This is a genomic window from Sphingobium sp. DC-2, assembly GCF_000722555.1.
Classification (GTDB): domain Bacteria; phylum Pseudomonadota; class Alphaproteobacteria; order Sphingomonadales; family Sphingomonadaceae; genus Sphingobium; species Sphingobium quisquiliarum.
Map to the genome: position 1 here is coordinate 111,952 of NZ_JNAC01000122.1, position 45,043 is coordinate 156,994.

At 64.5% G+C, this 45,043-nt stretch carries 49 protein-coding genes (1 of these 49 cut by a window edge); 30 read left to right on the plus strand and 19 right to left on the minus strand.

Annotated elements, in window-relative coordinates; all coding sequences use genetic code 11:
- Positions 1 to 441 (minus strand): IS5 family transposase gene (locus ET21_RS27320; RefSeq protein ID WP_202807154.1). Its coding sequence is split into 2 segments (ribosomal slippage): positions 1 to 93 and positions 93 to 441, totalling 783 coding nucleotides; it reaches 341 nt to the left of the window's first position; the frame shifts between segments, so codons are not numbered across the junction.
- 75 nt (positions 442 to 516) lie between these two features.
- Entirely contained in the window at positions 517 to 960 is a 444-nt protein-coding gene (locus ET21_RS27905) for a hypothetical protein (protein ID WP_156029325.1), read from the minus strand.
- A gap of 146 nt (positions 961 to 1,106) precedes the next feature.
- Between ET21_RS27905 and ET21_RS0121635 the strand changes: the two genes are divergently transcribed.
- The 11 genes from ET21_RS0121635 (at position 1,107) to ET21_RS0121685 (ending at position 10,694) form a co-directional block, all read left to right on the plus strand.
- Positions 1,107 to 1,628, plus strand: a complete 522-nt coding sequence (locus tag ET21_RS0121635; protein WP_237751635.1) for a hypothetical protein — start codon at positions 1,107 to 1,109, stop codon at positions 1,626 to 1,628.
- A 353-nt stretch (positions 1,629 to 1,981) separates the two neighbouring features.
- A complete protein-coding gene (locus tag ET21_RS0121640; protein WP_018251262.1) occupies positions 1,982 to 3,664 on the plus strand; it encodes a Mu transposase C-terminal domain-containing protein in 1,683 nt (560 codons plus the stop codon).
- The gene (locus ET21_RS0121645) at positions 3,661 to 4,590 is read left to right on the plus strand and encodes a TniB family NTP-binding protein (RefSeq protein ID WP_018251263.1); all 930 of its coding nucleotides are present in this window, start codon (positions 3,661 to 3,663) and stop codon (positions 4,588 to 4,590) included. The genes ET21_RS0121640 and ET21_RS0121645 overlap by 4 nt, the downstream gene beginning before the upstream one ends.
- Positions 4,591 to 4,593: 3 nt before the next feature.
- Entirely contained in the window at positions 4,594 to 5,802 is a 1,209-nt protein-coding gene (locus tag ET21_RS0121650) for a TniQ family protein (protein WP_026189143.1), read from the plus strand.
- Between the two features lie 105 nt (positions 5,803 to 5,907).
- On the plus strand, positions 5,908 to 6,177 hold the full coding sequence (locus ET21_RS0121655) for an HU family DNA-binding protein (protein ID WP_018251265.1): 270 nt from the start codon (positions 5,908 to 5,910) through the stop codon (positions 6,175 to 6,177).
- A gap of 48 nt (positions 6,178 to 6,225) precedes the next feature.
- Entirely contained in the window at positions 6,226 to 7,047 is an 822-nt protein-coding gene (locus ET21_RS0121660) for a serine protease (RefSeq protein ID WP_018251266.1), read from the plus strand.
- The gene (locus ET21_RS0121665) at positions 7,038 to 7,277 is read left to right on the plus strand and encodes a hypothetical protein (protein ID WP_018251267.1); all 240 of its coding nucleotides are present in this window, start codon (positions 7,038 to 7,040) and stop codon (positions 7,275 to 7,277) included. The genes ET21_RS0121660 and ET21_RS0121665 overlap by 10 nt, the downstream gene beginning before the upstream one ends.
- A gap of 1 nt (position 7,278) precedes the next feature.
- The gene (locus tag ET21_RS0121670) at positions 7,279 to 7,914 is read left to right on the plus strand and encodes a hypothetical protein (protein WP_018251268.1); all 636 of its coding nucleotides are present in this window, start codon (positions 7,279 to 7,281) and stop codon (positions 7,912 to 7,914) included.
- Positions 7,915 to 8,338: 424 nt separating this feature from the next.
- A complete protein-coding gene (locus ET21_RS0121675; protein ID WP_018251269.1) occupies positions 8,339 to 8,818 on the plus strand; it encodes a ferritin-like domain-containing protein in 480 nt (159 codons plus the stop codon).
- Positions 8,819 to 8,883: 65 nt separating this feature from the next.
- Positions 8,884 to 9,873 carry an aldo/keto reductase gene (locus ET21_RS0121680; RefSeq protein ID WP_260449704.1) on the plus strand — a complete coding sequence of 330 codons (990 nt, stop codon included), beginning with the start codon at positions 8,884 to 8,886 and terminating at the stop codon, positions 9,871 to 9,873.
- Positions 9,870 to 10,694, plus strand: coding sequence for an SDR family NAD(P)-dependent oxidoreductase (locus ET21_RS0121685; protein WP_018251271.1), 825 nt, complete (start codon positions 9,870 to 9,872; stop codon positions 10,692 to 10,694). Before ET21_RS0121680 ends, ET21_RS0121685 begins: the two co-directional genes overlap by 4 nt.
- Positions 10,695 to 10,841: 147 nt before the next feature.
- Here the strand turns inward: ET21_RS0121685 and ET21_RS26170 are convergent, their stop codons facing one another.
- The 4 genes from ET21_RS26170 to ET21_RS0121705 form a co-directional block, all read right to left on the minus strand.
- Positions 10,842 to 11,519, minus strand: a complete 678-nt coding sequence (locus ET21_RS26170) for a sigma-70 family RNA polymerase sigma factor (protein WP_237751636.1) — start codon at positions 11,517 to 11,519, stop codon at positions 10,842 to 10,844.
- Positions 11,520 to 11,681: 162 nt separating this feature from the next.
- Entirely contained in the window at positions 11,682 to 13,280 is a 1,599-nt protein-coding gene (locus ET21_RS0121695) for an AarF/ABC1/UbiB kinase family protein (RefSeq protein ID WP_018251273.1), read from the minus strand.
- Complete coding sequence (locus tag ET21_RS0121700; RefSeq protein WP_018251274.1) at positions 13,280 to 13,918, minus strand: TetR/AcrR family transcriptional regulator; 639 nt, start codon at positions 13,916 to 13,918, stop codon at positions 13,280 to 13,282. Before ET21_RS0121700 ends, ET21_RS0121695 begins: the two co-directional genes overlap by 1 nt.
- A gap of 162 nt (positions 13,919 to 14,080) precedes the next feature.
- Positions 14,081 to 15,025 (minus strand): MlaD family protein, encoded by a 945-nt coding sequence (locus ET21_RS0121705; protein ID WP_030541331.1) that lies wholly within the window; start codon positions 15,023 to 15,025, stop codon positions 14,081 to 14,083.
- Positions 15,026 to 15,115: 90 nt separating this feature from the next.
- Here ET21_RS0121705 and ET21_RS0121710 point away from each other — a divergent pair, with 90 nt between their 5' ends.
- The 6 genes from ET21_RS0121710 (at position 15,116) to ET21_RS0121735 (ending at position 20,687) form a co-directional block, all read left to right on the plus strand.
- Complete coding sequence (locus tag ET21_RS0121710; RefSeq protein WP_018251276.1) at positions 15,116 to 15,529, plus strand: PaaI family thioesterase; 414 nt, start codon at positions 15,116 to 15,118, stop codon at positions 15,527 to 15,529.
- Positions 15,526 to 15,930 carry a PaaI family thioesterase gene (locus ET21_RS26775; protein WP_018251277.1) on the plus strand — a complete coding sequence of 135 codons (405 nt, stop codon included), beginning with the start codon at positions 15,526 to 15,528 and terminating at the stop codon, positions 15,928 to 15,930. The genes ET21_RS0121710 and ET21_RS26775 overlap by 4 nt, the downstream gene beginning before the upstream one ends.
- A gap of 33 nt (positions 15,931 to 15,963) precedes the next feature.
- The gene (locus ET21_RS0121720; RefSeq protein WP_018251278.1) at positions 15,964 to 17,202 is read left to right on the plus strand and encodes an HlyD family secretion protein; all 1,239 of its coding nucleotides are present in this window, start codon (positions 15,964 to 15,966) and stop codon (positions 17,200 to 17,202) included.
- Entirely contained in the window at positions 17,202 to 18,728 is a 1,527-nt protein-coding gene (locus ET21_RS0121725) for a DHA2 family efflux MFS transporter permease subunit (protein WP_018251279.1), read from the plus strand. The genes ET21_RS0121720 and ET21_RS0121725 overlap by 1 nt, the downstream gene beginning before the upstream one ends.
- Entirely contained in the window at positions 18,728 to 20,155 is a 1,428-nt protein-coding gene (locus ET21_RS0121730) for an efflux transporter outer membrane subunit (protein WP_030541334.1), read from the plus strand. Before ET21_RS0121725 ends, ET21_RS0121730 begins: the two co-directional genes overlap by 1 nt.
- A 100-nt stretch (positions 20,156 to 20,255) precedes the next feature.
- On the plus strand, positions 20,256 to 20,687 hold the full coding sequence (locus tag ET21_RS0121735; RefSeq protein WP_018251281.1) for a MarR family winged helix-turn-helix transcriptional regulator: 432 nt from the start codon (positions 20,256 to 20,258) through the stop codon (positions 20,685 to 20,687).
- Between the two features lie 65 nt (positions 20,688 to 20,752).
- Here ET21_RS0121735 and ET21_RS0121740 read toward each other — a convergent pair whose 3' ends face one another.
- Entirely contained in the window at positions 20,753 to 21,322 is a 570-nt protein-coding gene (locus ET21_RS0121740; RefSeq protein ID WP_018251282.1) for a DUF4142 domain-containing protein, read from the minus strand.
- Positions 21,323 to 21,688: 366 nt separating this feature from the next.
- Between ET21_RS0121740 and ET21_RS0121745 the strand changes: the two genes are divergently transcribed.
- A complete protein-coding gene (locus ET21_RS0121745) occupies positions 21,689 to 23,038 on the plus strand; it encodes a DUF4403 family protein (protein WP_231376783.1) in 1,350 nt (449 codons plus the stop codon).
- 107 nt (positions 23,039 to 23,145) lie between these two features.
- Here the strand turns inward: ET21_RS0121745 and ET21_RS0121750 are convergent, their stop codons facing one another.
- Entirely contained in the window at positions 23,146 to 23,802 is a 657-nt protein-coding gene (locus ET21_RS0121750) for a recombinase family protein (RefSeq protein ID WP_018251285.1), read from the minus strand.
- A 234-nt stretch (positions 23,803 to 24,036) separates the two neighbouring features.
- Here ET21_RS0121750 and ET21_RS0121755 point away from each other — a divergent pair, with 234 nt between their 5' ends.
- The 8 genes from ET21_RS0121755 to ET21_RS0121795 all read left to right on the plus strand — a co-directional run bounded on the left by ET21_RS0121755 (position 24,037) and on the right by ET21_RS0121795 (position 33,179).
- Positions 24,037 to 24,285, plus strand: a complete 249-nt coding sequence (locus tag ET21_RS0121755) for an AbrB/MazE/SpoVT family DNA-binding domain-containing protein (RefSeq protein ID WP_018251286.1) — start codon at positions 24,037 to 24,039, stop codon at positions 24,283 to 24,285.
- A complete protein-coding gene (locus ET21_RS0121760) occupies positions 24,278 to 24,670 on the plus strand; it encodes a type II toxin-antitoxin system VapC family toxin (RefSeq protein ID WP_018251287.1) in 393 nt (130 codons plus the stop codon). The genes ET21_RS0121755 and ET21_RS0121760 overlap by 8 nt, the downstream gene beginning before the upstream one ends.
- 240 nt (positions 24,671 to 24,910) lie before the next feature.
- Positions 24,911 to 25,693 carry a DUF5131 family protein gene (locus ET21_RS0121765; protein WP_026189148.1) on the plus strand — a complete coding sequence of 261 codons (783 nt, stop codon included), beginning with the start codon at positions 24,911 to 24,913 and terminating at the stop codon, positions 25,691 to 25,693.
- Positions 25,694 to 25,717: 24 nt separating this feature from the next.
- Positions 25,718 to 26,968: a three-Cys-motif partner protein TcmP gene (locus tag ET21_RS0121770; RefSeq protein WP_030541336.1), complete on the plus strand. Its 1,251-nt coding sequence runs from the start codon at positions 25,718 to 25,720 to the stop codon at positions 26,966 to 26,968.
- A gap of 134 nt (positions 26,969 to 27,102) precedes the next feature.
- Positions 27,103 to 28,149: a site-specific integrase gene (locus tag ET21_RS0121775; protein WP_030541337.1), complete on the plus strand. Its 1,047-nt coding sequence runs from the start codon at positions 27,103 to 27,105 to the stop codon at positions 28,147 to 28,149.
- Positions 28,150 to 28,367: 218 nt separating this feature from the next.
- Positions 28,368 to 29,480, plus strand: a complete 1,113-nt coding sequence (locus ET21_RS0121785; RefSeq protein ID WP_030541338.1) for a mannose-1-phosphate guanylyltransferase/mannose-6-phosphate isomerase — start codon at positions 28,368 to 28,370, stop codon at positions 29,478 to 29,480.
- 55 nt (positions 29,481 to 29,535) lie between these two features.
- Positions 29,536 to 31,845 (plus strand): glycosyltransferase family 4 protein, encoded by a 2,310-nt coding sequence (locus tag ET21_RS0121790; protein ID WP_037471645.1) that lies wholly within the window; start codon positions 29,536 to 29,538, stop codon positions 31,843 to 31,845.
- A 134-nt stretch (positions 31,846 to 31,979) separates the two neighbouring features.
- Positions 31,980 to 33,179, plus strand: a complete 1,200-nt coding sequence (locus ET21_RS0121795; protein ID WP_237751637.1) for a glycoside hydrolase family 130 protein — start codon at positions 31,980 to 31,982, stop codon at positions 33,177 to 33,179.
- A 57-nt stretch (positions 33,180 to 33,236) separates the two neighbouring features.
- On the opposite strand, the gene ET21_RS0121800 is transcribed toward ET21_RS0121795, so the two are convergent.
- The 9 genes from ET21_RS0121800 to ET21_RS0121835 all read right to left on the minus strand — a co-directional run bounded on the left by ET21_RS0121800 (position 33,237) and on the right by ET21_RS0121835 (position 40,453).
- A complete protein-coding gene (locus ET21_RS0121800; protein ID WP_030541341.1) occupies positions 33,237 to 33,476 on the minus strand; it encodes a hypothetical protein in 240 nt (79 codons plus the stop codon).
- Positions 33,477 to 33,546: 70 nt separating this feature from the next.
- Complete coding sequence (locus tag ET21_RS27910; protein WP_156029326.1) at positions 33,547 to 34,173, minus strand: hypothetical protein; 627 nt, start codon at positions 34,171 to 34,173, stop codon at positions 33,547 to 33,549.
- Positions 34,174 to 34,190: 17 nt separating this feature from the next.
- The gene (locus ET21_RS0121805) at positions 34,191 to 34,730 is read right to left on the minus strand and encodes a nucleotide exchange factor GrpE (protein WP_030541342.1); all 540 of its coding nucleotides are present in this window, start codon (positions 34,728 to 34,730) and stop codon (positions 34,191 to 34,193) included.
- A gap of 75 nt (positions 34,731 to 34,805) precedes the next feature.
- Positions 34,806 to 36,716 (minus strand): molecular chaperone DnaK, encoded by a 1,911-nt coding sequence (dnaK, locus tag ET21_RS0121810; RefSeq protein ID WP_272945237.1) that lies wholly within the window; start codon positions 36,714 to 36,716, stop codon positions 34,806 to 34,808.
- Positions 36,717 to 36,771: 55 nt separating this feature from the next.
- On the minus strand, positions 36,772 to 37,719 hold the full coding sequence (locus tag ET21_RS0121815; RefSeq protein WP_030541344.1) for a DnaJ C-terminal domain-containing protein: 948 nt from the start codon (positions 37,717 to 37,719) through the stop codon (positions 36,772 to 36,774).
- Between the two features lie 149 nt (positions 37,720 to 37,868).
- Positions 37,869 to 38,615, minus strand: a complete 747-nt coding sequence (locus ET21_RS0121820) for an HAD-IIB family hydrolase (RefSeq protein ID WP_030541345.1) — start codon at positions 38,613 to 38,615, stop codon at positions 37,869 to 37,871.
- A gap of 46 nt (positions 38,616 to 38,661) precedes the next feature.
- The gene (locus ET21_RS0121825; protein ID WP_030541346.1) at positions 38,662 to 38,997 is read right to left on the minus strand and encodes a hypothetical protein; all 336 of its coding nucleotides are present in this window, start codon (positions 38,995 to 38,997) and stop codon (positions 38,662 to 38,664) included.
- 17 nt (positions 38,998 to 39,014) lie between these two features.
- Positions 39,015 to 39,827, minus strand: coding sequence for a universal stress protein (locus ET21_RS0121830; RefSeq protein WP_030541347.1), 813 nt, complete (start codon positions 39,825 to 39,827; stop codon positions 39,015 to 39,017).
- A gap of 152 nt (positions 39,828 to 39,979) precedes the next feature.
- The gene (locus ET21_RS0121835; protein WP_030541348.1) at positions 39,980 to 40,453 is read right to left on the minus strand and encodes a Dps family protein; all 474 of its coding nucleotides are present in this window, start codon (positions 40,451 to 40,453) and stop codon (positions 39,980 to 39,982) included.
- Positions 40,454 to 40,756: 303 nt separating this feature from the next.
- Here ET21_RS0121835 and ET21_RS0121840 point away from each other — a divergent pair, with 303 nt between their 5' ends.
- On the plus strand, positions 40,757 to 41,419 hold the full coding sequence (locus tag ET21_RS0121840; protein WP_030541349.1) for a BON domain-containing protein: 663 nt from the start codon (positions 40,757 to 40,759) through the stop codon (positions 41,417 to 41,419).
- A 116-nt stretch (positions 41,420 to 41,535) separates the two neighbouring features.
- Here the strand turns inward: ET21_RS0121840 and ET21_RS0121845 are convergent, their stop codons facing one another.
- On the minus strand, positions 41,536 to 42,006 hold the full coding sequence (locus ET21_RS0121845) for a hypothetical protein (RefSeq protein ID WP_237751638.1): 471 nt from the start codon (positions 42,004 to 42,006) through the stop codon (positions 41,536 to 41,538).
- A gap of 258 nt (positions 42,007 to 42,264) precedes the next feature.
- Between ET21_RS0121845 and ET21_RS0121850 the strand changes: the two genes are divergently transcribed.
- Both ET21_RS0121850 and ET21_RS0121855 read left to right on the plus strand, forming a co-directional pair.
- The gene (locus tag ET21_RS0121850) at positions 42,265 to 43,011 is read left to right on the plus strand and encodes a redoxin domain-containing protein (RefSeq protein WP_030541351.1); all 747 of its coding nucleotides are present in this window, start codon (positions 42,265 to 42,267) and stop codon (positions 43,009 to 43,011) included.
- Positions 43,011 to 43,292 carry a glutaredoxin family protein gene (locus ET21_RS0121855; protein ID WP_030541352.1) on the plus strand — a complete coding sequence of 94 codons (282 nt, stop codon included), beginning with the start codon at positions 43,011 to 43,013 and terminating at the stop codon, positions 43,290 to 43,292. Before ET21_RS0121850 ends, ET21_RS0121855 begins: the two co-directional genes overlap by 1 nt.
- A gap of 280 nt (positions 43,293 to 43,572) precedes the next feature.
- Here ET21_RS0121855 and ET21_RS0121860 read toward each other — a convergent pair whose 3' ends face one another.
- Positions 43,573 to 44,223 carry a hypothetical protein gene (locus ET21_RS0121860; RefSeq protein WP_237751639.1) on the minus strand — a complete coding sequence of 217 codons (651 nt, stop codon included), beginning with the start codon at positions 44,221 to 44,223 and terminating at the stop codon, positions 43,573 to 43,575.
- Positions 44,224 to 44,492: 269 nt separating this feature from the next.
- Between ET21_RS0121860 and ET21_RS0121865 the strand changes: the two genes are divergently transcribed.
- Complete coding sequence (locus tag ET21_RS0121865) at positions 44,493 to 44,969, plus strand: Hsp20 family protein (protein ID WP_030541354.1); 477 nt, start codon at positions 44,493 to 44,495, stop codon at positions 44,967 to 44,969.
- Positions 44,970 to 45,043: the final 74 nt, after the last annotated feature.

The following is a 45,043-nucleotide window of genomic DNA, read 5'->3' on the forward strand; positions in this document are numbered from 1 at the left end:
CGCCGGTCAAGTGGAAGGCGAGCGGTCGTCCAAGGGCATCGGCCAGGCAGTGAAGCTTACTGGTGAACCCGCCCCGCGAGCGGCCAAGAGCGCATCGATGAGCCCCCCTTTTCCGCCCGCTGCCGAGACGTGGGCGCGGACGGTGGTGCTGTCGATGCTGTAGTGGCCAGTGTCCGCCATGATCTCGGCCAAGGTCACCGCCACCATCTCCCAAACCCCGGCCTCGCTCCACCGGCGGAACCGGCGATAGACGGTGTTCCAGCTCCCATATCTAGGCGGCACGTCGCGCCACGGCGCACCGCACCGAAGCCGCCAGAGTATGCCGTTAATGATCGAGCGGTTCTGTTCGGGAGGTCTGCCCCGACCCCGCTTCTTGGGCTCGATCGGCAGCAGATCCTTCAGGATGCGCCATTCCGCCTCGGTTAGATCGCCTCGGCTCAAGCCTGCCTCCAAAAAGCAGCCTTGAATCAACCAGCGCGCACCTCGTCAACTTTCCTCGGCTTACCCACCGGTTAATCAGCCGGGATGATGCCCGTAATGACGGATGCCGTCGTTACGAAGATCATCGAGAGTATGTTCGCTGTTCGGCCGGATGTAGGGCTCGGCCGGCGCAAGCTCAGCTGAGCAGCGGGTCAATGCCGATCCATCCTCCGGCACCAAGACGTTGTAGCTGCCAGCTTTGTTCTTACGGAGGAACCATGTTCCTTCGTGCGACACACGATAGGTATGTTGAACTGTCAGAACGCTGACCATTTTACTGGAAAGCGCACCATCAACGACACGCTTAACTCGCAAATCGACGAACCAAGGCCACGACATGATGAGGCAATCGCTGCCGCAGTCCCCTATCTCACTCGGTATCTGATCGACAGGGCGAGCCTGAACCTTCGCGTCAAAGCATGCCTGCTCAGCCGAAGCGGCAGAAGATGCGACAAGGCCGAACACCACGGCGGCGATCAAGGGTGCGTTCCGGATCACGAGTCCAAGCTACACTCGCCGGTGCTGACCGTCACCAATTTGTCCACGCCGCCTAGGAGCATCTAACGGCGTGCGGATGGATGTCTAGCTTGGCTATACCTTGCTACTAGCGAATTGGGAGCTGACAGGTGGTGCGCGTTTCATTCTTCCGGATGTTGATGCCAGGAATCATGATTCCGCTCGTGCTCGGCGTTCCTGGCGCGCGGGCGCAGAATGCAGAACCCGAGCAGCCGCGGGTCGCTGAGGCCTTTGACCGGGCGGGCAAGATTGTCGTGCAGCCCGCGCGTGATGTGGGCGCCGCGAAGACCGAGATTCCACCCCTGCTGCTTAAGGCGGCAGAGGATCCGTACAGCGTGGAAGGGCTGGCGAATTGCAGCCAGCTTACGGCGGCTATCAAGCAGTTAAACGGCGTCTTAGGATCCGACTTCACCACCGCGCGACAACGGCGAGAGAATAGGGCCGAGAAGATCGCGGAGGCTGGTGGCCGGTCGGTGGTTAATGCATTGATCCCCTTCCGTGGCGTCGTTCGCGAGATAACGGGCGCCGCTTCGGCGCAGCGGCGCCTGAATGCCGCAATCGACGCTGGATACGCGAGGCGCGGCTTCCTCAGGGGACTCCATTATGCCCGCCGCTGTCGTGCCGACTTTTAGAACAGGGCTGTTTACGCGGGCGGCCATTTGCCTGAAAGCCGTCGTAGTCGAAAGCGTTGGACCGGCGATGCTGGGACCCCGATTCGACGGGGTACGCGGCTGATCATCAAGAACCGATCGGCGCCTCAGCGGTTGTGCAGCCGCAACCGCACCACCTTGAAGTCTGTCCGATAATCTTTCTTATCGGACAGACTTGAGCTTGCCGGGCAGGGGTGGCAAATGTCGCAGTTCCTGAATGGGTGGACTGCGGCCTTGATTGCCGCTTCGCCTGGGCATTCTGCTCCCGAAACGCTGGACTCATGCCCTGAAAAGATAGACTCTGTCCGCAGTCCAAGCGGCAGGGTTGTGAACCGATGCGCGAGGCGGGAACGGACGATGCGAGTGACGCAGCCTGGAGCGAGGCCCATCGCCGTGAACTCGTGATCCGGCCTCTTGCCGCCAAGGTCACGATCAATGCCCAGACCGCAGCGAACGCTGCAGCCAACTTGGGTCTCGGACGCTCCCGCCTGTTTGAACTGATCCGGGCGTACCGCGCTTCACCGGAGCTCGCCTCGCTTCTCCCGGGCAAGCGCGGTCGGGTACGGGGCGAGCGCCGGTTGCTGAGCGAACAGGAAGACCTGATCGGCCGAGCGCTTCGCGAGGTTTATCTCACCGCGGAGAAGCCGAGCGTAGCCAGCTTGCGACGTTGGCTGCGTCACGAGTGCCTGAAGGCCGGCGTCCCAATCCCGAGCGTCAAGGCGCTGCGCGCTCGCATCGCGGCGCTCCCGCCGAAGGACATCATCGCCGCGCGCGAGGGCGCCAAGGTGGCGGCCGACCGGTTTCGGCCGGTGCGCGGCCGCCTTGAGGCAGGCTACGCACTCGAACTCGTGCAGTCCGACCACACGCTCGTCGACGTAATCGCAGTCGACGACGTGTATCGTCGGCCGATCGGCCGGCCGTGGATCACGCTCATGATCGACATTGCGAGCAGGACGGTGCCGGGCTTCTACCTCACGATGCTGCACCCGTCGGCGGTGTCGGTCGGGATGGCCATGCGCCACGCCGTGCTGCCGAAGGACCCCTGGCTCGCCGAACGCGGCATGTCTGCGCCCTGGGGCAATCAGGGCTTGATGGACCGTCTTCACCTCGACAATGCGCGGGAGCATCATTCGAAGGCATTGAAGCGCGGCTGCCGTGCCTACTCGATCGCGCTCGAGTACCGGCCTCGCAAGCGTCCCCATTATGGTGCGCACATCGAGCGGCTGATCGGGACGATGATGGGCGCCGTCCACCTGCTGCCCGGCACCACTTTTTCCAACGTCGCCGAGCGCGGCGACTACCAGGCCGAAGGCAAGGCGTGCATGACGCTGGCGGAGATCGAGGCCTGGCTCGCGGCGGAGATCATCGGGCCGTACCACGCCGATATTCACCGCGGGCTCGGCATCCCGCCTGCGACAGCTTGGGACGAAGCGGTCGAGCGACGGACGGAACTCATGCGGCTGCCCGCTGATCCGGCCACGTTCCTGTTCGACTTTCTGCCCTGCGAGGTGCGAGCGGTCACGCGCGAAGGGATCGAGCTGTTCAACACCCACTACTGGGATGATGCCCTGTCCTGTCATTATACTCGACTCGGCGGCAAGCTGCCCGTCCGGTGGGACCCGCGCGACCTGTCGCGGATCTGGCTCGAGCTGCCGGATGGTGATCATCTTGAGGTGCCGTACCGCGACCTTCGCCGGCCAGCGATCACCCGATGGGAGCAGCTGGAGGCGCAGCGTACCCTGCGCGAGCGGGGTCGCGGGGCCGTCAACGAGCAGCTCATCTTTGATGCCGTTGAGACGCAGCGCTTCATCGTCGCCGAGGCTGCCCGCAAGACCAAGGCGGCCCGGCTGGCCATGCAGCGCACCGCGACGGCGCTCGCGGACGCTCAACGCGTCCGCGCGGCCAAGCACTCTGATCTGCCCAAGCGTGCCGAGCCGGCGCCTGTGTCTGGCCAACTACCGCCACCCGCGCCTTCAGCGGGCGACCTCCCGTTCCTGGTCGACGAGAAGAGAGGATGACCAGATTCGCGCATCTGGCGGAAGGCTACCGCGACCAGGCGCTCTGGCCTGACGATGAGCGTATCGCATGGATACGCAAGGATCGCTGGGTCGGTTTTCCGAAGGCGGAGAAGGTCCGGTTGATGCTGGGCGAGCTGCTGGCGCACCCGCCTCGCACCCGCATGCCCTGCCTTCTCGTTTTCGGGCAAACAGGGATGGGCAAATCGCATATCGTCGAGCGGTTTGCGGACGAGAACCCGCGCACCTTCGATGACAGAACGGGGCTGGCGACCATTCCGGTCGTCGCCGTGCAGCTGCCGCCGGAGCCGACCGAGGGCGAGTTCTACGACGAAGTCCTAGCCGCGCTGGGTGCTGGCTTCGCCGGTGGCTCCGACATCGGACGCGCCCGGCAGCTTACGCGCCGATTGATGGGTCAGGTCGGCGCGCGCATGCTGCTGCTTGACGAGATCAACCACATGCTGGCCTGCACACCGCGACAGCAACGCATCTTCCTGAACACTATCCGCTACTTCGCCAACGATCTGCGCATTCCATTGGTCTGCACGGGCAACCACGAGGCGAGGGCGGCGCTCTTGACGGACGCCGCGCTTGCCGATCGCTTCGATGCGATCGAGCTCGTGCGTTGGCGAGACGACGAAGCCTTTCGGCTGCTCTTGGTGACGCTGGCCGCCATCCTGCCGCTCCGAAACCCGTCGCCGCTCGCCGAAGACTTGTTCAGGGCCAGGCTGCTGGAGCTGACCGATGGAAATACCGGCCGTATCTTCCGGCTTGTCGAGAACCTCGCCGTTCGGGCGATCCGGCGGAGCGCGGAGACGATCGGACCCGAAGACCTGGACGCCGATGACCTTGTGCTGCCGAGCGTCACCATGAAGGAGATCGCGAAACGCCAAGGGCGGCCAGTGTCGGGCGCGGCGGGCACTGCATGAGCGATGGTCGTCGACGCATCCCCGCTGCCGGTCGCCCCGCGTGCGCATCCCGACGAACTGATCTCGTCCTGGCTGGGCAGAACTGCGGCGGTCTACGACATGGACGTGGACCGGTTGCGTGCCAGCCTGCTGCGGAACGGCGACGTCGCTCCTAACGGTGTGGACGTTGGACTTGATCCCGACGAGCGGGATCGGATCGCCGAGGCGTTCGGACTGGCCCCGGGATGCGTCGCTGCGCTTGACCTCGGGCAGGCTTGGCCGAACCTTGCCGTGGACTGGCTACGCTGCATCAACCGGGCGAGAGACGCCCCGGGTCCTTTGCTTCTTTGCTGGTGTCCTACCTGTCTTGAAGAAGGTCGCAGAGCGGGGGGCGCTTACCTTGATCGTGAGGCAGCTCTTCCGCTGGTCCTCTGTCATCGTCACTTGCGATGGCGATACGAAAGCTGCCGCAACTGCGTGCCCACTCGCCAGCCGACCTTTGTGCACATCAACGGCGCGACCGAACTGATCTGCCCCGACTGTCGCAAGCTCCTTCAGACCGTTGTCCATCGTGTTCCCGCCAGCGAGTGGCCGAGTGACGATCGGCGCGGCGCCCGACAGTTCGAGATGCTGCTGGCATTTGAGAAATGCTTGCGAGCCGCCTGGCTCGGCCATTCGTCGCACTGGTTCGGGGTAGGCGAGGTCCAACCGTCCGAGTTCCTGGCGCTGCTCGACGATCTGACAAAGGCGCTGCTCGCGCGCAATCTGGACCAAACCAGCCTGATCAACCGCTTCCAATGCGAGTTCATCGGCGCTGTTCCGCACCACCGGCCTCGCAGTTGGGCGGACGCTTCCTTCCCCAAGCTTTCACCGAGAATGAGGGCCAAGGTACTGTGCGCGGTGATCGCAATTATCTCACGCGAGGAGATTAGCGTGCTGTTCTCCCTTTGGTACTGGACCAGGTCGTCGGGTTCCGAGGTCAAGGCCCAGAAGCTTGAGTGGTTGTTCGAGAACGCCACGACACGCGTGCAGGCCATGCTGATTCGAGGCAGCGAGCGGTGGCCGGCGGCCCTGCGGGAACGCATGCGCGTTCTGCATGGAGCGTCGGGTATCGACGTCGATAATGTGCTTGCACGCTTCGAGGCTATCCGGGCGGAGCTCGGCTTCACCAGCCTGGTCAGGCGCCCCGGGGATCCAGGTTGGCGCGGCAGTCTGGCGGACCTTCCTGCCTGAGGGCTCACGGCTGAAGCGGGACGGCGATCCCGTTCAGCGACGGTTTGCCGCGGATGGCTTCGCCGCTATGACATCGGCTCGGCAAACAGGGGGGAAGCGGACAGCATGAACACCAAGGATCTCGCCAAGCAGGTCGCCGACCACCTCGGCACGACGGAGAAGCAGACGCGCGACCTGCTCGACGCGGTGCTGAACGCGATCAGCCAGGCCGCCGCGGCGGGTGACGAGATCAACCTGCCGGGCTTCGGCAAGTTCAAGGTGAAGAGCATGAGCGAGCGCAGCGGCCGCAACCCTGCGACCGGCGAGCCGATCACAATCGCCGCGTCGAAGAAGCTCACGTTCGCGCCGGCCAAAGCCCTCAAGGATCGGCTCTGAGCGTTAGTGGCCGCGCGTAACCGAAGGCCGGCTCCGAAACCGGCCAATTTGAAGGAGGCGCTCGAGCGCGTGCCTTGGGCGTCGCGCGGGCGGGAGACGCCGATCTCCCGCCTCGCACGATCGATCGTACCCGTCGGCAACAAGGCGGGCGTGCCGAAGGGCGACCTCGCGCTCCATATCGCGATCCAGGATCCCGCCCATGAGGACTGGGTCATGGACATTCAGGGTACCGCCTTTCAGGTTGGGCGCGGCAAGCTCTACACCTGCTGGCACGTCGTGGAAGCGCTCCGCTTGAAGGAGCATGAAGCGTACCTCTGGGCGAACAGCCGGCTGAACGGCGTAGAGGCGCAACGGCCGTACCCGTTCGCGGCCGTCATGCGCTACTATGACCAACGGTTCGAGAACGGCGGACCGGGGATCGACGCCGGCATCCTGATCTGTCCTGCGACCGAGAGCGAGGAGGCGCCCTACGACGTGCCGCCGGTGGCCTGGGGAGACTCGACCAAGGTTGGAATCGGCGACCGGGTGCTGATCGGCGGCTTCCCGCTCGGCAAGGCGATGTTTTTCTCCAACGCGACCAACCGCGGGCTGGTCCAGCCGTCCTTTTTCGAAGGGATCATCAGCGCGGTGATCCCGGCCATACAGCGCGGTGAGACGCGACTGTTCCAGATCAGCTCGGTGGCGCTCGGCGGCATCAGCGGCGGCGTGGTGTGTGACGCGAAGACGGGTGCTGTGCTCGGCATGGTGACGAGCGGGCTCACCGTGGGCGAGATCAGCCTGCCGATCACCTACGCAATTCCCAGCGAGGTGCTCCGGCCCTTTGCCGATGCAATCAGCTTCGACGTCGGCGACGGGGAACGATGGCGCTAGTCGGACCGGTGCCATGGACGCCGCTTGCGCGGCGGGAATGGGAGGCGCATATCACTGTCATGGCGACCCGGTCCGATACGATCACCACTAAGAGCAGCAAGCCGGGCGTGCTCGGGCGCAGCGCAGCGACGGGCCGTTACGTTCTGGCGCCTGTGGCGACCAAGAAGGCGACCGTCTCCGACCAGCGTATCGCCGCGGCAGTGAAGAGCGTTCTGGCCAAGAAGAAGTAGCTTGCCGGCTGTCCAGACGTCGACGGACGACGTCTTCATTAATTGCCCGTTCGACGATGCCTTCGCGCCGACGTTCCGGGCACTGATCTTTGCGATCCTCGTCTGCGGCTTTCGCCCGCGCTCGGCGCGCGAGCTGGATGACGGTGGCCAAACCCGGATCGACAAGATCTTCGCGCTGATCGAGCAGTGCCGCTACGGCATCCATGACCTGTCACGCACCGAGCTGGACGCGGTCAACAACCTGCCGCGCTTCAACATGCCGTTGGAACTCGGGCTGTTCCTTGGCGCCAAGCGCTACGGCGGCAAACATCAGAAGGCCAAGCGTGTCCTGATCCTCGACGTGGAGCAGTTCCGCTACCAGCGTTTCATCTCAGATCTGGCCGGTATGGACATCCATGAGCATGGCGGCGACCCGGGTCGTGCGCTCCGCGAGGCGCGTGATTGGCTCGCCAACGTGTCACGCCGCGAGCTGCCCAGCGCCGACCGCGTGCAGCGCGTCTATGAGGCGTTTCTAGCCGACTTGCCCGATCTGGCGGCCGTGCTAGAGTTCGATCCGGATCGGATCCCGTATGTCGACTTCGAGCGGATCGTCGGCCGCTGGCTGATCGAAGCGCCGGCCGCGATCGGGGCGGCGTAAGACACATCAAAAGCCGTTACGCTCCCGGTCCGATAATAAAGATTATGTTAAGCATCTGAGCGATATTTTCCGCGGGCTCCCGTCACTGCAGCGCCTCCGTCCAATCACTTCAGCCTGGAGCCACCGTCAGCATGCTCCTGTCGGGAAGGCTCTCAAGAAGGTCCGCTTCGGCTCGGTTCGGACCGCTTACGACGCTATTCACGCCTGCAACGCCGGTCCGAGCTTCCCGCATGCCTGCCCTGCCGCGCTGGTTCACGCAGCCCGCTCCTGCAAGCCGCAGGAGGTGCAGGCCGGGAGGTCGGCCATGAGCTCCAAACATTGATTGCGCTCTGATCGAGGAAGGACCGACGGAACAGAACGGAGCGACGAGATTAGAATCCCTCACCGTGCCTGAACGAGGCACGGCAGGACGAGGACGAACCTGATGAACGAGAACAACCTGAAGAAGCTGGTCGCGCAAGGATTGTCCGCGATGCGGGCCGGCAGCGACGTCGCCGCCAAGGCGACCGACGAGATCAACAACGACGCGCGCCACCCGGCGCTGCGATCCGCGCTCGAAGAGGGCAACCGGACTTCCCGCCAATGGGCGGACCGCATCCGTCGCGCCGCCGAGCAGGCGGGCCCGGCCGATCAGCAGGACAACCCTGTGCTCGAAGCGCATTACGAGGTGAGCCGCAGGATCCGCGAAGCGGCACCGGACGATGCCTCACGCGACCTCGGCATCATCGCCAGCGGGCAGCTCGCGCTTCATTACTGGATCGCTTCGTTCGGGACCATGGCCAATTACTGCCGGCAGACCGGCATGGACGATGCGGCGCGCGACATGAAGGCGTGCGCGGACGAGGCCAAGCAGGCCGACGAAAAGCACAGCCAGCTCGCCGAGCAGTTGCTGTCTGAAGGCTGAACCGGTGCCGGCCCGCCTTGCTACCGACGACTGGCCAACCGGCATGATCTTACAACAGGAGATAATTGGTGCTTGAGCAACGAAAGCTGGGCGACGGGCTGCGCGTATCTGCGCTGGGCCTCGGTTGCATGGGCATGTCCGAATTCTATGGGCAGGCCGACGAAGCCGAGGCGGTCGCGACCATTCAGCGCGCGATCGATCTCGGCGTGACGTTTCTGGACACCGCCGACATGTACGGGGTAGGCCGTAACGAGGAGTTGGTCGGGCGTGCGATCCGCGATCGCCGCGACGCGGTGGTTCTCGCCACCAAGTTCGGCAACGTTCGCGGCGAGGACGGCACCTTCAAGGGCGTGTGCGGGCGCCCGGATTACGTCCGCTCCGCCTGCGAGGCGAGCCTGCGACGGCTCGGCGTCGAGACGATCGACCTCTACTATCAGCACCGCGTCGACCCCGACACGCCGATCGAGGACACGGTGGGCGCGATGGCCGGGCTGGTCCGCGAGGGCAAGGTGCGCCACCTCGGCCTCTCCGAAGCGGCGCCCGCCACGGTCAGGCGCGCGCACGCCGTGCATCCGATCGCGGCGCTGCAGACCGAATATTCGCTGTGGAGCCGCGATCCCGAGGGCGAGATCCTCGACACGGTGCGCGAGCTCGGCATCGGCTTCGTGCCGTACAGCCCGCTCGGCCGCGGTTTCCTGACCGGCGCGATCCGGCGGGTGGAGGATCTCGCGCCTGACGACTATCGCCGGCACAGCCCCCGCTTCCAGGGCGAGAACTTCCAGCGCAATCTCGATCTCGTCGCGGCGGTCGAGGCGATGTCGCGGGAGAAGGGCTGCACCCCTTCCCAGCTGGCGCTCGCCTGGGTGCTGGCGCAGGGCGAAGACATCGTGCCGATCCCGGGCACCAAGCGCCGCGGCTACCTGGAGGAGAATGTCGGCGCGCTCGACGTGACGCTCACCCGAGGCGAACTGGAGCGGCTCGACCGCGCGGCGCCGAAGGGGGCAACGGCGGGCGAGCGCTACGCCGCGCCGCAGATGCAGGCGCTGAACCGATGAGCGGGAGCGACGGACACGGCCTTGCCGGCCGCGTCGCGATCGTGACGGGCGGCGGTCGCGGGCTGGGCCGCGCGATGACGCTCGGGCTGGCGCAGGCCGGCGTGCGGGTCGTCGCCACCGCCGCGCGCGAACTCGCCGAGGTCGAAGCGGTCGCACGGGAGGCAGAGCGGGCATGCGGCGACGATCGGGTGCGGCCGCTGCTCGCCGACGTGACGCGGGTGGAGGATTGTGCCGCAGTCGTGCGCGCGGCGCTCGTGCGCTTCGGCCGGCTCGACATCCTGGTCAACAATGCCGGGCGCGGCATGAAGTATGTGAGCGACACCTTCCTGACAGAACCGACCCGGTTTTGGGAGGTCGCCCCCGACACTTGGCGCATGGTGACCGACACCAACGTCAACGGCCCGTTCCTGATGGCGCGCGCCGCCGTCCCCGCCATGCTGGAGGCGGGATGGGGCCGAATCGTCAACATCTCGATGAACCGCGAGACGATGCGACGGCGCGGCTTCTCGCCCTACGGCCCGTCCAAGGCGGCGCTGGAATCGGAGACCGCGATCTGGGCGCAGGACCTTGCGGACAGCGGCATCACGGTGAACGCGCTCCTGCCGGGGGGCGCGACGCTGACCGGCATGATTCCCGAAGGACTGCCGGATAGTGCACGCGACGGACTGCTGTCGCCCGAGATCGTGGTGCCGCCCTTGCTCTGGCTCTGCTCTGACGCTGCCGCGGCGGTGACGGGTAAGCGCCTGGATGCCCGGCGGTGGATGGGAGAGCAGCCCGGAAGTCAGCGCACAACTGACACGCTGGAGGATGTAGGCTGTTAGGGCAGACCACAGGACATATCCGCTCGGCCAGCCGTGGTCTCTTCGTCCTTTTGTGCGATATCCCTAGCGACAGGTCTTCTGCTAACCGAGACGGTAAAGGACCTGAAATTGGCCGCACGAAGCCGGGATCAAGAGATCCCGGCCCACTCAGCCTACCAAACAGCGGTCGGCCGCACGCTTCGTCCGCCAGCTTTGCAGCAGCTCGATCTGTCTCTCGTGCACCTCGTCGATAACTGGTGGCTCGGCCTGACAGGTTGCACCGGCCGCCACGACCTGAGATTCCGTTTTGTATCCCTTATCGCTGTTCATGTGATCTAGGAGTGCGCGCAGCATCTGCCGCCCTCTTACCACGCGGCTCTTGATTGTGCCGACGGGAACCTGCTCGATTGTGGCTGTCTCCTCATAGCTCAATCCCTCGATCCCGATGAAATTGATGCACCGCTGCTGCTCAGGCGTCAGGCGCGGCCATAGACGGCGAACATCGCTCAGCGTCACAACGGATTCCTGGTTCGACGCCACCGGAATGTCGGCGAGTTCGGCGGTCTCGCTAACTTGTACCGTGCCTCGACGGCGTACCTGCGAAAGAAATGAGTTGCGAAGGATCCGGAAGGTCCACGCCTTCATATTTGTACCGGCTTCGAAGGATGCGCGGCTGCGCCAGGCTTTCAGCACGGTTTCCTGAACAAGGTCCTGTGCAGTATCGGGATTCCTGGCCAGCGATCGCGCATAGCGCGCCAGACTAGGCATAAGCGCGCTGAGCTCGGCACCGAAGTCCGACCAGCCCTCAGATGGCAGATGCGGCTCGTCAACCGTTTGTTCGGACACGCGGAACCCCTCGCTCAATCGAACCGGTCAGCTGCTTTGGTACCAACCGGTTTACTTTCGGAAAACGCCAAGCCGATTGGTTCGTTCCGCTCGTCGGAGATGAAATATCAGTAGCGAAACAATCGCGCGCGACTGGGTACATGAAAGGCTGACAACAAGAGGTCAGCGCCGCTGCCTGTTCGCGTACCAAGCGCAGCCGGCAAGGAGTATCGCAGAAGCCATCAGGATTGCTCCAACAACATCATGGTCGTGCTGGAGGATCGCGCCGGCGACCAGCAGGCCGGCGGACAGGACGTTGGGATCTGCGCCCCGGGGCAATGCCGGTGGTGAGGAGACGGCACCTTTCTGCAACTCGATCGGCAGCGCACCCGACCGCGCAACCCGCTCGGCGAAGGCCACCAGCTCGGGCGAGGCGGCGGCCAGACGGCCAAGGCTTGTCGCCAGCCGGCGTCCGCCACGCTTGAGGCCGGCCGGGCCGATCCGCTCCCGCAGCAGTTCGCGCGCGATCGGTGCGGCGCGCGCGGTGATGTCAAAGCCGGGATCGAGCCGTCGCACGAACCCTTCGGCGATCAGCAAGGTGCGCAGCAGCAGGGCGAGGTCCGGCGGCAGCGCCAGACGATAGGTTCGAAGCAGCGCGAACACGCGGCCGAAGATGTCGGCGAGCTCGATCTGCTGGAGTACCGCCCCGCGGAACTGGCCGATCAGCGCGTCGAGGTCGCGGGTCAGCGCCTGGCGATCGACATCGGTCTCGCCCGACCATTGCAGCAGTACGTCCGTCACCGATCGTGTGTCCTCACCCGCGATGGCAAGGACGAGCGTGACAACCTCGTTCCGCCGGGCGGGACTGAGCACGCCGACCGCCCCGAAGTCGATGAACGCCAACGACCCGTCGGCCAGAACAAAGACGTTGCCGGGATGGGGGTCCGCGTGGAACCGACCGTTGAAGATGATCATCCGCAGCACCGCATCGGCATATCTGCCGGCGACGTCAGCACCGCCCTCACCCGCCACGTCAAGAACCTCGCGGACGGGCATGCCGTCAAGCCGCTCCTGCACGTTGATCCGGCGGCCGACCTGATCCCAGTAGAAGGCCGGCGTCCGGACGCCGAGCGGCTGCAGGAACGCGCCGATGCTCTCGCAGGCTGCCGCTTCTGCGCTGAGGTCCATTTCCTGCGACAAGCTCTCCGCGAAAAACCGCAGCAGTTCGTCGGGCTTGAGGCGGCGGATCTCCGGTGAGTGCCGGGCCGCGAGCCGCGCGATGCGGCGGAGCAGCCGTAGGTCGGCATCGACGCGTTCCGCGATCCCCGGCCGGCGTACCTTGACCACGACCTCGGTCCCGTCGCGCAAGGTTGCAGCATGAACCTGCGCAATCGACGCCGCCGCGATCGGCTCGCGGTTGAAGTTCGCGAACACATCAGCGATCGGGGAGCCGAGCGCGGCCAGGATCGTCGGCTCCAGCGCCTCGAACGGCAGCGGGGTCACGCGATCCTGCAGCGTCGACAGCGCCCGCACCCATTCCGGCCCGAGCAGGTCTTCGCGGGTGGCGAGCACCTGCCCCAGCTTGACCGCGACAGGTCCAAGGTCTCGCAGCAGCGCGACGACCCGCTCGGGCGTACCGAGGTCTACCGGCTGCTCTGAGCGACCGGGCAGCAGGCCCAGGCGCGAGGCGAGCCCGTTCAGCCCATGGCGCCCCATGATCTGGATGAGCTCGGCCAGCCGCGCGCGCTCACCGATTTGAGACTCGTCGTCGGTGGTGGGCATCACGCGCTGCAACCATCCTCCTGCCGCGGGCGGCAGCCATCGAGGAACAGGTCGATGCCGCGCGAAATGCGATCCCGCGCTGCCTCGTCGTATGCTGGAGGAGACAGCCCCAGCGCTGCGCGGCGCATGGGTGCGACCACGACGAGCGTGACGAACTGCTCGGCAGCGAACACGGGGTCCGCCAGCGACAGTTCTCCCTTCGCATCGGCGTGGGCGAGGATCGACGCCACCCATTGGACGGCCCGCTGGTAACCGAAGTCATGGATGTTCGCCGCTAGCGCGGGAAAGCGCACGGCTTGCGCGATGACGACGCGTTCCATGGACGCGATCCGGGGCGTCAGGAGCCACTCGAGCAACCGATCTGCGATCACGCCAAGTCGCGATCCAATGTCGGGTTCGTCGCTGCCCGACGGTTCGAGCGCCCGCAGCTGCGTGTCGATCTCGTCGAGAATGACCGCCTCGAACACACGCGCCTTGCTGCCAAAGCGCGCGTACAGGGTCCGCTTGGAAATGCGCGCCTGTTCGGCGATCATGTCGGCACTGGCGCCGTCGAACCCGTGTTCGAAAAACAGCTCGCGAGCGCTCTTGAGGATGTGCGAGGTCAGGCGGAGCGCATCCTCAGTGGTCGGTCTGCCCATTTTCCTCGGACGCCGACGTTTCTTTTCGTCATCGCTCAATCTCGTTCTCCTGGATCGAGAGTAGCGCGATCCGGACCGGTTGGCGAGAAATCAAACGGAGACGGTCGGTTGCTCACCCGCCAGCGAGATCTCAGCCAATGGCTGTCCTTGTATCGCGGCCGATCACTGCCGTGGCCTCGGCTTGTAGATGGGAAGGGACGGAGCCCCCACGCCCAGTCCCTCCTGATCGATGCGAACGGCCGCATCCCTGACAGCACCGACCTTGTTCCTCGCTGAACGAACCGTTTCAGGCAGTTGGGCCTGTTTGGCGGCCGTGCCGCGTATCGTGGGTCGAATAGCCTCTAGCCGAGCCGTGAATCGATCGGCACCGTCTCGGGCTCTCAACAATGTTCGGTTCGCTCTCGCGAGGACGGTCGCGCGGCGTTCGTCCGCTGCCGCTCTCAGTTGTTGGGCGCTGTCGCCGGATCGCTGCAAGGCGTCTCCCACGGCAATCACGCGGCCGCGCGCACCGGTGAGAGCATCGGACGCTGCTCCGGCTTTGTCAGCCCAACCAGCGGAACTCTCCGCGAGCGCCGCCAGCCGATCGCTGGCCCGCTGCTGCTGAGCGGCGTCGAGGTTGCGCGAGACAGAGTCCACGGTGCGGCTGATCTTCTCGACCAGTGCGACGGGGTCCCCTCCGCCGCCAAGGAGCCCGCCTTCCTTGGTGGGGATGACGGGAAGCTCCCCGTCGTTCGCCGCAACGATCGGGGGCGCGCCAGAGGTTGCACCGTCGAGGCTGATGTTCGCGGTGCCGGCCAGTGCCGATCTTGCGATCGACGCTTTCACGCCTGCGACGATGGGGATCCGCGGTTCAAGGCTGACGGTGACGAGAACCGCTGACGGGTCCTCCTTGTCGAACCGTATCGACGTGACGTGACCGGCCGGTACGCCCGAGAAGGTCACCGGCGACCCCTTCTCCAGACCGGCAACGCTTCCGGTAAAGCGGATCAGATAAGGGTTTCCGTCTTCATTGCGTGCATCAAACAGCCAAAGGGTAAAGACGAGGAGCGTACCCAACAGAAGGCTGGTGACCGCGAGCACAAGGAATTTATTCGACCGCGTTTCCATGAGAGACCATAACCATTAGGAAGCCGGACCAAATTTGTAAACCGTACCGTTTCCAAGGTGGCAAGGCCTGATCAGGACGAGGATGGAATCGTGGCTGGAGACTGGAGCCTGCAACCAGGCGACATACCGTGGGGCAACAGGCTTGGCCTGGAGTTGGTTTCGATCGGCGATGGCCTCAGCTCGCTACGTGTCGGTTGGCGTGAGGAGCTGGCCGACGAGGACGAGACTTTAGCAACGGGCGTGTTGACGAGCCTTATCGATCAGGCCTGCGGCGTTGCCGTAATGTCCCGACTGGGAAGGCGATTGGCAATCTCGACCCTCAACCTGAAGGTGGACCATGTGCGGTCCCCCGAGGCGAGATGCTCCGCGACAGCGTGGGCGCATTGTTACGACGCTACCGAGCGCCGTGCGTTCGTACGGACCGAAGTCTGGGATACCGATCCTTCTCACCTGATCGCGACTGCCCAAGGCGTCTTTTCGATCAATCGGGCTGTCGGGCCATGACCGGCTTCGCGCAGCTGCTAGGCTCCATGATTTCAGAGAGCGGTGACGCCTTTGTTTTGACGCCAGTGGAGTACATGATCGGCAGCCCTCTCCTTCCCGCCTTGCATGGCGGAGCTGTGGCATCCTTTCTCGAAGTGGCAGCGAAGCGTGCCCTTGCACGCAAACTTCCGCCCGGGCACTTCCCGAAGCTCATCAGCGTGAACCTCCAGTTCCTTGCCTCTGCTCGGCTGGATGCACTTGTCACGACGCCGAAGGTCAGGCGTGTCGGACGTCGGATCGCAGTCGTTCACGCCGAAGCATTCCGCCGCGAAGATCCAGCGGCTGTTTGTTTCGCGCAGCTTGAGTTTGCTGTGCACGAGCCCATCAGAGTGGGTGGCAGTGCCGATCGCCACATACTATGATACGGTCCGGTTTACATACGTTAGGGTTGCTGAGTGGCTGACGAGCATGCTGAAGATCGAGGCGGCGATGCGCCGCATGACGACCGGAATGCGCATTCCCAGCCAGAAGCTAGGTCGAAGGACGGTGTCGAGGAGAACGACGGCGTAAAGAAGCCCTCGCTTCTCGAGCGCTATCCGATCATCCGCTACGTCCTCATCGCCGCGCTCGTTGCGGGCATCGTCGCGGCGGTCGTCTGGTACATGAACTACCGCGCGAGCGGCCAATACCTGCAGTCGACCAACAACGCCTATGTGCGCGCGGACTTCGTGACCGTTTCACCGAAGGTGGGCGGCTATGTCGAGCGTGTCCTCGTCGCCGACAACCAGCCTGTCCGCCGCGGCCAGCTGCTCGCCGTCCTCGATCCTCGTGACTACCGCGCCAATGTCGAACAGGCGCAAGCTCAGATTGCCGCGGCCGGCGCCAACATCACGACCGCGCGCCGGACGCTTGACGAGCAGCAGGCCACTGTCGCTCAGGCCGCCGCCCAGGTTGCGAGCGCCGAGGCTGCCGCGGCAGCGGCAGAAAACGAGGTAAGACGTTACGAACCGCTCACTCGGACAGGGGCGGAATCGCGCGAGCGCCTCGCCAACCTCGTCCTGCAGCGTGATCGAGCCGCCGCGGAGCTGCGCGCGCAGCGCGCCGCCTACCTCGCCGCCCGTCGCAGTGTCGCCACACAAGCGGCTCGCATCGGCCAGGCGGAGGCGCAGCGCGGCACCGCGCAGGCGCAGCTTGCGCGCGCCTCGACGGACCTCGGCGCCGTCGAGATCCGCAGCAGCATCGACGGCGTTGTTGCCGACAAGGCGGTCCGGGCCGGGCAATATGTCCAGCCTGCGACCCGGCTGATGTCGGTGGTGCCGGTTGATCAACTCTACATCGAGGCCAATTTCAAGGAGACCCAGGTCGCGCTGATGCGCGTCGGGCAACCCGTGACCATCAAGGTGGATGCACTGGACGGCGCCGAACTGCGCGGCCGGGTTGCGAGCTTCTCGCCAGGCACGGGCGCGCAGTTCTCGCTCATCCCGCCCGAGAACGCGACCGGGAACTTTACCAAGATCGTTCAGCGAGTGCCCGTGCGGATCAGCATTGAAGCGGGGCCGGAGGCGCGCCGGGTGTTGCGTCCCGGCCTGTCGGTCGAGGTTACGGTCGACACGATCAGCGCAAAAGGAAGTCGTGACCGGATCGAACAGGAAACCGAGCGGCTTAAGCACGACGAGACGCAGGGCGGGCGCTGATGGCGGCCGAACGCGCCGGCCTGCGCGACTGGCTCGCCGTCGCAGCGGGCACGATCGGGTCGTTCATGGCGCTGCTCGACATCTCGATCGTCAATGCGGCCTTGCCCACCATCCAGGGCGAGATCGGCGCGAGCGGAACGGAGGGCACCTGGGTCGCGACCGCCTATCTCGTGGCGGAAATCGTCATGATCCCGCTTAGCCCCTTCCTCGTGCGTCTGTTCGGTCTGCGCAACTTCCTTCTGGGTGCGGCGATCAGCTTCACCGGCTTCTCGATCATGTGCGGCATCTCGACGACGTTGCCGATGATGATCGCCGGGCGTGTAGGGCAAGGCTTCACCGGCGGTGCGCTGATCCCGACCGCGATGACCATCATCGCGACACGGCTGCCGCCATCGCAACAGCCGATCGGCACCGCCGCGTTCGGCGGCACCGCGATCCTCGGTCCGGTGCTCGGGCCGATCATCGGCGGCTGGCTCACCGACAATTACAGCTGGCACTACGCCTTCTTCCTGAACGTGCCGGTTTGTGCCGGGCTCGTCCTGCTCCTGCTGTTCGGGCTCAAGCATGAGCGTCTGCGGCTCGACCAGCTGCGCCATGCCGACTGGTTCGGGATCGCAGGGCTCGCAATCGGCCTGGGTGCGCTCACCGTCATGCTCGAGGAGGGGCAGCGCGAGATGTGGTTCGAATCCGCCATGATCGTGAAACTCGCGATCGCCACGGTCTTCGGCTTCGCGCTCATCACGATCGGACAGGTCCGCTCCGCGCATCCGGTGCTCAAGCTGTCACTGATCTTCAGCCGCTCCTTCGGCAGCGTATTCGTCCTCAGCCTCATCATCGGCGTCGTGCTCTACGGGGTCACCTTCCTCATCCCCCAGTTTCTCTCGTCGATGGCGGATTACAGCGCGCTGCAATCGGGCAAGGTGGTCTTCGTCTCCGGCATCCCCGCCCTGATGCTGATGCCGTTCCTGCCGCTCGCGTTCAAATATCTCGACGTCCGGCTGGCGGTCTTTGTCGGCATGACGCTGATCGGCGTCAGCTGCGCGATGGACTGGCATCTCACCGCGCGGTCGGCCGGTGGGGACCTGACGAACTCTCAGCTCGTGCGCGGCTTTGGGCAGATCTTCGCCATGATGTTCCTCAACCAGGCCGCGATCAGCGCCGTGGCGCCCGAAGACGCAGGCGATGCGTCCGCGCTGTTCAACGCGGGGCGAAACCTTGGCGGATCGATCGGCCTGGCGCTGATGGCGACCCTCCAGGACCGGCAGACCTTTCTGCATTTCAACCGGCTGGGCGAAACGGTGTCGGCCAACGCGGCGACCACGCAGGAATGGTTCGCTAAAGCCATGGTCATGCCGTCCGGCGAAGCCGGCGCGTATCGGCAGCTCGCCGGTCAACTTCTCGAACAGGCTACCGTCATGGCCTATAACGACCTGTTTTTTGCGCTGGGCGTCGCGATCGCGATCACGACGCCGCTGGCGCTGTTCCTCCGCCCGATCTCCTCCGACACGCAGATGGCGATGCACTGATGAAGCGACTTGGCTGGGCCATTCTCCCCGCACTCCTGACTGGATGCGTCGTCGGCCCCAACTATGGAGGCCCGCCGGGCGTTGCGAGCGGGGAGCGCGCCGGGTCGACATTTCGCCGCGCGGATCAGGCCGTCACGTCACCGCAGACCCCTGTCGCACGCTGGTGGGAAGGCATGGGCGACGCGCAGCTCACGATGCTGATCGACCGGGCGCTTGCCTCTAATCCGGACGTGGCGATCGCCGAGGCGCGCATCCGCAAGGCGCGCGCCAGCTTGCGCGAACAGCGCGCGAACCAGCTTCCCACCGTCTCGGGGTCAGGGACTGCGATCGTCGCCGATCTTCCCGCCGGCTCGCTCGCGCTGCCGACGCAAGGCGAGCAATCCGATCGTACCAGGGCCGAATTCTACAACGCCGGCCTGGACGCGTCTTGGGAGATCGATCTGTTCGGCGGCCGACGCCGTGCCGCCGAAGGTGCCGAAGCCCAGGCGCAGGCAGCCGAAGCCAATAGGGCCGATGCGCAGGTTCGTCTCTCGGCGGAGGTTGCCCAGAATTATGTGACCTTGCGCGAACTTCAGCAGCGTCTGATCCTGGCCCGCCGCTCCGCAGCGCTTCAGCAGCGATCACTCGCCCTGCTTCAACAGCGTGAGCAACGCGGTGCATCGTCGCGCGACGAGGTGGTTCGGCTCCAGACCGAGCTGACCCGCACGGAGGCCGGGCTGTTGCCGCTCGAAGGGCAGATCGCAACCACGCTCGACCAGCTTGCCCTGCTCACCGGCGACGAACCCGGTGCTCACGACGCCTTGCTGTCTTCCCCCGCGCCGATCCCGATGATCCCGAGGAATGTCGCGATCGGCGATCCGGCCGCCATGCTGCGACGCCGGCCGGACATTCGCGCAGCCGAGCGGCAGCTGGCGGCATCGAACGCGCAGATCGGTGTCAACGTCGCCCGGCAGTTCCCATCAGTCAGCATCATGGGTATCATTGGCCTCGGTGGTCCCAATATTGCCGATGTGATCGATCCTGACAGCGTCGCGGGCCTCCTCCTGCCGCGAATCAGCTGGAGCTTCCTCGACTTCGGCCGTAACCGTGCCCGGGTCGAGCAGGCGCGGGCCGACCGCGACGAGGCGGAAGCACAATACCGCAAGGCGGTTCTCGGCGCGCTGTCGGACGCGGAAAGCAGCCTGACCCGCTTCGGGAATCAGCGCCGGAACCTGTTTTCGTCTATCGAGAGCCGGCACGGCGCCAAGCAGTCAGCGACCTATGCCGGGCAGCGATACGCGCAGGGAGCGATACCGCTGACCACGTCCATCGATGCCGAACGCGCGGCGCTGGCTGCCGACCAGTCGGTGCTGGAAGCCACTGGCGAGCTTGATCGTGCCTTCGTTGCCCTTCAAAAGGCGATGGGACTTGGATGGAGCCAGCCGTGACGGTCTTCCAACTATGCGAGCGGAGGGCGCCGACCGCGTGACGGCTCCGCTTCTGCCGCCCCCTGCCCAGTATCTGCGTGATGACGCGATCAGGGGAGGAATGGACCTGATGTTCTTCGCCCACAGATCCCATCTGGCGCATGCCGACGCCGAACTGGCGACGCGTAACCTCGGGCGGGCGCATCACCGCGCCCTGTATTTCCTCGGCGGGTACCCGGAAATCTCTGTCAGCGAACTGCTGGACGTTCTTTGCGTCTCGAAGCAATCGCTTGGCAGGGTAATGCGGGATCTGATGGATCGCGGGCTCGTCTGCGGCCGTGTCGGGGAGCGCGATCGTCGTCAAAAGCTGCTTTCTTTGACCGATGAGGGGCGAGCGCTCGAAAACGCGCTTTTCGAGGATCTCAGGCGCAACATGGCGAACGCTTACCAAGCGGCAGGAGAAACAGCCGTCACGGGCTACTGGATCGTAATGCAGCAGCTCATGCGCGGCGAAGCACGGGAGCAATTCCGCCGGCTGCACTCCAGGCAGTGATCGCCGCAAACAAGTGCCGGACCAGGTCGAAGGGGGCTTCGTCGACCTGGCCCGGCGGGTATCACCTATCCTGCAAGCCCGGAGGGAGTAAGCGACTTGCCGGTGGTGAGCTCGTTTTCCAGCACAGGGACCGCAGTACCGGCAACCTGCTGCAGCGCCGGGTCGGTCCCATCCTGTGCATAGCCCTTATGCACCGCCCACGCAGCCTGCTGAACCTGCGCCGACTGGGTCAGATACAGGTTGTCGAAAGCGCTCTTCGGCGCCTTCTGGAGCAGCTTTAGGAGGGCGGCGCGGTCGGCGGACAGGTTCGAGGGCGGCGCCTTGATCGTGCGCTGATCATTCTTCAGCGCTGCCAGCAGCGCCTTGTGGCTGCTCTGCGTTTCCGCCAGCACGCGCTTTGCGTAGGCCTTGACGTCGTCCCGCTGCGCGCGCGTCGCGGCGAGCTGCGCGGCCTTGATCTGGTAGAGGTTGGCGTCGGCCGCGGCGAGCACGTAATTAGGGCCGCTCTGGCCCGAGATCGGCGAGACGCCGACGTCGGCGCTGGTCATCGTTCCCGAAGTGGCGGGCGAAACGGCCTGCGCCAACACCGTAACCGGCGCCAGGGTGAGCAGCGCAGCGACAATCGCAATCTTCATAGAGGGCCTCCGTTGGTGTTGTCAGGCATTGACCGAAATCAACCGGCCGAACGATAAAGAAACGGAACGGTTCCCTTTTGCGAAACTGATTTGGCAAACCTATGGGATGGTGGCCGCTCGGACGGCTGGAGGTGCGCGGCGATGAAGAACACGACCGCTCGGGCAACCGTCTCAACGCCGAGTCGGTCGATAGCTGAAGCGGCAGGCCAGATTGCCGGGGCTTTTTTTCGCGAGAACGAACTCTCGAGTGTCTCGATCGTGTCCGCCCTGCTCTGCGTTGCATGCCTTAGTGGCTGCGACCGGACTCCTCGCGAGGCGCCTCCGCGAGCGACGGACACCATCAGCGTGCCCCCGCAGACTTCTACCATGGATGTCCCGATTGTTGCAGACATGGACAAGCTGGCGGCAAGCCTCGAACAGGCGGTTCCGCGTCGCCTCTGGTCGATCGACAAGCCGGGGCAGACCTGCCTCCCGCCGAAAAAGGTCAAGATCCTCTTCGCGAAGATCAAGACGCCCGCGATCCAGTGCCGCATCACCGGCACCGTCGTCCGAGGGCCGCTGGTGCTGGAGGGCTCGGGCAAAACGATCATTGTCACCATGCCGCTTCACGCCGCGATCAGCGCCCGCGACGTGGGCGGCGTGCTCAGCCGGGAAACGGCGGAGGCGGACGCCCGCGTCCGGGCCGTGGTCAGGCTCGACATCGCCCGCGACTGGTCGCCGCGCGCAACGGTGTCGATCGCCTACGACTGGACCGACGAGCCGCACGTCGACTTCCTCGGCCAGCGAATCGAGTTCACCAGCAAGGCCGACGCCAAGCTCGCCGGCGTCGTCGAGCGCCTGGAGCGCTCGCTGCCGCAGGAGCTCGGCAGATTGCAGCTGCGCGAGCAGATCGCGCAGGTCTGGGGGTCGGCGTTCACCTCCGTCCAACTGAACCGGGCGAACCCGCCGGTGTGGATGCGGATCACGCCCCGGCAGTTGAGCTACGGAGGCTACACCATTTCGCGCAACCGGGTGAACCTGGCGCTAGGGATGACGGCGGGGACGGAGACTTTTGTCGGCGATCGGCCGCCTGATCCGCAGCGCCGGCCGCTCCCCGACATGACGCGCACGCAGCCCGGACCCGGCCGCATCCTGTTCGCCATCCCCGTCATCGCCGACTATCCTCAGCTGGAGCCTGTGCTCGCCAAGGCATTGGCGAAGCGTTCCCGCCGGCCCTTCGAAGTGCCTGGTGTCGGGGCCGTGCGCGCGCAGTTTCACCAGGTGACCGTCTACGGCACCACGGGTGACAAGATCGCGGTCGGGCTTCGCTTCAGTGCGGCAGCCGAAGGTGGGGAGCCTGCGCAAGGCACGATCTGGCTTACCGCCACGCCGCGGAACGCCGTCAACGATCGCCGTGTAGCGTTCGACGATCTCACTGTCGCCGGTGTGGCCGACTCGGTCGGGACAAGCCTGCTCCTGAAGCTCGCCAACACTCCCGGCATATCAGGCACTGTGTCAGCCGCGCTGACCCAGAACTTCGAAAAGGATTTCGACAAGCTAATCGGCAAGATCACCCGTGCGATCGACGAAAAGCGGATTGGCGACATAATCGTGCGTGCCCGTGTGACGGACGTGCGGACGGGCCAGTTGAAGGCGGCGGGGCAAGGCGTCTACCTACCGGTATGGGGGCGCGGCACGGCCACGATTAGCCTTGCGCCAGTACGGGCCAGAAATTGAGATCTCGCTGCAGCCTTCACGGCTGCTTGACCGTCCCAGCGGCAACGCTGCCGCCTCTTTCCATCCTAGCAGAATTATTCAGAGGTCGAATTGAGTCCGGCTCTATCTCACGGTATCGTCGGACACGCATCGCTCTGCTTGGTCGCCCGGTGGAGGGCTGTAACGCGCTTGACTTGTGCGATGCTGCAGCCCGCTAGCGCCGCCGTTTTCGCTATGCTCATCCCTGCCTCACGAAGTGAGACAATGCGGCGATGATGGGCCAAGTCTGGTTTTCGACCGGTATAGCGTCCCTCCCGCTTGGCGATCGCTATGCCCTCCCGCTGCCGCTCGCGGCGCAGTTCGTAATCATCGCGAGCGGTCTGAAGCGCAACCCTCAACAACATGTCTTGAACGGCCTCTAGGACGATGCGCGTCACCCCGCCATTGTCCTCAGCAAGATCGGTAAGGTCCACAATTCCTGGTACGGCTAGCCTCGCTCCCTTGTCGCGGATAGCGGTGACGAGCCTCTCCGCCTCAGCCAACGGCAGGCGGCTGATCCGATCGATCTTTTCGGCGATAACGACTTCGCCCATTTGCAGGTCGGCTATCATGCGAAGCAACTCGGGCCGGTCAGGACGCGCGCCGGAAGCCTTCTCGCGATAAACAGCTGCGACATAATACCCCGCGGTACGCGAGGACACGACCATCGCCTCTTGGCGTTCAAGATCCTGCTCATCGGTGCTGACGCGCAGGTACACGCGAGCAGCGCGGACGGTCGTACTCATGTTGGCTCCGTTGGGTATACCCTTGTGAGCCAGTCATGCAGCAGTTGGCTCAGAACAGCAACTACCGGTCCTACGTAGCCTAGCTAAGCGGACCGGGTCTAAGTAGCTGCTCCATCATCGATGAACGCTCGTTCGGTGATCGGCCGTGTATCGATCCCTGCCTCCACGCTGGCGTCAGACTTTGCTCTCCGGTATAAGACCGTTGGACAGGTCTGAGCAGCGGGTTTGGTGCAGATGGAAGCACAGAGGGTCAAGATCGTGGACGGTGGTAAGCTCGTGATCCCGGCGGCAATGCGCCGTGAGCTCGGGATCACCACGGGTGACACCGTTCTCGTCGATGTGGACGATGGCGAGTTGCGGGTACGTTCCGTACCTAAGGCACTTGAGCGCGCTCGCGCGATCCTGCGCAAGTATGTGCCCGAAGGCGTCGGCTTGGCTGACGAGCTGATCGCGGAGCGTCGGCGTGAGGCGGAGCGTGAGTAGCAAAGTCGTACTCGACGCTTCCGCCCTGCTCTGCCTTCTGAACGATGAACCCGGGGCTGATCGGGTAGTCGACGTCCTGACCCGCAGCATCATCGGAACAGCCAACCTCGCAGAGGTCGTCTCCAAGCTACGGGACCGGGGATTGTCGCTCGACGAGGTGCGTGAGGCGCTCGGCGGGCTCCACCTCGACGTTCGGCCGCTCTCTCCCGCCCAGGCGCTTATTATAGGCGACTTGCGGCCAGCAACGAAGGCGCTTGGCCTATCGCTTGGCGACCGGGCGTGCCTTGCGTTGGCAATCGACCTGCAGGCTGAGATGTTCACGACGGACGGACCTCTGGCGAGCGCGGATGCCGGCATCACCATCACCAATGTGCGATCGCGGTAATCGCGCATTCGTGCTTTTGGGTGCGGCGAACCGATGGGTGCGCAGAAAGGGTCTATGTGACTGAAAGGCAGCGGGTAAGTGCTCAATCTCGAGCGGTCTGCTCAATAGCGGCCTTCGGCGGGCTTACGATGCAAACTGACGTAGTTAGGGCCCGCCCAGCGGCGCTTGATCGAACTTCTGTGTTCCCTATCCGTTCTTTTGACGGTACAGTAGGCTTAGTGCGGGCAGGACCGGTGAGCCATGGCTGACACCGAAATCGAATGGACGGATGCCACCTGGAACCCGGTCGCCGGATGCTCGATCGTGAGCGCCGGATGCAGCCATTGCTACGCAATGGAGATGGCCCGTCGTCTCGAGGCGATGGGCGTCGGCAAGTACGCAGGACTTACACGGCGTAGTGGTCGCCGTACCATCTGGCAGGGCTTGGTGCGCGAGGACCAGGCCGCGCTGACGATCCCCCACCGATGGAGAAAACCCCGCAAAATCTTCGTGAACTCGATGAGCGACCTGTTTCACGAGGGCGTCAGCGACGCGTTCATTCAAGCGGTATGGCAGGTCATGCGCGAGACGCCGCGCCACCACTATCAGATCCTCACCAAACGCCCCGAGCGCATGGCAGCAGTCGTCACTCGTCTTATTGGCGACGTTCTGCCGAATGTCTGGTTGGGCACCAGCATTGAGGACGCCGAGGTGGTAGCGCGTGTCGACCACCTCCGCGCGGTGCCCGCTGCGATCCGCTTCATTTCATTCGAGCCGCTGATTGGGCCAGTTGGCACCATCGATCTCGCCGGAATCGATTGGGCGATCGTGGGCGGCGAAAGCGGTCGGTCGGCGCGGCCCATTCGGGAGGCGTGGGTGGATGAACTCCACCAGCAATGCCTCGCCTACGACACTGCCTTCTTCTTCAAGCAATGGGGCACCTGGGGCAAGGACAATAAGCGGCGTTCCAAAAAGGCGAACGGGCGCGAGTACCGCGGTCGGACGTGGGATGAGATGCCGACCGGCTTTACCGCGGCGCTCTAACGAGCTCGAAACAGCAGGATTGGAATGGCCGAAAAACCGTACAGCTGGGCAAGTGGCGCGACACTCGAGGACCACTCCCGCCGCAAGCACAAGATCCTCCGCGAGTACTTCGCGAACTATCTGGGCGTGCGCTGCCAGCTTCCACAGCAGACCCAATTTCGCCTCGCGATCGTTGACGGGTTTGCGGGCGGCGGTCGCTATGCCTGCGGAACGCCTGGGTCGCCGCTCATCTTCATCGAGGAACTGCGGCGCGCGATCGACACGATCAACACAATGCGCGCGGCGCAGGGGTTCGGTCTCGTGTCAATGGAATGTCTGCTGGTGCTCAACGACCAGAGCCCGGCAGCGATCGACAGCCTGCGCGGCAACGTCGCGCCGCTCCAGGCCGAGATCGCCGACAACGTGCCTCGGCTTCATCTTCGGGTCGAGTATCTGACCGAAAGCTTTGAAGACGCTTACCCCGCGATCAAGAAGCTTCTTGCGCAGGGCCGCTACCGCAACCTGATCTTCAACCTCGACCAATGCGGCCACAGCCATGTCGAGCGCACCACGATCCTCGACGTCATGCGCTCCAATCCATCGGTCGAGATCTTCTATACGTTCGCGATCGAGGCGCTACTCTCGTTCCTGCAGAAGTCGGACCCGGTGCAGCTCGCTACCCAGCTCCGCCCGTTTGGCATCGAGCCAAGCGACCTCGAGCAGCTCGAAGGGGCGATGAGTAAGAGCCTGTGGCTCGGCGCTGCGGAGCGGCTCGTCTTCGAGACCTTTCGGACCTGCGCGCCTTTTGTGAGTCCCTTCTCGATCAATAATCCGGGAGGTTGGCGCTACTGGCTGATCCACTTCGCGAACATCTATCGCGCACGTCAGGTTTATAACAACGTGCTGCACCAGAATAGTACGACGCAGGCGCATTTCGGTCGGTCTGGACTCAACATGTTGTCTTACGATCCAAGCCACGATGGCGGTGCGCTGTACCTGTTCGATCTTTTCGGGCGCGAGGGGGCCCGCAACCAGCTGCTTGCCGATATCCCGCGCCTTATCTCGGAGTCAGGCGATGTCATCGAGGTCGGAGACTTCTACGAGGGGATCTACAATGCGACGCCCGCGCATACCGACGACGTGCATCAAGCGATCATCGAGAACCCTGATATTCAGGTGATCACGCCAGGCGGCGGCGAGCGGCGTAGCGCGAATGCGATCGGCGTCGGCGACGTGCTGAAGCTCAAACGTCAGAAGAGCTTCTTCCCCATGTTTCTAAACGCGGGCGGCAACTAAGCCGCCGGATCAGCCACTGTTTCAGGCAATGTCCACCGTTTCGAGGCGCCTCCACCCCTACAACTTTCGTCCACTGTTTTGAGAAAACCTACAGCAAACCGGCGTTGACAGTCCATCGAAGCGCGGCACCGATCTTGCACGACCCAAGTCCCGACGAAGTCGAGCCCGAGCCCGTCACGCTGCCGGCGCTGGCGCCCGACGCCGCGATGCTTGCCGTGCTCCACGAGGATCTCGAACGCGCGGCCGCCTACAAGAAAGCCGCGCGCGCCGCCGCGACCCATCGCGCCTATGGCTCCGACTGGATCATCTACACCGACTGGTGTCGCACGCGCGGCCTCGCTCCGATGCCGGGACATCCGGAACAGATTGCCGCGTTCGTCGCCAACCAGGCCGCGTCGGGTCTTAAGCCAAGCACCATCGAACGGCGCGTGGCCGCGATCGGCCACCATCATCGCGCAAACAACTATCCAGCGCCGACCGCGCACCCCGAAGCGGGCGGTCTGCGCGAGGCGCTTGCCGGTATCCGCAACGAAAAGCGGGCCAAGAAAACCCGCAAGGAGCCCGCCGACGCCGCCGCGCTCCGCGACATGCTGGCGCAGATCAAGGGCGATGGTCTACGCGCCCGTCGCGACCGTGCCGCGCTCGCGATCGGCATGGCCGCCGCGTTGCGCCGTTCCGAGCTGGTGGCACTGACGCTCGAGAGTGTCGGCATCCTCGAGCACGGGATCGAACTCTATCTTGGCGCCACCAAAACCGACCAGGCCGGCGGAGGCACGACGATCGCGATCCCCGAAGGTACCCGGCTGCGCCCGAAGGCGCTGCTGCTCGACTGGATCAGCGCCGTGCGGGTGCTGGAGGCTGGAGTTGTCCGCACGCCCGCGCAGGAGGCCACGGTCCCGCTGTTCCGCCGCCTCACCCGCAGCGACCAGCTCACCGGCGAGCCGATGTCCGACAAGGCTGTCGCGCGCTTGGTCAAGCGCTGTGCCGGCGCCGCCGGTTACGACGAAGCCAAATTCTCCGGTCATTCGCTGCGCGCGGGGTTCCTGACCGAAGCAGCCAATCAGGGTGCGACGATCTTCAAGATGCAGGAGGTCAGCCGTCACAAGACGGTGCAAGTCCTCTCGGACTATGTCCGCTCGGCCGACCGGTTCCGCGATCATGCCGGCGAGCGGTTTCTCTGATCCAGAGCGCTGCCGCTCGCGACAGCCGGCGTGATGAGCAGGCAGTGATGTTGCGACTGATCTAGCGCAGGGCGGGGCAGCCGCCCCCTCCTTACCCTCACGTAGCCTTGGCGGCGGATGCAGCCTTCAGGATCGCGCCCGACGCTGAAAGGAAATCGGAAAAGTGTCCCTGGAGCGCGCTGCTCCCATGGCGGGACTTCGCGACAAGGGCCTGATTCATGCAGCTCATCCCCGTCATCCTTTCCGGCGGCGCAGGGACCAGACTGTGGCCACTCTCCACAGAGCAAAGACCGAAGCAGTTCCTTCCACTCGCAGGCGAAGAAAGCCTCCTTCAGCAGACGGCTTTGCGCGCCAAGAGCATCGCGCAATCGAGCTCCCCCATCGTCGTCGCCAGCCAGGAGCATGAGCCGCAGATACTCGGAGAGCTCGAAGCGGTGGGATGCCCACCCTCCCGGCTGCTCCTCGAGCCGATCGGGCGCAATACCGCCCCCGCCCTCGCCATGGCGGCGCTCGAGTGCACGGACGAGAACGCCTTGTTGCTGGTCATGCCGAGCGATCATGTGATCAGGGACGTGGAGTCCTTCGGCGACGCGGTGCATCGGGCTCTTCCCCTGGCCCAGGATGGCTGGCTGGTGACGTTCGGCATCACTCCAGACCGCCCCGCGACCGGTTACGGCTACATCGACATGGGAGAGCCGCTCTCGGGCGAAATTTGCCGGGTGAACCGCTTTGTCGAGAAGCCGGAGGCGGCACGCGCGGAACGCATGCTTGCCGATGGCCGCTATGTTTGGAACGCAGGCATCTTCCTCCTCCGCTCGGACCGCCTCATCGAGGAACTCTCACTTCACGCGCCGGGGCTTCTCGGATCGGTTCGCAAGGCTTTGGCGACCGCCGATCGCGAGGGCACTCGATTGATTCCCGATAGAGCCGCCTTCGCGTCCGTAGAGTCGAAATCGATCGACTATGTCGTGATGGAGCACGCCGCGCGCATGGCGGTGGTTCCCATCGACGTGGGATGGTCCGACATCGGGAGCTGGGATGCGCTTCATGAGATCGAAGCCCAGGACGACAGCGGAAATGCGCTGCACGGCGATGTCCTAGCGCTGGAAAGCCACGGATGCCTCATTCGGACGGGCGGGCCCCGCGTTGCCGCGCTGGGCGTGTCCGATCTCGTCATCGTTGCCACGGATGATGTCGTGCTGGTGATCCCGCGGGAGCGTGCCCAGGAGGTGCGCCGACTGGTGCAACGCGCCAGCCAAGCGACGCCTCCGCCACGGCGACGAGCGCAACGAACCGCCGCCCTGTCGATCGTCACTCCCGCCGCCTCGTGAGCAGGAAATTGGATCGGCGACACGGATCTCGAAGACGCCCGGAATGGAGAGAAAGATGAACGGCTATGCTCTGACGCCGCCGGTTCGCCACATCGCGCTGATCGGCAATTTCCCTCCTCGACGCTGCGGCATCGCAACTTTCACTGCCGATCTGCATGACGCGCTGCGCCAGATATCGCCTGACGCCAGTCTTTCCACTGTCGCGATGAACGATCCTGGGACGCGGCACCGCTACCCGCAGGAAGTAGGCTACGAGATCGCGCAGGACGATCCCGACGCCTACCTGGCCGCTGCGGACCACCTCAATGCGCTCAATCCGGACGTCATCTGCGTTCAGCATGAATTCGGCATCTTCGGTGGGAAAGCAGGCGGCTACTTGCTGCCGATGCTCGAGAGGCTTCGGGCGCCGGTCGTCACGACGCTTCACACGGTGCTGACGCAGCCCGACCCGGATCAACGACGGGTGGTGCGCGCTCTCGCCGAGCGGTCATCCCGCCTCGTCGTCATGACCGATATGGGCCGAACCATCCTCACCCGCGACATGGAAGTGGCGGCCAGCAAGATCGCCGTGATCCCGCATGGCATTCCCGATCTGCCCTTCCTGGACCCGGCCTTCCACAAGCACCGCTTCGGGCTCGACGGCCATCGCGTAATTCTGACCTTCGGCCTGCTGTCCCCAAACAAGGGCATCGAGGTGATGATCGAAGCGCTTTCTCGCCTCGTGAAAGACCATCCAGATCTCGTCTACATTGTCCTCGGCGCGACGCACCCTCATCTGGCGGCGCGCGAGGGCGAACGCTACCGCGACCAGCTGGCAAGTCGCGTCCGCCGCCTCGGCCTCGAGCGCCATGTGCGCTTCGTGAACGAGTATGTCGACGCGCCGACGTTGCAGGCGTGGCTCTCGGCCTGCGACATCTATGTGACGCCCTATCTCTCCGAGGCGCAGATCACGAGTGGAACGCTCGCCTACGCTGTCGGCTTGGGGAAGGCGGTGATCTCTACGCCCTATTGGCACGCACAGGAGTTGCTCGCCGGGCGTCGCGGTCAGCTGGTCCCTTTCAACTCGCCCGAGGCGCTCGCCGAATCCGTGGGCACCATTCTTTCCGACAGAAACCTTCGCGACGAGATGCGGCGCAACGCTTATCAAGCCGGCCGTGACATGATCTGGCCGGTGGTGGCAGAGCGCTATACGACGCTTTTTCAGCGGGCGCGCATCGAGGCTTTCGGAAAGCCGGGCGTCGTACAGCTTCACGCCTCCAAGTCGAAGCCGCCGAAGCCAAGCCTTAGCGCCGTGGCGCGGATGACCGATGGGTGCGGTATGCTGCAGCACAGCCGGTCCACCATCCCCGATCGGCGCCATGGCTATTGCCTCGATGATAACGCCCGCGCGCTGATGCTCGCCACGCAGTTCGAAGCAGAGCGAATCGAGGCCAAGCGCGCGCTCGCCCTGGCGCCTACCTACGCTTCGTTCGTCGACCTTGCCTGGAACGAGCAGTCACAGCGCTTTCGCAACTTCATGGGTTTCGACCGGAACTGGCTCGAACAAGAAGGTTCACAGGACAGCTTCGGCCGCGCTGTCTGGGCGATCGGCCGTACGGCCGAGCTCACCCGCAATCACGGTCTCAAGCTCTGGGCAACGGCGCTCGCAGACAAGGTGATCCCGGCAAGCGCATTCCTCACCAGCCCCCGTGCCCGCGCCTTCGCCGTTCTCGGCCTAGCAGCGCATCTCAGTGTCTACCCGGGCCACCGACCGACGAGGCTTCAACTTGAGTCGTTCGCCGGGGAGCTGCTCGACCTGCTTCGTACAGTCAGGCGGGACGCCTGGACGTGGTTCGAGCCGGTCCTTGCCTATGACAATGCCCGCCTGCCGGAAGCATTGCTGCTGGCGAGTACCGTTCTCGGCCGCACCGACATGCGCCAGGACGCCCTGGAGGCGCTGGACTGGCTCCGGCGCCAGCAGACCGCTCCGGAAGGCCATTTCCGGCCGGTCGGCACCCAAAGCTTCGGCGCGGCCTTTCAACCGCCGCGTGCCTTCGATCAGCAGCCGCTCGAGGCCTGGGCGACGATCGATGCCTGCACGCTCGCATTCGCGCAGGACGGCGATCGCCGCTGGCGGGATCATGCCGAAGCCGCGTTCGCCTGGTATCTTGGCGCAAATGACCTCGGCGTGCGGATCGCGAGCCCCGATGGCGGTTGCTACGATGGGCTGCAGGTGGATCGGGTGAACCTCAATCAAGGCGCGGAATCGATCCTCGCCTTCCAGTTTGCCGCCCTGGCGATCGCGCGCTTGCGCAACGAGGCGGCCGCGTCGGACACAAGCGAGGAGCGCCCGGTAGCCGCATCCGGAGGCAAGGCATGCCGCTGATCCAATCCAGCCTGCACCTCCTTCCGAACCCTTCCAGGGTGGTCGTTCGGCCCTTGCAGATCGCTTCGGAGCCGCGGGACCTCAACCCTGTCGATAATGATCGGATGCGCCGGATCATCGCTGCCGTGCGGGCGATGGACGGCCGCACGACCCAAGCGGAGCTTGCCCTCGTGCTTGCGGATTTCGAGAGCCGGCACCGTGAGATTCGCAAGGTTTTCGAAGAGCGTTACGATCAGGTCGCGAGCGACATGGGTCTCACCGGTTCGTTAGACCGTTCCCAGCGGCAGCTTATCGGCGCCTATTTTTGCCATGAATATTCGTTCGGTGCCGCGGCGGTCATGAACCCGAGCATCGTACCTCATCCTGACCAGACAGGGCTCCCGCATGGCGCATTGCGCTTCATCCTGTCCCTGCGCGCCGTCGGCGAGGGGCACATCTCGTCGGTGACGTTCCGCCAAGGCATCGTCCTCTCAGGCGGTTCGCTCGAACTCGAACCGGAACCGGATCTTGCCGTCGCCGCCAAAGCCGAGAGCCACGACGATGGCAGAGTCGTCTTTCGCCGCCATGACTGCAGCAACCGTCTCGACGAGATGGTGCTGTTTCCATTCACGCCCGCGCAGCGCAACGGCTTGGAGGACCTACGCCTCGTACGGTTCGAGCAGGATGATGGCGGCCATACCTATTACGGTACCTATACTGCCTACAGCGGCAAGGCGATCTCCTCGGAAATCCTCCAGACCCGCGATTTCGAGACGTTCGAGCTTCGCCCGCTCCAGGGCAGCGCCGCACGCAACAAGGGCATGGCGCTCTTCCCGCGTAGTTTCGACGGAGACTATTTGATGATCGGCAGGCAGGATGGCGAAAGCCTTTATCTGCTGCGCTCCTCCGATCTCCATCGCTGGGAGCATGGCGAACTTCTTGCCCGCCCCGAATATGCCTGGGAGCTCATTCAGATCGGCAACTGCGGATCGCCAATTGAGCTGGAAGAAGGGTGGCTGGTGCTCACCCACGGCGTCGGCGCCATGCGCAAATATTCCATCGGGGCGCTGCTGCTCGATCGGGATGACCCCAGCCGCGTCATCGGCCGAACAGCAGTGCCGCTCCTCTCGCCCTCGGATGAAGCACGCGAAGGCTATGTCCCCAACGTCGTCTACACCTGCGGGGCGTTGGCGCACGCCGGCCGGCTGATCATGCCGTATGGCGTGGCGGACAGCTCCGTGAGCTTCGCGTCGATGGATCTGGCGGAATTGCTGGCGATGCTGTCGCCGCCAGCTGCCGCCCGGTCCGCACTCGCCCACGATGTGGAGCCGATCCGGGACCGAACGGACGCGTGATCCCTCCTTCGCTCTGACGGGGCAGCGGACGTCAGTCGCGCACCAGCAGGCATTTGCCTAATGCAGCGTCGTGTCGGTCTCGACGTCCGCCTCCGCGATGACATACTCATCCCCCTCCCCGGCGAAGAACATCGTGACGCGTTCTTCCTCGTTTTCTGGAGGCGGCCGATCGGGGAAATGTTCAGCCCAGGCGCCGTTTACGTAGGACAAGAGGGTGGACCAGGCGATTGCATGATTCGGGTGCGTCGACAGGAAGACCTTTCCCAGGTGCTCGATCATCAGGACGACAACGGACATACGCCTACTCCGCCACCTTGACTCGCGAGAACATCTGCAAAGACGAGGTCGCGGAGAGAGGATCAGACCATCAACGGCTTCCGGCTGGGTCGGAAGTGCGAATGCCCGACAAAATCTGTTCCACTTCGAAGAGATCGCCCGACGTCTCGACACCAGGTCCGCAGAGGCGAATGATCATTCGCCCCTCGACTACCTTGCTTCCTATTCGAGGTGCGGATCCGAGGCCAAAATGAACGCCTGGCTTGTCGAGCACATGCTGATAGAGCCGCCAATAGCGGCGCCATTCAGCCGCGCTTCCGCTCGTGGAAATGGTCATATGACCGGATCGGAGCGGCACATACGACACATCGCGGCTTAACTGTGCGCGTTCGATCGCAAAGCAGCGCGCCCCACGGCTTGCAGCGACTTGCGCCGCTTTCCTCAGCAACCCCGTCCGCACCGACCGGTCAGGCCAGCGAATTGGGGCGAGGATTGCGATTTCATAGCTTGGCTGATCGCCGCTCCCGACCTCGTGGACTTGAAAAGTCGGGAGCTGGGGCCCGCTTTTCGCAGGCGCCGGGTCGACGTGCGCGGCCGAGACGAGGGCGAGCACGCCGCACCACCAGTTGCCCCGTGTGGCCCGGGCCGAGCGTCGCAGCAGCCGGCCAAAGCATTGCCGTGTTCCGGAGGCGTCAGCGGCGGAGGCGAACCGTACCATCGGATCCGCCTCCCCGCTCAGCTCGCCCTTGCAATCACGACGCGCGCGGGCCGCACAAGCCGGCTAGCAACCCTGTATCCGGGCTGGAGGGTCTCGAGGACCAGGCCGTCACCTGTCTCGTCATCAGATCGCGATGAGATCGCATCATGGATGTTGGGGTCGAACGCCTGGCCCGTGCCGGGGCATATTCGCTCGACGCCCACCTTGATCAGCGCATCCAGAAACGCGCGACTGGTCGCCCGGAGCCCGTTTAGCAGGGCATCGACACTCGGCTGGGTTCCTTCCTCGGTTCGGCTGGCCGCCTCGATGGCGAGATCGAGGCTGTCCAGAGCGGGAACGATTTTCGAGACCAGGTCTGCAATGCCGGTCTCGCGCCCCTCGGCACGCGCGCGATCGGCTCGCTTCCTGGCATTCTCGGCATCGGCCAGCGCACGCAGGAGCCGCTCCCGCAGCTCGTCGGCTTCCGATGCGGCCGCCTGCTTGGACTCGGGCTTCTCCACCTCCTGCTCCTGCGACTCCGGAGACTGCCCTCCTTCAGCGATGTCGTCCTGGTTCATTTGACCGAGCCTTCATTTATCCGTGCAAGCGGCAGGCGCCACTTCACCAAACAGTAATCAGCGGAACGGACCGGATCACTTCTTCGCGTCGTCCGCCTCCTCGAACTCCGCATCCACAATCCCGTCGTCTGCCGACGACGTGCTGCCCGGCTCGGCGCGCTGGGCGCTGGCGACTTTCTGGGTCGCAGACTGCAGATCCTCGCCGCGCGCGCGGATATCCTCGATCTGGTCGCCCTGCATGGCCGTCTTCAGGTTCGAAACCGCGTCTTCGACGGCTTGCCGATCCGTGGCCGCAACGCGATCCCCTGCATCCGCAAGCGTCTTTTCGGAGAGGAAGATCAGAGCGTCGGACTGGTTCTTCGCTTCCGCCAGTTCGCGCCGCTTCCTGTCCTCGCTCGCATGCTCTTCGGCGTCCCTGACCGCACGCTTGATGTCTTCTTCGCTCAGTCCACCCGACGACTGGATGGTGATTTTCTGCTCGCGCCCGGTCCCCTTGTCTGTCGCGGAAACGTTCACGATGCCGTTTGCATCGATATCGAACGTCACCTCGATCTGCGGCACGCCTCGGGGCGCCGGTGCGATGTTCTCGAGATTGAACTGGCCGAGGAGCTTGTTGTCCTCGGCCATTTCCCGCTCGCCCTGAAAGACCCTGATGGTCACAGCGGGCTGGTTGTCCTCTGCCGTCGAGAAGGTCTGGCTCTTCTTGGTGGGTATCGTCGTGTTCCGGTCGATGAGCTTGGTCATCACGCCGCCGAGCGTCTCGATGCCCAACGACAATGGCGTGACGTCGAGGAGCAGCACGTCCTCGACCTGGCCCTTCAGCACGCCGGCCTGGATCGCTGCGCCGAGTGCCACGACCTCGTCAGGGTTGACGCCCTGGTGCGGCTCGCGCCCGAAGATGGTCTTCACCGCCTCGACGACCTTCGGCATGCGGGTCATCCCGCCAACCAGCACCACTTCGTCGAGCTGGTCGGCCTTGAGCCCTGCGTCCTCCAGCGCCGCCTTGCACGGCCCCACGGTGCGGGAGATGAGGTCATCGACCAGCGCCTCGAGCTTGGCGCGCGTGAGGCTGATGTCGAGATGCTTCGGACCGGATTGGTCCGCGGTAATGAAGGGCAGGTTGACACTCGTCTGCGACGCCGAGCTGAGCTCGATCTTCGCCTTCTCGGCCGCTTCTTTCAGGCGCTGGAGCGCGAGCCGGTCCTGGCGCAGATCGATCCCCTGCTCCTTGCGGAACTCGTCCGCGAGAAAGTCGATGATCCGCTTGTCGAAATCCTCGCCGCCGAGAAAGGTGTCGCCGTTGGTCGACTTTACTTCGAACACGCCATCGCCGAGTTCGAGAATGGATACGTCGAACGTGCCGCCGCCAAGATCATAGACCGCGATCGTGCCTGCCTTCTTCTTTTCCAGCCCATAGGCAAGGGCGGCAGCCGTTGGCTCATTGATGATGCGCAGAACCTCGAGACCGGCGATGGTCCCTGCATCCTTGGTCGCCTGCCGCTGGGCGTCGTTGAAATAGGCCGGAACGGTGATGACGGCTTCGGTAACCGGCTCGCCCAGATATTTCTCGGCAGTCTCCTTCATCTTGCGCAGGATGTGCGCGGAGATCTCGCTGGGGCTCGACTTCTTCCCGTTCACCTCGACCCAGGCGTCACCATTGGCGCCGGGAACGATCTTGTAGGGCACCATGCCCTTGTCCTTCTGGACGATGGGGTCATCGTAGCGGCGTCCGATCAGGCGCTTGATCGCGAAGAGGGTCTGCTCCGGATTGGTAATGGCCTGACGCTTCGCGGCGGCTCCGACCAGCACCTCGCCATCGGGGCGGAAGGCCACCATGGATGGGGTGGTCCGGGCACCTTCGGCATTCTCGATGACCTTGGGCTCCTTGCCCTCCATCACCGCGACGCAGGAATTGGTGGTGCCGAGATCGATGCCGATTGCTTTCGCCATGCCAGCCTCCGAATGAGAAGATCGAACATCGACGATGGAGAGTATCGCGCTCGTGAGTCCTGACCTGGATCAGTTGTCGCGCAAGGCCCGCTCAGACACCCATGGACGCACGCGGATTCTCGTCATGACGCTGAGCCCAGCTCCGGGCGAACTCCTCAAGCTCGGCGTCTCCGGAAGGCAGATGCACCATCAGGCGGACCAACTGATTGCCGCGTGAACCGTCCCGCCGGTGGAACCCCTTGCCCTTGATCCGCAGCGTGCGGCCCGAGCTCGATCCCTTCGGGATCGTCAGCAACACCGGTCCGTCGACGGTCGGGGCCCGCACCTTGGCGCCGAGCACGGCTTCGTCCCAGCGCACCGGCAGGTCCAGCAATACATCGTCGCCTTCGCGCGTAAAGAAACGGTGCGGCTGAATTTCGAGGATGACGATCGCATCGCCAGCGCCTCCGGGACCATCCTCACCCTGCCCGCGAAGACGCAGCTGGGTGCCGGACTCGAACCCTGCCGGCAGCTTGAGGTCGACAGCCTTCCCACCCCCCAGGTCGATATGCTGCGGTCGCAGCGCCGCGGCATCCTCGAAGCTGACATTCAACCGGTAGGCGACGTCCGCTCCGCGGGGGCGATACGACCCGTGCCGGCGCGCTCCACCCGCAGTGTCCCCGCGGCCGAACAAGTCGCCGAAGATGCTGGCGAAGTCGGCCTCGTCTCCGCTAAATTCGAAGGTTGTCGCGCCGCCATCGGCGCCCGCCCGGAACCCGCCGCGCCGGGCGAAAGGACCGGCGCCATCGAAATCGGAGAAGCCGAAGGGAGCCTTCGGATTGCCGTCCTCGTCGATCTCGCCGCGATCGTAGCGCGCTCGTTTGTCCTTGTCGGTGAGCAGGTCGTAGGCTGCGGTCACGGCACCGAAGCGTTCCGCCGCCCCGGGCTTATCCGCGTTACGGTCGGGATGATACTCCTTGGCGAGCTTGCGATATGCCTTCTTGATCGTGGCATCGTCGGCATCGCGCGGGACGTTCAGGGTTTGGTATGGATCCGCCATTCTATTCAGTCCCTGTCCCGGCCCCTCATCGCCTGCGATCGCCCCGCGCTGCAGATGAGATGGCAAATCGATCCGTCAGAATCATCCGTTCGTCCCAAGCCCCCGCAGCTACCATCCGAGCTAGACCGACCCACCATCGTCTGGCGGGCTCAACGGCCTAGCCACAGCGTCAGAGCATGAAGAATGCTCTTCGTCTCCTGCACGTCGCGAACGGCGACTGCATCGACTCCGACGGTGACTGCCGGATAGTCGTTGCCACCCGGGAAAATCGAATCGCCCAGGAAAACCATGTCTTCCAAAGGAACGCCGCTCTCCGCGGCGAGCTTGCGAAGCCCGAAACCTTTGTCGATTCCTGCCCGGGTGATGTCTATCGAGGTGGTGCCTCCGATATTGACCGACCATTCTGTCAGGGTCCGCCTCAACATCTCCTGGAGCTGTAGCCGCTTGAGCCGATCCGGATCCCAGGCCTCCTTGGCCTCGAGCGGCGCCTTCTGCCCAATCCCTGAATAGGTGATCTGCGTGCCGCGGTCCTCGATCCGGGGGCCCCATGCGGGATCGCGATCGAGCCCGGCAGCCTTGATCGCCCGATCTAGCTCCTTGAGTATGTGGGCCTTCTCGGCCGGGGTGATTGCCTCCGAATAGGCTTGGCGCCACTCTCCGGCGAACCGGAAAAGCTTCGCTCCCGCCGTCGGCAGGATCCACAGCCGCCCCACCTCGGCACCCGGCGGCAGCCGATCGACGACCTGCTTCTTGAACTGAGGCCAGTCGCCCCCGGAAATCACCGCCACCTGCGCGAAGGACAAGAGCGCGGCAAGCAGCCCGGCTACCTCGTCATCGAGCGGGGCCTTGCTCTCGGCCAACGTGCCGTCGAGATCGAACGCCATCAGCTGCTTCACGCTGCCACCGTCCCAAGTGCCTCGACATCGCGCTCGCCTCGTGCGGTCATCGGGTTCGGCTCACCACATAGGCTGTTCCGTCGGCGCGGACGATAATGAGGTGGTATGACTTGTCCTCGCACTGCGCGCGCCAGACCGGCCCGTCCTTCTCGTCAGGCAGCCGCTCGGCTTGAATGACGTTCTGGCACGGAAGGCCGGCATCTCGGATCGCTCGGAAAAGCACGGCCTTCCGCGATGCCTCGTTGAGGTTGATCACCGCCTGCTGATAATTGTTTATCCCGTCGCTCGTGGCGGTCTGGCCGGCGGCAGGCTGTTCGGCCTTCTGCGTTCCGCATCCAGCGAGTGCGACGCACAAGGCGGTCGCGGCGAGGAACCGACGCATCGATCGTTCTCCCCTGCTCAATGGGCCAGCAGCAGCGGCTTCGGGGACCGCAGCAACATCTCGCGCGTGACCCCACCAAGGATACGTTCGCGAATGCGCGAATGCCCATAGGCGCCGAGAACCGCGAAGCTCGACCGCGAGTCGATGATGACGTTCAGCAGTTCCTCTCCCACGCTGAGCTCACCGCGGGGCACCGAGAGCAACTCCGATTGGATGCCATGATGCGAGAGATAGGAGGCGGCGCCGGCGGCGGGAAACTCGGGAGCGTCGTCCCCGATCGTCACGATCTGGACGCGCGCCGCCCGGCTCAGGAGCGGAACCGCGAAACGTAGCGCCTGCGCCGCCTCGAACGAAGCGTTCCACGCGACAAGCGCAGTTCCCTCGAGATCAAGCGTTCCGTTGTCATAAGGCACCGAGAGAATCGGAGCGCGCGAATGGACTGCGACATCGCCGACGAGGTCGAGTTCCGCGTCCCAGCCGCCTTCGTCGCTTTCGAGATGACTGAGGATGATCACGTCGCTCAGCCGCGATTGATCGAGAAGCACCGTCCCGGGAGAACCAGCTCCGCGTACCCAGTCGAAGGCCACGCCCTCGTCGCGCAGTCTGGCCTCCACGGCCGCGCGCGTGGCATCCTGTCGCTTCTCGTGCTCCGTGAAGAGCCTCACCGATGGGTAAACCCCGCCGAAGGGGTCGGCCATTGCGTAGGCCGACAGCGGCGCAGCCTGCGTGCCCGTCAGGTGAAGGTCGAATGCCCGGGCAAGCTGGACTGCCGCGTCAAGCCGCGCGTCCCCGCCCCTGTCCTCGGCCACGTGGAGCAATCCTGTTTTCATCTACCGATCCTTTCGATTGCGTGGTCGGCCGAAAGGCAATGGCCGCAGCAGCAGAAGGGTAAGCAGCGGAAGGATCGCGGACGCTGACATAGGTCAGACGCGGCGCCCGCCGATCGCTGCCGCCCGTCGGAGCGTGGACTGCGGAGGTCAGCTCACTCGTCGAGGAGCGCGCGGAGCATCCAGGCCGCCTTTTCGTGAACCGCCACGCGTTGCGTCGCGAGATCAGCGGTCGCCTGGTCGCCCGCTTCATCGGCCACAGGAAAGAGGCTGCGAGCCGATCGGGCAGTCGCCTCGTGACCCTCGGCCAGGATCCTGATCATGGCCTCGGCCTTCGGGGGCGTCTCGGGCGCATCGGCAAGAGAGCTGAGCCTGGCGAACTGCGCATAGGACCCCGGCGCCGGCTCACCAAGAGAGCGTATCCTCTCCGCAATCGGATCAACGGCGTTCCACAATTCGGTGTATTGCGCCATGAACATCGCATGCAGGCTGTTGAACATCGGCCCCGAGACGTTCCAGTGAAAGTTATGCGTCGTCAGATAGAGGGTGTAGGTGTCCGCCAACAAGCGGGCCAAGCCGCCGGTAACCTCTTTCCTCTTTGCCTCGTCGATTCCGATATTCATGGCCATTCGAATTGTCCTGCAAATGGCGCCGCCTCCGCGGTCACTATTCCGCCGATGCGGTCGCAGCTCCTATGCCATCCTCGGCCACGTGCGCGCCTGAGGTCGCGCCAACTCTAGCCCGCGAAGCGCGCGGCAAACTGACCCAGATCAGACGTGCACGCCAATGTCGCTGCTCGGGGAACGCCTGCCCTTTGATGTCCCCGATTTCGGCTGACGTGGGTCAGCGCGCGGGCTCGACTCGCAGAATAGGTGAACCGCGGCGGAGTACCGACTGGGCTTGGATGCCCGTAGCAGACAGGAGGATCCGAGATGGTTTCACTTTTCCGCACTGACGCCACGATCAAGAAGGACGTGGAGAGCGAGATCCAATACGATCCGTCGATCCAGCATGAAGACACGATCGCCGTCGCCGTGAAGGACGGCATCGTGACGCTGAGCGGCGTCACCAAGAGCTACATGGACTCGTATTATGCCGAGAAGGCGGCGAAGCGGGTTTCGGGGGTGAAGGCCGTCGCCAACGAGATTCAGGTCAAGCTCTCGACCGCGCGCCTCGATCCCGAAATTGCCGAGGAGGCGGTCAAGTCGCTGAAGCGCGAGCTGCCCAGCAGCGCCGACAAGATCAAGATCGTCGTCAAGAGCGGCTGGCTCACGCTCGAGGGCCACGTGGAATGGAACTTCCAGAAGGAATGGGCAGAACGCGCCGTCCGATCGATCGCCGGCGTGAAGGGCGTTACCAACACGATCACGGTCCAGCCCAGGGTCAACCCAGGCGACGTCAAGAAGAAGATCGAGGATGCGCTCGTGCGCAGCGCGCAGGTCGACGCGCAGCGCGTCCAGGTCGAGGTCGACGGCAGCAAGATCACGCTCAAGGGCACCGTGAGGACCTGGGCGGAGCGCCAGGAAGCTGAGCGGTCGGCTTGGTCTGCGCCCGGCGTGTCGAGCGTCGACAATCAGATCAGGATCCTGCCCTGATGCAATCGGCGGGGATGGCTTTGGCTATCCCCGCCTTCGCCGACTGCGCAGCATCGACCTGCACGTACCGATCGCCGACCGGCGTAACCTTGCCGACGGATTTGAGCGAGGGCCGGTCAGGTCGGCGGGAAGGTCGCGTCGATGATCGTCCCACTTGGCAACTGGCAGCGGCCTTGGCCACCGCCAGCCATGCCTGCGCCGGGCCGCATCAGCCGGAAATGGCACCGCATCTGCCCGTCCGGCCCGCCTAGGTTGGCCAGGACTCTTCCGCTATAATGGGTAAGCGTGCTCTGGGTAGGGCCCCAATAGGCCCAGCCGCGCCACCTCCACCGGTTGCCCCACCCGGTCCACAGCGGGCCGAGCTCTTCGACGGTTGTCTCGCTCGTGATCTGGAAGAACGGGCCTGCATAGGTTCCGCCCGTGCTTAGGTTAGCGGTCATCGTGCCCGATCGAGCACCACTCGATTTCCACACGAACGTCGCTGTCGTCGACCCGCCCCTCGAAACACCGATGCCGGACCCCGTGGTGGTGCACCCGGCTATGCCAAGAAGCATTGCGGGCAGGAGAGCAGCCCTGATTCCCTTCATCTTCACCTCAACCTCTTGCTCTATGCGTTTGATCGTCGCCCCTTCATCGATGGTCGCCGCGCTCCACTGGGCTACCGACCTCCTGCGGCCGAGCCACGTCGAGCGGCGATCTCGGGTTAGTCGCAAGGGCAATCCGGGCTCTGATCTATCTCAGCCCACCACCGGGCGACCGGGCTAGGTTGAGTCGGCGACATCAGAGCGGTTCGTCGCGCCATTCCTCGCGAAGACGGACCACGTTGCCAGCAAGGAGCCCTCAACTTGGATAGAAACGCAGGCACACTGGACCCCCAGCCAAGTCGACTGGAACAGCTCAGCACCGACTTCGCGGCGCTGGCGCCCAAGCTTCCGGACGGCCCGGAAAAGCAGGCTCTATCGCTGCTCCACGGCATGATTCAGGAATTGTGGCGCTCCGCCGGCTCGGCCCGCCCTGCCTTCGAGGCACCGGCCGGCGCGACTCTGGATGATCTGAAAAGCCTCCACGAGCACGCGCCCGCGATGGAGGGAGATGCGATCAATTCTCCTCTCAGCGTGGGAGCGAAGGCGCCAGAGTTCGCCCTGCTGGACGCTAACGGCCGGGAAGTCACCCTCTCATCCTATGCGGGACGGGCAATCGTCCTCGTCTTCTATCCGCTCGACTGGAGCCCGGGCTGCAGCAAGCAGTTGGACCTTTATCAGCAGGAATGGAGCGAGTTCGAGAAGCGCGACGTGGAGATCGTCGGGATTTCCGTAGATAGCCTTTACAGCCACGGCGCCTGGGCCGCCGCCCGCGGACTCTCGATGCCTCTCCTCGCGGATTTCAATCCCAAGGGAGAAGTCGCGCGCCGCTATAACGTATGGCGCGACGCTGATGGCTTTTCCGAGCGCGCGCTCTACATCATCGATGGAGAGGGCGTCATCCGCTACGCCCACGTCTCGCCGAAGCTCCAGCATGTTCCCGACATCTATGAGCTCTTCGCCAAGCTCGACGAGATTGTTGGAGCGCCAGCAACTGGGGGACGCGAATAATGGCGTCCGCGTATCGAGCACGCGGCTCGGCCGCCGCTCCGATCGTCATCTATGGAAGCCGTTGGTGCGGCATCACCATGATGGTTCGGCGGTATCTCGATCGAGCCGGGATCCCGTATCGCTTCGTCGACTGGGAAGCCCATCCGGAAGTGCGGTCGGAGCTCGAATGGCTGGCCGGAGGCAGGCTAGCCAGTCCGACGATCAAGATCGGGGGACAGGTTCTCGTGCAGCCCTCGATGCGCGAACTCGAATGGGCGCTGGCCCGCGCCGGATACCGTTAGCTTTAGGAATACGGCTCGCACTGGCCACTCGCCCCCCCCGGCCGGCGAGCCGTCGCACCGGGCAGCGTGATGCTATCACTCCGCCCGTCACGCTGTCCGGTGCCCTTCCCCACCAACAAATCTACGGCGCGCCCGTATTTCATGGGCGACTGGGCATGATGCCGCGGCCGCCACACGAATGGTTACCTCCAAACGCCCGAGGTACGACCGAACCGGCTCAGGGTTAGATCGGGGCCCGTTCTGATTTCTCGGGCGCGCCGGGCCGCCAGGCCCGTGCGGATCAAGTGGCGAGCCACGGATCGGGTTGGATAGTGGCAAGGGGCAACTCGTCCAGCGTCTTCTTCAGCTCGATTTCGTGCACGTGCACGTTGAGAGCTCCTGACTTCCGCATGATCTGCTGAGCCTTTTCCTCCGCGGCGGCATCGCGCGCTCGAACGAAGACGACCAATCCCCCCCCACGCAAATCGCGTTCCAAATCCTCTGCGCCAACTCCCCCAAGGATTGCGCTGCGGACGACCTTCGCAATTCCCGCTCCGGCCGCGCCGCCGGCGGCCGTAGCGGCAAGCACCGCTGCGAGTGCGCCGCCGGATGCCACGACCGGCAAAGCTGCCCCGAGCGCGGCAAGCGAGATCAACGTCCCGAACACCAGACCCGTGACCGTCGTCCCTTCATCGCGCGTTACGAGCTCGCGTCGTGGCAGCTCAGGTATCTCGGCCAGGTGGATGGGATCAGCATAGATCGCTGGCAGCTTCTTTAGGACCGCCTCACGGCTCGCCATCAGGTCGATATCGCTCTTGTCGAAGCCCGCGGCGCTGAGTGCGACGACCATGCTCTCGAGCAGTTCGAGATTGTGCACGGTGCCGACGACTTCCCGAGCCCGGACGGTTTGGACAATGCTCTGCTCCGACTCTTGCGGCACGCTGCGCTCCACTGATGACCGAAATACTCCACGTCTCCCCGGTCGCCGCTCGAAACGCCCTGATGTAAATCAGCCGTTGCTCCGCACTGCTCCCGCGTTCTTGGCGCTCGGGCCCGAGAGCGAAAAAAGTCACCCAAGCGGCTTCACGCCGTCTTGAACACGACTTCACCAGTACTAGCTAAATTGTGCCGGGTGCCTCTGCGGGCCCGGCAGGACAAGAGGGCGTCGGCTCTCTCTCCGACGCCTCAGATGTCCAAATTGCTCACAAGGAGGATTTGGCGATGAGAGCAGCGAATTATCTAGATCTGGCGCCCTATCGGCGCTCTACCGTCGGCTTCGACCGGCTTCTCGACCTGATGAACAATGCCGCGCCAGATGCGGCCGAGCCCTACCCGCCGTTCGACATCGAAAGGCGCGCAGACGGCACCTATCGCATTTCGGTCGCAGTTCCCGGCTTCCGACCGGACGAACTGGAAGTGGTGGCGCAACAGAACATGCTCACCGTCAGCGGAAGCAAAGCCGGGGGAGAACCCCAGGCCACGTACCTGCATCAAGGCATCTCCACACGCTCCTTCGAGCGTCGTTTCCCGCTCGCCGACTTCGTCATCGTGCAGTCGGCCGCACTGGAGAACGGGCTTCTGACCATCACGCTGAAGCGTGAGGTGCCCGAGGCGATGAAGCCACGCAAACTCGACATCGCCACCACCGCCCAGCCGGCATCCACGACCGAGAAGGACCAAGCCCAGGCCCAGGCTTGAGAGATTGCGCGCTATCGACAAGCCGTAAGCGTGGGCTGGAGGCCGCAGATCAGGCGGCTTCAGCGATCGGTTGC

Coding starts and splice junctions, on each gene's coding strand:
- ET21_RS0121640 (WP_018251262.1), top strand. CDS start 1,982: ATGCGCGAGGCGGGAACGGACGATGCGAGTGACGCAGCCTGGAGCGAG.
- ET21_RS0121645 (WP_018251263.1), top strand. CDS start 3,661: ATGACCAGATTCGCGCATCTGGCGGAAGGCTACCGCGACCAGGCGCTC.
- ET21_RS0121650 (WP_026189143.1), top strand. CDS start 4,594: ATGGTCGTCGACGCATCCCCGCTGCCGGTCGCCCCGCGTGCGCATCCC.
- ET21_RS0121655 (WP_018251265.1), top strand. CDS start 5,908: ATGAACACCAAGGATCTCGCCAAGCAGGTCGCCGACCACCTCGGCACG.
- ET21_RS0121665 (WP_018251267.1), top strand. CDS start 7,038: ATGGCGCTAGTCGGACCGGTGCCATGGACGCCGCTTGCGCGGCGGGAA.
- ET21_RS0121675 (WP_018251269.1), top strand. CDS start 8,339: ATGAACGAGAACAACCTGAAGAAGCTGGTCGCGCAAGGATTGTCCGCG.
- ET21_RS0121685 (WP_018251271.1), top strand. CDS start 9,870: ATGAGCGGGAGCGACGGACACGGCCTTGCCGGCCGCGTCGCGATCGTG.
- ET21_RS0121695 (WP_018251273.1), bottom strand. CDS start 13,280: ATGCCCACCACCGACGACGAGTCTCAAATCGGTGAGCGCGCGCGGCTG.
- ET21_RS0121700 (WP_018251274.1), bottom strand. CDS start 13,918: ATGGGCAGACCGACCACTGAGGATGCGCTCCGCCTGACCTCGCACATC.
- ET21_RS0121705 (WP_030541331.1), bottom strand. CDS start 15,025: ATGGAAACGCGGTCGAATAAATTCCTTGTGCTCGCGGTCACCAGCCTT.
- ET21_RS26775 (WP_018251277.1), top strand. CDS start 15,526: ATGACCGGCTTCGCGCAGCTGCTAGGCTCCATGATTTCAGAGAGCGGT.
- ET21_RS0121725 (WP_018251279.1), top strand. CDS start 17,202: ATGGCGGCCGAACGCGCCGGCCTGCGCGACTGGCTCGCCGTCGCAGCG.
- ET21_RS0121730 (WP_030541334.1), top strand. CDS start 18,728: ATGAAGCGACTTGGCTGGGCCATTCTCCCCGCACTCCTGACTGGATGC.
- ET21_RS0121735 (WP_018251281.1), top strand. CDS start 20,256: ATGGACCTGATGTTCTTCGCCCACAGATCCCATCTGGCGCATGCCGAC.
- ET21_RS0121740 (WP_018251282.1), bottom strand. CDS start 21,322: ATGAAGATTGCGATTGTCGCTGCGCTGCTCACCCTGGCGCCGGTTACG.
- ET21_RS0121745 (WP_231376783.1), top strand. CDS start 21,689: ATGGATGTCCCGATTGTTGCAGACATGGACAAGCTGGCGGCAAGCCTC.
- ET21_RS0121750 (WP_018251285.1), bottom strand. CDS start 23,802: ATGAGTACGACCGTCCGCGCTGCTCGCGTGTACCTGCGCGTCAGCACC.
- ET21_RS0121755 (WP_018251286.1), top strand. CDS start 24,037: ATGGAAGCACAGAGGGTCAAGATCGTGGACGGTGGTAAGCTCGTGATC.
- ET21_RS0121765 (WP_026189148.1), top strand. CDS start 24,911: ATGGCTGACACCGAAATCGAATGGACGGATGCCACCTGGAACCCGGTC.
- ET21_RS0121770 (WP_030541336.1), top strand. CDS start 25,718: ATGGCCGAAAAACCGTACAGCTGGGCAAGTGGCGCGACACTCGAGGAC.
- ET21_RS0121785 (WP_030541338.1), top strand. CDS start 28,368: ATGCAGCTCATCCCCGTCATCCTTTCCGGCGGCGCAGGGACCAGACTG.
- ET21_RS0121790 (WP_037471645.1), top strand. CDS start 29,536: ATGAACGGCTATGCTCTGACGCCGCCGGTTCGCCACATCGCGCTGATC.
- ET21_RS0121795 (WP_237751637.1), top strand. CDS start 31,980: ATGGACGGCCGCACGACCCAAGCGGAGCTTGCCCTCGTGCTTGCGGAT.
- ET21_RS0121800 (WP_030541341.1), bottom strand. CDS start 33,476: ATGTCCGTTGTCGTCCTGATGATCGAGCACCTGGGAAAGGTCTTCCTG.
- ET21_RS27910 (WP_156029326.1), bottom strand. CDS start 34,173: ATGGTACGGTTCGCCTCCGCCGCTGACGCCTCCGGAACACGGCAATGC.
- ET21_RS0121805 (WP_030541342.1), bottom strand. CDS start 34,730: ATGAACCAGGACGACATCGCTGAAGGAGGGCAGTCTCCGGAGTCGCAG.
- ET21_RS0121815 (WP_030541344.1), bottom strand. CDS start 37,719: ATGGCGGATCCATACCAAACCCTGAACGTCCCGCGCGATGCCGACGAT.
- ET21_RS0121825 (WP_030541346.1), bottom strand. CDS start 38,997: ATGCGTCGGTTCCTCGCCGCGACCGCCTTGTGCGTCGCACTCGCTGGA.
- ET21_RS0121830 (WP_030541347.1), bottom strand. CDS start 39,827: ATGAAAACAGGATTGCTCCACGTGGCCGAGGACAGGGGCGGGGACGCG.
- ET21_RS0121835 (WP_030541348.1), bottom strand. CDS start 40,453: ATGGCCATGAATATCGGAATCGACGAGGCAAAGAGGAAAGAGGTTACC.
- ET21_RS0121840 (WP_030541349.1), top strand. CDS start 40,757: ATGGTTTCACTTTTCCGCACTGACGCCACGATCAAGAAGGACGTGGAG.
- ET21_RS0121845 (WP_237751638.1), bottom strand. CDS start 42,006: ATGAAGGGAATCAGGGCTGCTCTCCTGCCCGCAATGCTTCTTGGCATA.
- ET21_RS0121855 (WP_030541352.1), top strand. CDS start 43,011: ATGGCGTCCGCGTATCGAGCACGCGGCTCGGCCGCCGCTCCGATCGTC.
- ET21_RS0121865 (WP_030541354.1), top strand. CDS start 44,493: ATGAGAGCAGCGAATTATCTAGATCTGGCGCCCTATCGGCGCTCTACC.